This is a genomic window from Nocardioides zeae (assembly GCF_010686755.1).
GTDB lineage: Bacteria > Actinomycetota > Actinomycetes > Propionibacteriales > Nocardioidaceae > Nocardioides > Nocardioides zeae.
Genome location: NZ_JAAGXA010000022.1, coordinates 1 through 47436, shown reverse-complemented (window position 1 = coordinate 47436; position 47436 = coordinate 1). Strand labels below are relative to the sequence as shown.

General features: G+C 74.3%; 48 protein-coding genes and 1 pseudogene. 25 read left to right on the top strand and 24 right to left on the bottom strand.

The window, feature by feature from the left end; genetic code table 11:
- Nucleotides 1–209: 209 nt before the first annotated feature.
- From G3T38_RS20040 to G3T38_RS20015, 6 genes are read right to left on the bottom strand one after another with little or no spacing between them, the layout of a single operon-like run.
- The gene (locus G3T38_RS20040) at nucleotides 210–659 is read right to left on the bottom strand and encodes a thioesterase family protein (protein ID WP_206675941.1); all 450 of its coding nucleotides are present in this window, start codon (nucleotides 657–659) and stop codon (nucleotides 210–212) included.
- Between the two features lie 7 nt (nucleotides 660–666).
- Entirely contained in the window at nucleotides 667–3063 is a 2397-nt protein-coding gene (locus tag G3T38_RS20035) for a bifunctional salicylyl-CoA 5-hydroxylase/oxidoreductase (protein ID WP_163774525.1), read from the bottom strand.
- An 11-nt stretch (nucleotides 3064–3074) separates the two neighbouring features.
- Complete coding sequence (locus G3T38_RS20030) at nucleotides 3075–4769, bottom strand: AMP-binding protein (RefSeq protein WP_163774523.1); 1695 nt, start codon at nucleotides 4767–4769, stop codon at nucleotides 3075–3077.
- Between the two features lies 1 nt (nucleotide 4770).
- Complete coding sequence (locus tag G3T38_RS20025; protein ID WP_163774521.1) at nucleotides 4771–5700, bottom strand: acyl-CoA thioesterase domain-containing protein; 930 nt, start codon at nucleotides 5698–5700, stop codon at nucleotides 4771–4773.
- Nucleotides 5697–6185 carry a cupin domain-containing protein gene (locus G3T38_RS20020; protein WP_174268235.1) on the bottom strand — a complete coding sequence of 163 codons (489 nt, stop codon included), beginning with the start codon at nucleotides 6183–6185 and terminating at the stop codon, nucleotides 5697–5699. Before G3T38_RS20020 ends, G3T38_RS20025 begins: the two co-directional genes overlap by 4 nt.
- Before the next feature lie 47 nt (nucleotides 6186–6232).
- Nucleotides 6233–7066, bottom strand: coding sequence for a fumarylacetoacetate hydrolase family protein (locus G3T38_RS20015; protein ID WP_163774520.1), 834 nt, complete (start codon nucleotides 7064–7066; stop codon nucleotides 6233–6235).
- Nucleotides 7067–7204: 138 nt separating this feature from the next.
- Here G3T38_RS20015 and G3T38_RS20010 point away from each other — a divergent pair, with 138 nt between their 5' ends.
- Complete coding sequence (locus tag G3T38_RS20010; RefSeq protein ID WP_163774518.1) at nucleotides 7205–7630, top strand: RidA family protein; 426 nt, start codon at nucleotides 7205–7207, stop codon at nucleotides 7628–7630.
- Nucleotides 7631–7660: 30 nt separating this feature from the next.
- On the opposite strand, the gene G3T38_RS20005 is transcribed toward G3T38_RS20010, so the two are convergent.
- A complete protein-coding gene (locus G3T38_RS20005; RefSeq protein WP_206675940.1) occupies nucleotides 7661–8569 on the bottom strand; it encodes a PaaX family transcriptional regulator C-terminal domain-containing protein in 909 nt (302 codons plus the stop codon).
- Nucleotides 8570–8736: 167 nt separating this feature from the next.
- On the opposite strand from G3T38_RS20005, the gene G3T38_RS22850 reads away from it, so the two are divergent.
- A complete protein-coding gene (locus tag G3T38_RS22850) occupies nucleotides 8737–10047 on the top strand; it encodes a C39 family peptidase (RefSeq protein WP_163774516.1) in 1311 nt (436 codons plus the stop codon).
- 3 nt (nucleotides 10048–10050) lie between these two features.
- Here G3T38_RS22850 and G3T38_RS22845 read toward each other — a convergent pair whose 3' ends face one another.
- Nucleotides 10051–11682, bottom strand: a complete 1632-nt coding sequence (locus G3T38_RS22845; RefSeq protein WP_163774514.1) for a molybdopterin-dependent oxidoreductase — start codon at nucleotides 11680–11682, stop codon at nucleotides 10051–10053.
- 90 nt (nucleotides 11683–11772) lie between these two features.
- Here G3T38_RS22845 and ispF point away from each other — a divergent pair, with 90 nt between their 5' ends.
- On the top strand, nucleotides 11773–12237 hold the full coding sequence (ispF, locus tag G3T38_RS19990; protein ID WP_338037782.1) for a 2-C-methyl-D-erythritol 2,4-cyclodiphosphate synthase: 465 nt from the start codon (nucleotides 11773–11775) through the stop codon (nucleotides 12235–12237).
- Nucleotides 12238–12244: 7 nt separating this feature from the next.
- Here ispF and G3T38_RS19985 read toward each other — a convergent pair whose 3' ends face one another.
- Nucleotides 12245–13027: a MerR family transcriptional regulator gene (locus tag G3T38_RS19985; RefSeq protein WP_163774510.1), complete on the bottom strand. Its 783-nt coding sequence runs from the start codon at nucleotides 13025–13027 to the stop codon at nucleotides 12245–12247.
- A gap of 55 nt (nucleotides 13028–13082) precedes the next feature.
- Entirely contained in the window at nucleotides 13083–13466 is a 384-nt protein-coding gene (gene nirD / locus G3T38_RS19980; protein WP_163774508.1) for a nitrite reductase small subunit NirD, read from the bottom strand.
- Nucleotides 13467–13625: 159 nt separating this feature from the next.
- Between nirD and G3T38_RS19975 the strand changes: the two genes are divergently transcribed.
- Entirely contained in the window at nucleotides 13626–14324 is a 699-nt protein-coding gene (locus G3T38_RS19975; protein WP_163774506.1) for an IspD/TarI family cytidylyltransferase, read from the top strand.
- A gap of 53 nt (nucleotides 14325–14377) precedes the next feature.
- On the top strand, nucleotides 14378–14818 hold the full coding sequence (locus tag G3T38_RS19970) for a hypothetical protein (RefSeq protein WP_163774504.1): 441 nt from the start codon (nucleotides 14378–14380) through the stop codon (nucleotides 14816–14818).
- Between the two features lie 18 nt (nucleotides 14819–14836).
- Here G3T38_RS19970 and G3T38_RS19965 read toward each other — a convergent pair whose 3' ends face one another.
- Entirely contained in the window at nucleotides 14837–15433 is a 597-nt protein-coding gene (locus G3T38_RS19965) for a 2-C-methyl-D-erythritol 4-phosphate cytidylyltransferase (RefSeq protein ID WP_338037781.1), read from the bottom strand.
- Nucleotides 15434–15509: 76 nt separating this feature from the next.
- Complete coding sequence (locus tag G3T38_RS19960; RefSeq protein WP_163774502.1) at nucleotides 15510–15995, bottom strand: CarD family transcriptional regulator; 486 nt, start codon at nucleotides 15993–15995, stop codon at nucleotides 15510–15512.
- Between the two features lie 184 nt (nucleotides 15996–16179).
- Between G3T38_RS19960 and G3T38_RS19955 the strand changes: the two genes are divergently transcribed.
- The 4 genes from G3T38_RS19955 to G3T38_RS19940 all read left to right on the top strand — a co-directional run bounded on the left by G3T38_RS19955 (nucleotide 16180) and on the right by G3T38_RS19940 (nucleotide 19655).
- The gene (locus G3T38_RS19955; RefSeq protein ID WP_163774500.1) at nucleotides 16180–17010 is read left to right on the top strand and encodes a UbiA family prenyltransferase; all 831 of its coding nucleotides are present in this window, start codon (nucleotides 16180–16182) and stop codon (nucleotides 17008–17010) included.
- Nucleotides 17011–17134: 124 nt separating this feature from the next.
- A complete protein-coding gene (locus tag G3T38_RS19950; protein ID WP_163774499.1) occupies nucleotides 17135–17827 on the top strand; it encodes a hypothetical protein in 693 nt (230 codons plus the stop codon).
- 4 nt (nucleotides 17828–17831) lie between these two features.
- The gene (locus G3T38_RS19945) at nucleotides 17832–18575 is read left to right on the top strand and encodes a phosphoglyceromutase (RefSeq protein WP_163774497.1); all 744 of its coding nucleotides are present in this window, start codon (nucleotides 17832–17834) and stop codon (nucleotides 18573–18575) included.
- 135 nt (nucleotides 18576–18710) lie between these two features.
- Nucleotides 18711–19655, top strand: a complete 945-nt coding sequence (locus tag G3T38_RS19940) for an XRE family transcriptional regulator (RefSeq protein WP_163774495.1) — start codon at nucleotides 18711–18713, stop codon at nucleotides 19653–19655.
- Here the strand turns inward: G3T38_RS19940 and phoU are convergent.
- A complete protein-coding gene (phoU, locus tag G3T38_RS19935; RefSeq protein ID WP_163774490.1) occupies nucleotides 19642–20295 on the bottom strand; it encodes a phosphate signaling complex protein PhoU in 654 nt (217 codons plus the stop codon). The two genes, G3T38_RS19940 and phoU, sit on opposite strands and share 14 nt — an antisense overlap.
- A gap of 122 nt (nucleotides 20296–20417) precedes the next feature.
- On the opposite strand from phoU, the gene G3T38_RS19930 reads away from it, so the two are divergent.
- The 3 genes from G3T38_RS19930 to G3T38_RS19920 all read left to right on the top strand — a co-directional run bounded on the left by G3T38_RS19930 (nucleotide 20418) and on the right by G3T38_RS19920 (nucleotide 23472).
- Nucleotides 20418–21680, top strand: coding sequence for an ATP-binding protein (locus tag G3T38_RS19930; RefSeq protein ID WP_163774488.1), 1263 nt, complete (start codon nucleotides 20418–20420; stop codon nucleotides 21678–21680).
- Nucleotides 21677–22354 (top strand): response regulator transcription factor, encoded by a 678-nt coding sequence (locus tag G3T38_RS19925; RefSeq protein WP_163774485.1) that lies wholly within the window; start codon nucleotides 21677–21679, stop codon nucleotides 22352–22354. The genes G3T38_RS19930 and G3T38_RS19925 overlap by 4 nt, the downstream gene beginning before the upstream one ends.
- A 131-nt stretch (nucleotides 22355–22485) precedes the next feature.
- Complete coding sequence (locus G3T38_RS19920) at nucleotides 22486–23472, top strand: DMT family transporter (protein WP_338037780.1); 987 nt, start codon at nucleotides 22486–22488, stop codon at nucleotides 23470–23472.
- Between the two features lie 323 nt (nucleotides 23473–23795).
- Here G3T38_RS19920 and G3T38_RS19915 read toward each other — a convergent pair whose 3' ends face one another.
- Both G3T38_RS19915 and mshA read right to left on the bottom strand, forming a co-directional pair.
- Nucleotides 23796–24350 (bottom strand): type III secretion system chaperone family protein, encoded by a 555-nt coding sequence (locus G3T38_RS19915; RefSeq protein WP_420846841.1) that lies wholly within the window; start codon nucleotides 24348–24350, stop codon nucleotides 23796–23798.
- Complete coding sequence (gene mshA, locus G3T38_RS19910) at nucleotides 24347–25609, bottom strand: D-inositol-3-phosphate glycosyltransferase (RefSeq protein WP_163774483.1); 1263 nt, start codon at nucleotides 25607–25609, stop codon at nucleotides 24347–24349. Before mshA ends, G3T38_RS19915 begins: the two co-directional genes overlap by 4 nt.
- Before the next feature lie 129 nt (nucleotides 25610–25738).
- Here mshA and G3T38_RS19905 point away from each other — a divergent pair, with 129 nt between their 5' ends.
- The 4 genes from G3T38_RS19905 (at nucleotide 25739) to G3T38_RS19890 (ending at nucleotide 29930) form a co-directional block, all read left to right on the top strand.
- Nucleotides 25739–26509 carry an SDR family NAD(P)-dependent oxidoreductase gene (locus tag G3T38_RS19905; protein ID WP_163774480.1) on the top strand — a complete coding sequence of 257 codons (771 nt, stop codon included), beginning with the start codon at nucleotides 25739–25741 and terminating at the stop codon, nucleotides 26507–26509.
- A 115-nt stretch (nucleotides 26510–26624) separates the two neighbouring features.
- Nucleotides 26625–27821 carry an iron-containing alcohol dehydrogenase gene (locus G3T38_RS19900; protein ID WP_163774478.1) on the top strand — a complete coding sequence of 399 codons (1197 nt, stop codon included), beginning with the start codon at nucleotides 26625–26627 and terminating at the stop codon, nucleotides 27819–27821.
- 13 nt (nucleotides 27822–27834) lie between these two features.
- Nucleotides 27835–29253 carry a MadS family sensor histidine kinase gene (locus tag G3T38_RS19895; RefSeq protein ID WP_163774476.1) on the top strand — a complete coding sequence of 473 codons (1419 nt, stop codon included), beginning with the start codon at nucleotides 27835–27837 and terminating at the stop codon, nucleotides 29251–29253.
- The gene (locus tag G3T38_RS19890) at nucleotides 29250–29930 is read left to right on the top strand and encodes a MadR family response regulator transcription factor (protein WP_163774474.1); all 681 of its coding nucleotides are present in this window, start codon (nucleotides 29250–29252) and stop codon (nucleotides 29928–29930) included. The genes G3T38_RS19895 and G3T38_RS19890 overlap by 4 nt, the downstream gene beginning before the upstream one ends.
- A gap of 71 nt (nucleotides 29931–30001) precedes the next feature.
- Here the strand turns inward: G3T38_RS19890 and mftM are convergent, their stop codons facing one another.
- The 5 genes from mftM to G3T38_RS19865 all read right to left on the bottom strand — a co-directional run bounded on the left by mftM (nucleotide 30002) and on the right by G3T38_RS19865 (nucleotide 36150).
- The gene (gene mftM / locus G3T38_RS19885) at nucleotides 30002–30937 is read right to left on the bottom strand and encodes a mycofactocin oligosaccharide methyltransferase MftM (RefSeq protein ID WP_163774472.1); all 936 of its coding nucleotides are present in this window, start codon (nucleotides 30935–30937) and stop codon (nucleotides 30002–30004) included.
- Entirely contained in the window at nucleotides 30934–32475 is a 1542-nt protein-coding gene (locus tag G3T38_RS19880) for a VWA domain-containing protein (RefSeq protein WP_163774470.1), read from the bottom strand. Before G3T38_RS19880 ends, mftM begins: the two co-directional genes overlap by 4 nt.
- 71 nt (nucleotides 32476–32546) lie before the next feature.
- A complete protein-coding gene (locus G3T38_RS19875) occupies nucleotides 32547–33782 on the bottom strand; it encodes an AAA family ATPase (protein ID WP_163774468.1) in 1236 nt (411 codons plus the stop codon).
- A 121-nt stretch (nucleotides 33783–33903) separates the two neighbouring features.
- A complete protein-coding gene (gene mdo, locus G3T38_RS19870; RefSeq protein ID WP_163774466.1) occupies nucleotides 33904–35196 on the bottom strand; it encodes an NDMA-dependent methanol dehydrogenase in 1293 nt (430 codons plus the stop codon).
- A 168-nt stretch (nucleotides 35197–35364) separates the two neighbouring features.
- Entirely contained in the window at nucleotides 35365–36150 is a 786-nt protein-coding gene (locus G3T38_RS19865; protein ID WP_338037779.1) for an IclR family transcriptional regulator, read from the bottom strand.
- A gap of 148 nt (nucleotides 36151–36298) precedes the next feature.
- Here G3T38_RS19865 and G3T38_RS19860 point away from each other — a divergent pair, with 148 nt between their 5' ends.
- The 6 genes from G3T38_RS19860 (at nucleotide 36299) to G3T38_RS19835 (ending at nucleotide 41446) form a co-directional block, all read left to right on the top strand.
- Entirely contained in the window at nucleotides 36299–37102 is an 804-nt protein-coding gene (locus G3T38_RS19860) for a 3-oxoacid CoA-transferase subunit A (protein ID WP_163774458.1), read from the top strand.
- Between the two features lies 1 nt (nucleotide 37103).
- Complete coding sequence (locus G3T38_RS19855; protein WP_163774456.1) at nucleotides 37104–37733, top strand: 3-oxoacid CoA-transferase subunit B; 630 nt, start codon at nucleotides 37104–37106, stop codon at nucleotides 37731–37733.
- A 70-nt stretch (nucleotides 37734–37803) separates the two neighbouring features.
- The gene (locus G3T38_RS19850) at nucleotides 37804–37980 is read left to right on the top strand and encodes a hypothetical protein (protein WP_163774454.1); all 177 of its coding nucleotides are present in this window, start codon (nucleotides 37804–37806) and stop codon (nucleotides 37978–37980) included.
- Nucleotides 37977–38303 carry a biopolymer transporter Tol gene (locus tag G3T38_RS19845; protein WP_163774452.1) on the top strand — a complete coding sequence of 109 codons (327 nt, stop codon included), beginning with the start codon at nucleotides 37977–37979 and terminating at the stop codon, nucleotides 38301–38303. The genes G3T38_RS19850 and G3T38_RS19845 overlap by 4 nt, the downstream gene beginning before the upstream one ends.
- 88 nt (nucleotides 38304–38391) lie before the next feature.
- Nucleotides 38392–40983, top strand: coding sequence for a SpoIIE family protein phosphatase (locus tag G3T38_RS19840; protein WP_163774450.1), 2592 nt, complete (start codon nucleotides 38392–38394; stop codon nucleotides 40981–40983).
- 58 nt (nucleotides 40984–41041) lie between these two features.
- Nucleotides 41042–41446, top strand: coding sequence for a YjbQ family protein (locus G3T38_RS19835; protein ID WP_163774448.1), 405 nt, complete (start codon nucleotides 41042–41044; stop codon nucleotides 41444–41446).
- Between the two features lie 4 nt (nucleotides 41447–41450).
- Here the strand turns inward: G3T38_RS19835 and G3T38_RS19830 are convergent, their stop codons facing one another.
- From G3T38_RS19830 to idi, 4 genes and pseudogenes are all read right to left on the bottom strand, one after another.
- Nucleotides 41451–41897: an ATP-binding protein gene (locus tag G3T38_RS19830; RefSeq protein ID WP_163774446.1), complete on the bottom strand. Its 447-nt coding sequence runs from the start codon at nucleotides 41895–41897 to the stop codon at nucleotides 41451–41453.
- 40 nt (nucleotides 41898–41937) lie between these two features.
- Nucleotides 41938–42534 (bottom strand): annotated as a pseudogene (locus G3T38_RS19825) (dienelactone hydrolase family protein); the annotation flags it as partial.
- A gap of 30 nt (nucleotides 42535–42564) precedes the next feature.
- The gene (locus G3T38_RS19820) at nucleotides 42565–43083 is read right to left on the bottom strand and encodes an ANTAR domain-containing protein (RefSeq protein WP_163774442.1); all 519 of its coding nucleotides are present in this window, start codon (nucleotides 43081–43083) and stop codon (nucleotides 42565–42567) included.
- Nucleotides 43084–43127: 44 nt separating this feature from the next.
- A complete protein-coding gene (gene idi, locus G3T38_RS19815; protein WP_163774439.1) occupies nucleotides 43128–43664 on the bottom strand; it encodes an isopentenyl-diphosphate Delta-isomerase in 537 nt (178 codons plus the stop codon).
- Between the two features lie 284 nt (nucleotides 43665–43948).
- Between idi and G3T38_RS19810 the strand changes: the two genes are divergently transcribed.
- The 3 genes from G3T38_RS19810 to G3T38_RS19800 are packed head-to-tail and all read left to right on the top strand — an operon-like array spanning nucleotide 43949 to nucleotide 47294.
- Nucleotides 43949–44893, top strand: coding sequence for a phytoene/squalene synthase family protein (locus G3T38_RS19810; RefSeq protein WP_163774437.1), 945 nt, complete (start codon nucleotides 43949–43951; stop codon nucleotides 44891–44893).
- Complete coding sequence (gene crtI / locus G3T38_RS19805) at nucleotides 44890–46539, top strand: phytoene desaturase family protein (protein WP_163774434.1); 1650 nt, start codon at nucleotides 44890–44892, stop codon at nucleotides 46537–46539. The genes G3T38_RS19810 and crtI overlap by 4 nt, the downstream gene beginning before the upstream one ends.
- Nucleotides 46536–47294, top strand: coding sequence for a CDP-alcohol phosphatidyltransferase family protein (locus G3T38_RS19800; RefSeq protein WP_163774432.1), 759 nt, complete (start codon nucleotides 46536–46538; stop codon nucleotides 47292–47294). Before crtI ends, G3T38_RS19800 begins: the two co-directional genes overlap by 4 nt.
- Nucleotides 47295–47436: the final 142 nt, after the last annotated feature.

The window sequence follows — 47436 nt, the reverse complement described above, 5'->3', positions numbered from 1 at the left end:
GAGTCGCTGATTGCACGCCGTTCCTTGCTCTTCGGTCCTGTTCCTTCGCAAGTCCAGAACCTAGGCAGGAACGGCGTGTCCTCACTCCCAGACGCGCTCAACCACCCACGGATCAGTCACAAGAGCCACATTTCGCAGCCCCGCCCGACCTGCCGCCCGACCTGCCGCCCGACCTGCCGCCCGACCTGCCGCCCGACCTACCGCCCGACCTACCGACCGTCGACGCCCAGCCGCACCAACCAGTCGTCGGGCCACGGCGCTGCGGCCGCACCGGTCCCGTGGTCGGCGCTGCTCCGGTCGAGGTGCACGGTGACGTAGGCGCCGCGGGCCGCGACGTACGCCGGTCGGCCGTCGTGCTCCTCGCCGCGCACCTCGAAGGTGAACCGCATGGAGGAGCGCCCCACCCGGGCGACCGCCAGGGTGGTCACGACCTCCTGGCCGAAGAACAGCGGCGCGAGGAAGTCGACCTCGTAGCGCACGCGGGGGGCCGCCGGGAAGTAGCCCGACAGCCCCCGTGCACGCATCAGCGACGCCTCCGCCGCCTCGACCCAGCGCACGACGGTGCTGTTGTGGTAGATCCCCGCCGCGTCGGTGTCGATCCACTCCACGCGGGAGCGGGTCGACCCGACGGCGACGGGGACCTCGCGACCAGGTTCCACGAACGGCTCAGACCGCCACCGCGGCGACCGGCTTCTGCGGCGTCCACCGCACGTGCACCCCGTCGTCGGCGCCCGCCCGCAGCAGCGAGAGCCGCGGCGGCACCCGGTCGGTGCGGGACGTCGGCGGCCGACGGCGACCGGCCGCCCACTGCACGGGCCACGGTGCCCCGTCGCCCCGGTAGTCCTGCTCCGCCGCGGCGTGCAGGGTCCAGCTGGGGTCGTAGAGGTGCGTACGGCCCAGGGCGCAGATGTCCGCGCGCCCCGCGAGCAAGATCGAGTTCACGTCGTCGGCCGACGAGATGGCGCCCACGGCGATGACAGGCACGCCGGCGGCCGCGGCCACCTCGTGACGGATCCGGTCGGCGAAGGGGGTCTGGTACGACCGCCCGAACGCCGGCTGCTCCTCCTTGCCGACCTGGCCCGAGGAGACGTCGATGGCCGCGGCGCCGTGGGCGACGAAGGCCCGGGCGATCTCGACCGCGTCGTCGGCGGTGTTCCCGTCGGGGATCCAGTCGGTGGCCGAGATGCGCACCGTCACCGGGATCGAGGCCGGCACCGCGGCGCGCACCGCGTCGAACACCTCGAGCGGGAAGCGGAGCCGGTTCTCGAGCGGTCCGCCGAGCTCGTCGGTGCGCCGGTTCGAGATGGGCGAGAGGAACGACGACAGCAGGTAGCCGTGGGCCGCGTGCACCTCGATCAGGTCGAAGCCCGCCTCGACCGCGCGGCGGGCCGCCGCGACGAAGTCGGCGACCACCTGGTCCAGGTCGGCCCGCGTCGCCTCGCGCGGCACGTGGCAGCCCTCGCCGTACGGCAGCGCGGAGGGCGCGACGACCTCCCAGTTGCCGGTCTCCAGCGGCTGGTCGATCCCGTCCCACATGAGGCGCGTCGAGCCCTTGCGGCCGGAGTGGCCGAGCTGCACGCCGATCTTCGCGCGGCTCTGCTCGTGCACGAACGACGTCACCCGCGCCCACGCGTCGCGCTGCTCGTCGGTCCACAGCCCGGGGCAGCCGGGCGTGATCCGACCCTCGGGCGACACGCAGGTCATCTCCGCCATGACGATGCCGGCGCCGCCGAGCGCCTTCGAGCCGAGGTGCACGAGGTGGAACTCCTGCGGCACCCCGTCGACGGCGGAGTACATGTCCATCGGCGACAGCATCACCCGGTTCGCGAGCTCCAGCTCGCCGATCCGCACCGGCTGGAACATGGCCGGCGTCGCGCCGTCGCGGGCCGGTCCGGCCGCCGCGACCTGCTCCGCGAAGGCCGCCTGGATCTGCGCCGCGAACTGCTCGTCGCGCTCGCGCAGGTTGTCGAACGTGATGCGGCGCGAGCGGGTCAGCAGGTTGAAGACGAACTGCGCGGGGTCCTGGTCGGCGTACATCCCGATCTGCTCGAACCACTCCAGCGACGCCTGCGCGGCGCGCTGCGTGGACTCGACCACGGGCCGACGCTCGGTCTCGTACGCCGCGAGCGCGGTCTCGAGGTCGGCGTGCTCGTGCAGGCACGCGGCCAGGGCGAGCGCGTCCTCCATCGCCAGTTTGGTGCCGGAGCCGATCGAGAAGTGCGCCGTGTGGGCGGCGTCGCCGAGCAGCACGAGGTTGCCGTCGTGCCAGCGCTCGTTGCGCACCGTCGTGAAGCTGATCCACTTCGAGTTGTTGGTGAGGATCTCGTGGCCGTCGAGCACGTCGGCGAAGAGCTCGCGGATGCGCTCGACCGCGTAGGTGTCGGAGACCCCGGGCGGGAGCTCCTCGTGCTCGGTGGCGTCGAGCCCGGCGCGGCGCCACACGTCCTCGTGCATCTCGACGATGAAGGTCGAGCCGGCGTCGGAGTAGGGGTAGCCGTGGATCTGCATCGTGCCGTGCTCGGTGTTGCGCACGATGAACTGGAACGCCTCGAACACCTTGTCGGTCCCGAACCAGATGTACTTGTTGTGCCGCCGGTCCAGGTCGGGGCGGAACACGTCGGCGTACCGGTCGCGGATGCGGGAGTTGAGACCGTCGGAGGCCACGACGAGGTCGTGGGTCTCCCGCAGCTCGGCCACGTCCGGCGCCTCGGTGCGGTAGTGCACGTCGATGCCCAGCGCGGCCACGCGCTCCTGCAGGATCGCCAGCAGGTCCTTGCGGCTCATCGCCGCGAAGCCCTGCCCGCCCACGGTGAACTCGTGGCGGTCGACGTCGACGTCGATGTCGGTCCAGCGGGCGAACCCGCTCTCCATGGCGGCGTAGACCGCCGTGTCGGCCGACTCGATGCCGCCGAGGGTCTCGTCGGAGAACACGACGCCGAAGCCGAACGTGTCCTCGGGGGCGTTGCGCTCCCAGACGGTGATCTCGTGGTCGGGGCCGAGCTGCTTGACGAGGGCGGCGAGGTAGAGCCCGCCGGGCCCACCGCCGATGATCGCGATCTTCATGTCAGGTCCTCTCAGGAGCCGGCCGGGACGGGGGCGGCGGCCGCGGTGCGAGCGGCGGCCTCCTCCTCGAGCCGGGCACGGAGCGCGAAGTGCTGGAGCTTGCCGCTGGCGTTGCGCGGCAGCGCGTCGATGAAACGCACCTCGCGCGGGTACTTGTACGGCGCGAGCGTCTGCTTCACGTGGTCCTGCAGGCGCAGGACCGTGTCGTGGTCGGCGGCGACGCCGTCGCGGAGCACGACGTAGGCGCAGACGATGGAGCCCCGGTCGTCGTCGGGCTTGGCGAGCACCATCGACTCGAGCACGTCCGGGTGGTCGTCGAGCGCGGCCTCGACCTCGGGCCCGCCGATGTTGTAGCCCGCCGACACGATCATGTTGTCGGTGCGGGCCGCGAACCAGAAGTAGCCGTCCTCGTCGCGGGTGAACGTGTCACCGGTGAGGTTCCACCCGTCGAGCACGTACGCCTGCTGCCGCTCGTCGGCCAGGTAGCGGCACCCGACCGGTCCCCGGACGGCCAGGCGGCCCTCGACGCCCGGGGGCAGCTCCTCGCCGTCGGGGCCGAGGATCGTGGCCCGGTAGCCCGGGAGCGGACGCCCCGTCGCCCCGGGGCGGATGTCGTCGCCGACCGCGGAGAGGTAGATGTGCAGCATCTCGGTGCCGCCGATGCCGTCGATCACCTTCAGCCCGAGCGCGTCGTGCAACCGCTGCCACGTGCTCGCCGGGATGTGCTCCCCGGCGCTCACCGCGGCGCGCAGGCCCGCGAGCCGCTCGACCTTCCCGGCGCCGATGATCTGCTTGTACGCCGTCGGCGCGGTCGCCAGCACCGTGACGCCGTGCTCGGCGACGAGGTCCGCCATGACCGGCGGCGGCGCCCCCTCGGTGAGGAGGGCCGAGGCGCCGGCCCGGAGGGGGAAGACGACGAGCATCCCGAGCCCGAAGGTGAAGGCGAAGGGCGCGGTGCACGCGACGACGTCGTCCGGCCGGAGCTGCAGCACGTGGCGGCCGAAGGTGTGGTCGATCGACAGGATGTCGCGGTGGAAGTGCGTGCAGATCTTCGGCACGCCCGTGCTGCCCGACGTGGGGCAGAAGAGCGCGACGTCGTCGGCGGAGGTCACGACGGTGGCGAACTCCCCGGACTTGGCGGCGCAGCGCCGTACGAGGTCGTCGGCGGCGTCGCCCCCGAAGGTGACGATGCGGAGGTCGGGCGCCACGTCGGCGCGCAGCTCCTCGAGGTCGTCGGCGCACCGGTGGTCGGCCAGCGCGAGCGTCGGCCGCGTCTTCTCGACGATCGGCCGCAGCTCGCGCGCCCGGAGCGCGGCGAAGGTGGTGGCCGCGATGCCCCCGGCCTTGAGCACGCCGAGCCACGCGGCGACGGTCCAGGGGTTGTTGGGCGAGCGGAGCAGCACGCGGTTGCCGGTGACGAGGCCCAGGTCCTCCGTGAGCACCTGGGCGACCTGGTTGGCGCGCCTGAGGAGCTCGGCGTAGGTCCACGTCTCGCCCTCGGGCGTGCGCAGCGCGACCCGGTCCGGCCAGCGCGCGGCGGGCACGTCGATGAGCTCGGTGGCGGCGTTGAGGCGGTCGGGGTACTGCAGCTCGTCCGTCGTGAACTCGAGGACGGGCCAGAGGTCCGCAGGCGGGAGCTGCTCGCGGGCGAAGGTGTCGCGGTAGAGGCTGGGCTGCAGGGTGGGGTGGAGCGTCGGAGCGGTCATGTCACGTCCCTTGTCCTGATCGGATCATGCCCTCCTGGACGACCGTGGCCAGGTGGTCGGTGGCGGTGAAGAAGCGCCCCAGTCCGGTGCCGCGACCATCGTCGGCCGCGACCGCCTCCTGGGCATAGAGCAACCAGCCGTCGAAAGCGCCGGTCGGTGGGCGGTGGAACCACATCGCGTGGTCGAGGCTCGCCGTGACGAGCCCCGGCTGCGCCCAGGGGAGCCCGAGCGTGCGCAGCACGGGCTCGAGGATCGTGTAGTCGCAGGCGTAGGCCAGCGCCGCCAGGTCGCGCTGGGCGTCGGTCAGGCCCTCGACCGGACGCAGCGCGTCGAACGGCCTGATCCAGATCGCCTGGTGGGGCACCTGCTCGCCCTCGACCCGCAGGTAGACCGGCCCGGGCACGTGCCGCATGTCGAAGCTGCGGCCGCCCGACCAGTAGGCCCGCGACTCGGCGGTCATCGTGGAGCCGTTCCCCGGCTCCTCCCCCGCCAGGTACGCCGCGGACGACGGCAGCTCGTCCGGCGACGGCACGTCGGTGGGCGGGCGCACCGCGTGGGTGCCGCCCGGCTCGCCGGCCGCGAAGCCGGCGAGGCACACGTAGGCGACCTTGCCGTTCTGGATGCCCCGCACCTGGCGCGTCGAGTAGCCGCGACCGTCGCGCAGGAGCTCCACCTCGTAGCGAATCTCCGCGCCGATGTCGACGGGCCGCATGAAGTAGGAGTGCATCGAGTGCATCGTCTTGCCGTCCGTGACCGAGCGGGCGGCGGCCGCAGCGGCCTGCGCGACCATGTCCCCGCCGTACGCCTTGGGCCACGGGCACGGCTGCGTCACCGCGGTGAAGGCGAGGTCGAAGAGCTGCGGCTCGGTGGGCGTGAGCGCCAGGGCGTCGGTGACGGTGCGGGAGGTGGGCTGCTCGCCGGGCCCGGTCACGGGCGGTCCATCCAGTCGCGCAGGGCCGCGTCGGCGACCTGCTCGAGGTTGACGACGATGTTGTCGGGGGTGCGGCAGGTCATCCACGTCAACGGCTTGTTGCGGTCGAGGTTGCACTCGACGTGGGGCATGTACGGCGGCACGAAGACCCAGTCGCCCTCCTCCATGTCGACGTAGTCGTCGTAGCGCTCGCCGAAGTAGATCCGCGCGCGGCCGCGCAGCACGAAGCCGCCCGTCTCCGCCTCGCCGTGGTGGTGGGGCACCGAGCGGAAGCCGGCCTCGTTGCTGACCTGGCCGTACCAGATCTTCGTGGCCGGGGTGTGCTGCGGGCTGACGCCGGAGATGCGGTGGGCGCCCTCGGACTGGCCGGTGCGGCCGGTCTCCAGGCCGCCGCGGGTGACGACGGGCACGACGAGGCCGGAGGGGCCTGCGTACATCGAGTTGTCGCCCTCGAGCACGTGGTCGGCGTGGGGGTCGATGTGCATCGTTCTCCTCGGTTCTCGCGCGGTGTTCGTCCGGTGGGGTGGGTGGATCAGGAGTCGGTGAGGCGGACCGTGTTGCGGAGGGTCCCGATGCCCTCGACCTCGGTCTCGACGACGTCGCCGTCGGCGAGGTACCAGGCCGGGTCGCGGGTCATCCCGATGCCGCCCGGGGTGCCGGTGAGCACCACGTCGCCGGGGCGCAGCACGGTGAAGGTGGAGATGTAGGCCAGCAGGTCGACGGCGTCGAAGACGAGCGTCGCCGTGCTGTCGCGCTGCACCTCGACGCCGTTCACGCGGCAGCTGATGGCGAGCCCGGCGGCGGGGTCGACCTCGTCGGGCGTGACCACGACGGGGCCGAGCGGGGTGGTCGCGTCCCAGGCCTTGCCCTGGAACCACTCGAGCGTGCGGCGCTGCCAGTCGCGCACCGAGACGTCGTTCGCGACGGTGTAGCCGAGCACCGCGGCGGCGGCCTCGTCCCGGCTCGCCCGGCGCAGCGGGGCGCCGACGACCACGGCGAGCTCGGCCTCCCAGTCGGCCTCGACGCCGGCGGGCAGCACCACGTCGTCGGTGGGGCCGACGAGGGTGTCGGCGTACTTCGGGAAGAGCGTCGGGAACCGCGGGCGCTCGCGGCCGGTCTCGGCGATGTGGTCGCCGTAGTTGAGGCCGCAGCAGATCACCTTCGTCGGCGACGGCAGCGGGTTGACCGGTACGGCGCCGGCGATCGGGCCACCGACGGGCGGGGTGGGGCCACCCGCGACGAGACCGCCCGAGGTGACGAGCGCGGAGAGGTCGCCCGCCCCGAGCGCGTGCCAGGTCTCGCCCTGCAGCACGGCGGCACGGGGCCGGTCGGGCTGGGCCGGGTCGATCACGGTGGCGAAGCGCATGTCGCTCTCCTGGCGGACGTCGTGGACTCGATATAGCGAGATTTGCACGACCGTCGCCAAACGTCAATAGATCGTCTAGGGTCGATCTCGACGGAACGACGACGCCGCGGCCGCCGCGGCCCACCACGAGGAGGACCCATGTCCAGCAGCCCCGTCGCGATCAACCCCACGTCGCTCCCCGCGCCGAGCGGCTACTCCCACGGCACGCTCGCGGGCAACACGCTCTACCTGGGCGGGCAGACGGCGCTGGACCAGGACATGAAGATCGTCCCGGGCGGCATCGTCGAGCAGTTCCGCCAGGCGTTCTCCAACGTGCTGACGACGCTGGCGGAGGCCGGCGGCGAGCCGGGCGACCTGGTGAGCATCACGATCTACCTGACCGACATCCCCGACTACCAGGCGCACGGCCGCGAGATCGGCGCTGCGTGGCGCGAGCTGGCCGGGCCGGTCTACCCCGCGATGGCGGGCATCGGCACCACGGGGCTCTGGCAGCCCGAGGCGCTCATCGAGATCCTCGGCGTGGCCGTCATCCCCGACGAGCGCCTGCGGGTGCCGCAGGCCTGAGGCGGGTCAGGCGCGCACGGCGCCGGGCCGTCAGCCCGCGGTCCGGTCCACCGCGGTCCGGTCCACCGCGGTCCGGTCCACCGCGGTCCGGTCCACGGCGAAGTCGTGGGCCGGGCCGGCGAGGAGGCGGCGGAGCTCGAAGAACGTGTCGGCGGCCCGGGTGCCGCTCCAGCCCTCCGGGAGCAGGCCGGCGGGCAGCCCCGGGTCGAGGTAGGGGAACCGGCGCCACGCGGTGAGCGCGCGGACGTAGTCGGCGAAGGCGGCACCGTCGGCCCCCGACGGCTCCCCCGCCGCCTGCCACCGCTCGAGGACGGGCGCCTGCACGGCGAGGAAGTCGCGGTAGAGTCCGTCGAGCGCGTCGAGGTCCCACCAGCGCGCGACCTTGTCGACCGTCGCGCCGAAGCCGAGGTGGTCGGCCCGGAACAGGTCGACGTAGGTGTCGAGCCCCTCGGCCGCGAGCACCTCGCGGGTGTCGTCCACGAGGTGGCCGGGGGCGATCCACACCCCGGCCGTCACGGTGCCGAACCCGAGCCACGTGAGCCGCGCCCGCAGCGCGTGCCGCTTCTGCCGCTCCGACTCGGGCACCGAGAACACCGCCACCACCCAGTCGACGTCGTCGTTCGCCGGACGGGCGAAGATGCGGCGGTCGCCCGCGCCGAGCACGTCCCGGGCGTACGACGACAGGGCGTAGCCCGCCGCGCTCCCCCGCCGCTCGCTCACGAGGATGCCGCGCCGCTTCAAGCGCGAGACCGAGGAGCGCACGGCCTGCGCGTCGACGCCGAGCTCGGCCATGAGCAGGATCAGGTCGCTGACGCTCATCCAGCCGCCGAGCTCGCGGGCGTAGAGGCCGTAGATCGTCACGATGAGCGACCGCGGCGGCGCGTCCGACCCCGGGGACGCGGTGTCCCCCTGCTCCTCGTCGATCACGCGGTCGATCACGCGCCCGAACCTACCGCCCCCGCTCCCCCTCCTCCTCCGCCTCCCGGGTCGTGGTGCCAGCCCACCACTTTCCGCAGGGCTCCCACCACGACCCGGGAAGGAGGGGCGTCCCACGCGTCTCTCCCGCAACTCCTGACACGGGCGTCACCGCGACGTACGCTCGAGCGGTGAGCGAGCAGACCGTCCCCGCCGAGCCCTCCGACCAGCCCGCCGCGACGCGGCGCACCCTGCTGCGGCTGCCGGCCGTGGCCGTCGGCGGCGCGGCCGTCGCGTCCGCGACGGGCCTCCTGCCCGGCCTCGCTGCACCCGCGTCCGCGGACTCCACGCGCCAGATCATGTGGCGCGCCTGGGAAGGATCCCGCCTGCTCCGCAACGGCACCTTCGACCGCACCGCGCTCGACTCCTCGGGCCGCCTCGTCATCGCCAACCCGCGCCTCACGGCCACCCTCAACGGCAAGACCTACGAGGGCGGTGCCTGGCACTCGCCGTGGGTCTCCGAGGGCTTCGGCTTCACCCAGCTCATCGCGTCGTGGAAGGCGACCACCCCGGGCGACACGTTCATCGACGTCCACGTCCGCGGTCGCGACGCCTCGGGCCGCACGACGAGCTGGGACACGCTCGCGCGCTGGGCCGCGTGGGACAACCGGGTCAAGCGCACCAGCTCGGGCCGCCAGACCGACGATCTCGCGTTCGTCGACGTGGACACCTGGAAGACGCACAGCGCCACCGGGCTGCGGCAGTACCAGCTCCAGGTCGTGCTCTACCGCGTCCGCGGCATCGCCGGCACCCCGACGGTCAGCTCCATCGGCGCCATGACCTCCCGCGTGCCCACGACCTTCACCCGCGCCTCCGCTCCGCGCGGCATCACGAAGACCCTCGACGTGCCGCAGTACTCGCAGATGGTCCACTCGGGCCACTACCCGCAGTACGGCGCGGGCGGCGAGGCCTGGTGCTCCCCGACGTCGGTCGCGATGGTGCTGGGCTACTACAACGCGCTCCCCCCGGCCAACGAGCGCGCCTGGGTGCCGGCCGGGCACCCCGACCCGTGGGTCGACCACGTGGCGCGGAACGTCTACGACAACGCCTACAAGGGCTGCGGGAACTGGCCGTTCAACACGGCCTACGCCAACCAGCGCGTGCACACCGCCTTCGTGACCCGCCTGCGCAACCTGCGGGAGGCCGAGGAGTTCATCGCCTACGGCATCCCGCTCATCGCCTCGGTGAGCTTCGCCCGCGGCGAGCTCGACGGCGCCCCGATCAGCGCGACCAACGGTCACCTGCTCGTCATCGTCGGCTTCACGCCGGAGGGCGACGTGATCGTCAACGACCCCGCCGCGTCGAAGAACTCCGGCGTGCGCCGCGTCTACCAGCGGGCGCAGTTCGAGCGGGCGTGGCTGCCGCGCTCGGGCGGGTTGGTCTACGTGATCCGCGACGCCGCCCACCCGGTGCCGCCGCGGGGCACGCGCCGCAACTGGTGAGGGTCAGCCCTCGTCGTCGGCGTCCGCGTCGACGGTGAGGGTGACCTCGTGGAGCCCGGTCGCGCCGGCGCCGTCGTCGAGCGGCTCGGGCTCCTGCTGCGTGCCGACCCGGTCGCGGGCGCGCACGCGCACCCGGTGCTCCCCCGGCTCCAGGTCGAGCGTCGCGCTCCACTGCGCCCAGGCGTCGTGCTCCCGCGCGACCCCGAGGTCCGCCAGCTGCCAGCCGTCGTCGTCGACCGCGACCTCGACGGCCCCGACCCCGATGGGCGGCGCCCAGGCGACACCCCCGACGGTCACGGAGCCGGGCGGCAGCGTGGTGCCGTCCTCCGGCACGTCGATGCGGGCACCGATCCGCACGGGCGCCTGGAGGGGCCGGTCGGAGAAGTCGTCCGCGACGGCCTCGAGCCGGGTCACCTCCCACTCGACGACCCACTTGCAGGCCGACACCCCGCCGTACAGCCCCGGCACGACCGTGCGCGCCGGGAAGCCGTGCTCGAGCGGCAGCGCCTCGCCGTTCATCGCGAAGGCCAGGAGCGCGCGGCGACCGGGATCTCCGAGGACCTGCGTGCTCGTCACGCAGCGCCAGCCGTCGGCGCCCGTCTGCACGACCGCATCGGCTCCCGTGAGCACGCCGGCGCGGGCCAGGAGCGCGCTCGTCGGCACCCCCGACCACCACGCGTTGCCGACCTGGTCGCCGCCCACCTCGTAGCGCAGCCCCACGAGCGTCGCCCACTGCTCGCGGACGGTCATCTCGATGAGCTCCTCGTAGGTGACGACCACCTCGCGCTCGACCTCGCCGTGGATGCGGAGCGTCCAGTCCTCGGCCGCGATCGTCGGCACGACAACGGCCTGGTCGACCCGGTAGAACTCCTCCGCCGGCGTGGTCCAGGGCGCGACGCCCTCGACGCCGACGCCGACGCCCGCGGGCTCGGTGGGCGGCGTCACCATCGTCAGGCGCAGCAGCTGACGGCCCTGCTCGACCGCGCGCCGGCCCCGTCCGACGACCTCGCCCGCGACGGCCGCGACCACGCCCGCCAGCGCGACACCGGTGGCGGCGCCGATGAACGCGCGCCGCGTCGCCGCGGGGACCGGGGGCGTCCCCGCCGCTCGCCCCCCGTCGGCCCGGCCCGCGTCGACCCGGCCCGCGTCGACCGCCACGCCGAGCCGGCGCAGCAGGCCGGCGAGCGGGACGAGCCCCAGCGCGAACCCCAGCGTGCCGGCCACCACCGGCGCCAGCTCGAGGAGCGACGGCTCGGGACGCAGCAGCACCGCGATCCCGCCGAGCGCCAGCACGACGACGCCGACGACCAGGGGGCGGCGCCACCCTCGCGCGGCCCCCACCCCGGCGACCGCCGCGAGCACGACGAGCAGCAGCCCGATCAGGACCACGAGGGGCGCGCCGGTCACGACGGGGACGATGTCGATGCCGTCGCGGATCACGAACTGCGCGGGCAGGGCCGCGGCCGCGGCCTCCCGGGCGCCCACGACCGGCCCCTGGTGGAGGGTGAGGGCGCCGGCGGCCAGCTCGCCGAGACCGGCGCCGAGGACCGCGGACGCGACGCCGGCGGACGCCCAGAGGACGCGCCCGGGCAGCAGACGCGGCGGGGCGTCGTCGCTCACCCGCGCCTCGCTCACCGCTGCCCCTCCCGCTCCGTCCGGCATGATCCTCCCGTGACCGTACCGGGCCCCGCCCCCACTCCTCCGCCCCCCTCCACCGTCCCGCGCGTGGGGGTCGGCACGGACGTCCACCGCTTCGCGGAGGGTCGCCCGATGCACCTCGCCGGGCTCCACTTCCCCGACGAGCCGCAGGGCCTCGAGGGACACTCCGACGCCGACGTGGCGGCCCACGCCGCCTGCGACGCGCTGCTCTCGGCCTGCGGCCTCGGCGACCTCGGCAGCAACTTCGGCACCTCGGCCCCCGAGTGGGCGGGCGCACCCGGGGTCGCGCTGCTCGCCGAGACCGTACGGCGCGTGCACGCCGCCGGCTTCGTCGTCGGCAACGTCGCGGTGCAGGTCATCGGGAACCGCCCCCGCCTGGGCCCGCGCCGGGCGGAGGCCGAGGGCGTGCTGTCCGCGGTGGCCGGTGCGCCCGTCACCCTCTCCGCCACGACCACCGACGGGCTCGGCCTGACCGGACGCGGCGAGGGCGTCGCGGCGATCGCCACCGCCCTCGTCGTACCGACGTCCTGAGCGCGGGTCAGTCGGGGGTGCTGCTCTCGCCGAACAGCTGCTGGGCCTGCTCGCCCGTGAGCTGGCCGAGCTCGGCGGCGAGCACCTTCTCGATGGACTGCGCCAGCTCGTAGCGGAACGACGCCAGCACCGCCTGGCTGACGACCGGGAGCAGCGCCTCGATGCTGGAGACGAGCACCGGCCACTGGTCCTCCGGCATGCCCTCGTCGAGGAAGCGCTGCCACACGTCGTCGCGGAAGGCGCCCACGTAGGCCTCCGCCATGTGACCGAGCTGGGTGGCGGCCTGGTCGAAGAGGTCGAGCACCCGCTCCTTGCCGAGGCCCATCCGCATCGCCTGCGCGCCCGCGCGCACGAGGGCGGGGCGCAGCATCCGCACCGTGTCGGGGTCGACCCGCACGAGGAGGCCGCGCTCGGCGAGCTCGCCCACGAACTCCTCGTCGTGCTCGATGCCGGCGAGCTCGGCCAGCGCCTGCACGGAGCTCTCCTCGGGCTCGACCGCGCCGCCGATCGGCCGCGTCAGCAGCGTGAGCAGGTCGAGCGCGTGGCTCTCGGGCACCTGAGGGTTCTCGGCGAGCGCCTTCTCGACGGCGTTGAGCGTGTAGCCCCGGTCGAGGAGGTCCCGCACGAGGGAGAGCCGGGCAGCGTGGTCCTCGTTGTAGTAGCCCTTGCGCCCGATGAGGCGCGGCGCCGCGATGAGGCCGCGGGTCGCGTACGCGCGAACGTTCCGCACGGTCATCCCCACCCGTGCGGCCAGCTCGTCGATCGTCATCTCGCCACGGCGTCCAGTCATCGCCCGCCCATCATCGCAGGCGGGTCCCACCAGCAGCGTCATCGGCGCTCGCGGCTCACCCGGTGCGGCGGGCCGGGCGCTCGGAGGCCTCGGACCGCGCGTCCTGCTTGCGACCGCCGACGAGCACGACGCCCTCGACGACCTGCACCTCGTAGGCCGGTACGCCGACGGTCTCGTCCTCGAGGCAGCGACCGCTGCGCAGGTCGAAGGAGTGGCGGTGGGCCGGCGACGCGACGAACGGGACGCCGTCACGCGACCCGACGATGCCCCGGGCCATGACGGAGGCGTGCGCGAAGGGGTCGTGGTTGCCGAGCGCGTGGACCGTGTCGTCCGCCAGGCGGAACAGCGCCACGGCCTGGCCGTGCACGAGGGCCGTCGCCCCCCGCTCGACCTCCAGCTCGACCACGCGGCAGACCGGTCGCCACTCCTGCCCGCCCATGGGTCGTCCCTTCGCCGGCCGGACCTCGCAGGCGGCCACGGCACCGCTGCCTGAGCGAGGCCCGAGAACTCGCTGGTGGGAGTGGAAACTAGGCTGCGCGTGTTGACGTGGCGTGACGCCGTGTAACGCCCGTGAAAATCGTCCGTCCGGGGAGGGCCGTTGAGCTCCGCGATCGTCCTGCTCGCCGCCGGTTCGGGAACGCGCGTCGGCGCGGGCGTGAACAAGGTGCTGCTGCCGCTCGCCGGCGTGCCCGTGCTCGTGCGCTCCCTGCGCACCGCGCTCGCCGTGCCGGACGTCGCCGCGCTCGTCGTGGTCGTGCGTCCCGGCGACGAGGCCGAGGTCGCGGCGCTGCTCGAGCCGGAGCTGGGCGACCGCGAGGTGCGCCTCGTCGTGGGTGGCGCGACCCGCCACGCCTCGGAGACGGCCGCGCTCGGCGCGCTGGCCGACCTCGCCGACGACCTCGACGTCGTCGCCCTCCACGACGCCGCGCGACCGCTCGCGACCGTCGACCTCTACGAGCGCACCGTCACCGCCGCGCGCCAGCACGGCGGCGGGGTCCCGGCGGCCCCCGTGCCCCCGCTCGTACGGCGCGGCGGCGGCCCCGTCCCGGGCGTGGGCCGCGAGACGCGGGCGGTCGGGGTGCAGACGCCCCAGGCGTTCCGCGCGCCGGAGCTCCTGGCGGCCTACCGCTGGGCCGCCACGCACGACTTCGACGGCACCGACACCGCCGCCTGCGTCGACGCCTGGGCCGGCGCGACCGGCACCGACCTGCGGATCGTCGCCGTGGAGTCGACCGCGCCCAACCTCAAGGTGACCTACGCCGAGGACCTCCGGGTCGCCGCGGCGCTCCTCGGCTGATCCTCCGCGCGGAAAACGCAGCAGAAGCTCCCGCCCTGGGCCATGATCCGGAGGTGTTCTCCGCTTCCCCGGCGCGCCTCTCCCGCCCCGCCGTCGCCCTCGTCCTGGTCCCCGGCCTGCTGGCCGCCGTCGGGCTCGTGGCCCTGCTGCTCTGGTCGGCGCCCCGCGCGGACATCGCGGTCCCGGGTCCCGACGCCACGGCCGAGGAGGCCGTCGAGGCCTACCTGGACGCGGTCGTGGCCCGCGACTTCGCCACGGCGAACGCGATCGACGGACGTCCCGGCGACGACCTGGGCCGGTTCAGCCACCCGACGGAGATGCACCTCGTCGCAGTGGACGGCACGGTCTCCGACACCTGCGGCTCGAAGGTCCTTTTCACCGCAGACGTCGAGAACGGCGACGTGAGCATGCCGGACGGCCGCACCTTCTGGGGCATCTGCGTCTCCCGCGACCACGACGGGATCTGGCGGATCACCGACGAGGGCGTCGCCTGAGGGCGACACCGACCGGGGTCAGCGGCGGGTGAGCGCCTCGAGCACCCGCACGTCGTCGGTCGACGTGACGCGGCGGGCGGCGGCGGGCACCTCCACCAGCTCGACGGGGTAGCGCGCCTGCAGCACCGTCACGAGCGCCGCGAAGTCGAGGCTCGGCAGCCGCTCGAGGTCGGCGACCACGGTGGCGGGCAGCACGACGGGGGACGCGACGGTGGCGAGTGCGTCCCGGTCGAGCGTCTCGCCGAGCGTGCCGTCGCGCACGAGCTTCACGGTGTCGGTCACCGGCCGCACGCCCACGACGACCGCGTCGGTGTCCATCGCCCGGCGGACCAACGCCGCGATGGTGCCGGGGTCGAGCAGCGGGCAGAGCGCGTCGTGCAGCACGAACGGCTGCTCGGACTCCTGCACGTCCGCCCAGGGCGTCCCGAGCGCGACCGCCTCCACGCCGGCGGCCCCGAGCGCCCAGGCGGCCGAGGCGACGAGCGACTCGCCGTGCACGAGCGCGAAGGGCAGCGATCCGCGCCCCTCCTCGACGACGGCGCCCAGCACCGGTTCGTCGAGCATGTCGACCTCGTCGTACGGGTCCGGGAGCTCGGGCGGCAGCACAGCACTCACGGCGCGAACCTAGTCCAGACGCAGGAGACCCCGGGAACCGTGGGGTTCCCGGGGTCTCCTGCGCTGGAACGTCGTGTCAGGAGGCGAGCACGTCGTCCAGGATGGTCTCGGCCTTGTCCTCGTTGGTGCTCTCCGCGAGCGCGAGCTCCGAGACGAGGATCTGGCGGGCCTTCGCCAGCATCCGCTTCTCGCCGGCCGACAGGCCGCGGTCACGCTCACGACGCCACAGGTCGCGCACGACCTCCGCGACCTTCATGACGTCACCGGAGTGCAGCTTCTCGAGGTTCGCCTTGTAGCGACGCGACCAGTTGGTCGGCTCCTCGACCTGGTCGGCACGGAGGACGTCGAACACGCGGTCGAGGCCCTCCTTGTCCACCACGTCCCGGACACCCACGAGGTCGAGGTTGCACGCCGGCACCCTCACCACGAGGTCCTGCTGGGCAACGATCCGCAGCACCAGGTACTGCCGGTCCTCTCCCTTGATCTTCCGCATCTCGATGTCCTCGATGACTGCGGCCCCGTGATTGGGATAGACGACCGTTTCGCCGACGGTGAAAGTCATATGTCAGGTTCCCCTTCCTCGACTGCCTAGTCTAACACGGCTCTCATCCCCCTCTCAGGCCTGTTTGCGCAGGTCAGGACGCTCCCCGAGGGTTGACAAGAGCACAGAACCTGTGCCGCGCCCACCGCAAGACGTCCGGTCGCGGCCCTCGCGGACCGGACGCCCGTGACCGATACTGCGAGGCATGGCCGCTACGACGGAGGCCGAGACGCACGCGCACTCGGACGACACCCCCGACACCCCGGACACCGACCCGACCCCTGCCACCGCCCCCGTCCCGGCGGGCTCCGGGAGGCGGCTGCGCCTCCCCGGCGGGGTACGGCGCGCGCTCGCCCTGGTCGTCGCAGCGCACCCCCGGCAGCTCGTCGTCACGGCGGCGGCCGTCGCCCTCGCCGCCTTCGTCGGCGGCCGCCCGATGAGCGAGGTCGGCCTGGTGGCCCTCACCGTCGCACTCGGCCAGGCGATCCTCGGCTGGCACAACGACATCGTCGACCGCGCGACCGACGCCGCCGCCGGCCGCACCGACAAGCCGCTGGCCACGGGGGTGCTCGAGACCGGCACGGTCTGGTTCGCCGTCGCCTGCGCGACCCTGGCGCTCGTCCCGGTCGCGGTGGCCAACGGGCTGGTCGCGGCCGCGGCGTACGTCGTCGGGCTGGTCGTCGCGCTCGTCGGCAACCTCGTGCTCCGCGGCGGCGTGCTGTCGTGGCTGCCGTGGGCGCTGTCGTTCGCGACGTACCCCGTCTTCCTGTCCTACGGCGGCCTCGGCGGCCAGCACCGCGGCGAGCCGCCGGTCGTCGAGATGGTCGTGCTGGCCGCGCTGCTCGGCATCTGCGTGCACGTCCTCCGCGCGCTCCCGGGACTGGTCCAGGACAACCGCGACGGTCGCCGCCACCTGGCCCTGCGGGTGGCCGTCAAGACCGGCGCGACGCGCCTCCTCCTGCTGACGAGCGTGGCCACCGCGGCCGTCCTCGTGGGCATCGCCATCACCGCCGGCACCGTCGGCCTCACGCGTTGACGGCCCGCGTCGAGCGCGTGAGCGACCCGACCCGCGCGTCGGCGCCCGCGAACGCTAGGCTCAGCCCCGCTCGTGGTCTGCCGCGAGCGCCCTCGCCCATCGCCGATCGACGAAGGTAACCACGATGCAGCGCAGCACCTTCTCCCCCGCCTCCGCGCGCGGCCGCCGCCGTGCGGGACTCCTGCTCGCCGGTGCGGTCCTGGCCGTGCCCGCGCTCACGGGGTGTTCCAAGCTGACCGGCTTCGACGTCGAGACGGACCGGCCCTACGTCCCGGCCCACGGCGCGAACTACCGCGTCGCCTCGCTGGACGCCCCGGTCGCCGTCACCGGCGTCGTCATCGTCTCGGGCCAGGACGGCAGCGGCACCCTCATCGCGACGTTCGTCAACAAGACGGTCGAGCCGGCGGAGACGCCGACCATCACGACCGAGGCGGTCACCCTCGAGGGCTACGAGCCGACCGAGCTCCGCGGCAACGAGATGATCAACCTGGCCTCCGACGAGGCCGTGGCGCAGTACGCGCCGATCATCGTCGAGGGCGACCTGGTCGCCCAGGGCGCCTCGATCCCGTTCACCTTCGGCGAGGGCGAGACGGCGCGCGAGCTGTGGGTGCCGGTCGTCCCCAACGAGCCCCGCGAGCTCAAGCCCGCCGTCGGCGAGCACCACGAGGGCGAGGAGGGCGGCGAGGGCGACCACGGCGACGCCGTCACCATCCCGACGTGGTGGGAGGGCCTCGACCGCAGCACCGAGCCGCAGCCGGCCCGTCCCACAGTCACCCCCGACGCCAGCAACGGCGCCGACGAGAGCACCGAGGGCTGACCCGATGACGTACACGCTGGTCCTGCTCCGCCACGGCGAGAGCGAGTGGAACGCCAAGAACCTGTTCACCGGCTGGGTGGACGTGGCCCTCACCGAGAAGGGCCGCGGCGAGGCGGTCCGCGGCGGCGAGCTCCTCCGCGAGGCGGGCGTGCTGCCCGACGTCGTGCACACCTCCCTCCAGCGGCGCGCGATCAACACCGCGGCGCTCGCGCTCGACGCGGCCGACCGGCACTGGATCCCCGTCCGTCGCTCGTGGCGGCTCAACGAGCGTCACTACGGCGCGCTCCAGGGCAAGGACAAGAAGCAGACCCTCGAGCAGTACGGCGAGGAGCAGTTCATGCTCTGGCGCCGCAGCTTCGACGTGCCCCCGCCGCCGATCGACCCCGACGACGAGTTCTCGCAGAGCGGCGACCCGCGCTACGCCGACCTCGGCGACGAGGCGCCCCGCACGGAGTGCCTGAAGGACGTCATCGCGCGTCTCCTCCCCTACTGGGAGTCCGACGTCGTCGCCGACCTGCGGTCGGGCAAGACGGTGCTCGTCGCCGCGCACGGCAACAGCCTCCGGGCGATCGTGAAGCACCTCGACGGCATCTCCGACGACGACATCGCGGGGCTCAACATCCCGACCGGCATGCCGCTCGTCTACCGCCTCGACGACGACCTGCGCCCCACCGTCCCCGGTGGCGAGTACCTGGACCCCGAGGCCGCCGCCGCCGCTGCCGCCGCGGTCGCCAACCAGGGGCGCTGACCCGCACCACTCCACGACCGAAGGGCCCGGAACCATCCGGGCCCTTCGTCGTTCCCTGCCACCGGCAGCCGCACTACGCTGGGACGTTCGAGGTCGTCGTACCCCTCCGGCGGCCGCCGACGTCGAGGAGAGGACGTGTCGCTGGCCGCCGTCGAGCCCGATCGCCCCGAGGAGTTCGCGCCCGCCCTGCGCGCCGCGGTCGACGCGAGCGGGCTCGGTCTCGAGAGCATCCAGCGCCGGCTGGCGCAGCGGGGGGTGCGCATCAGCGTCGCGACGCTGAGCTACTGGCAGACGGGCGCCCGCACGCCGGGCCGGCGCGCGTCGCTCGAGGTCGTGGCGCAGCTGGAGTGCCTGCTCGACGTCCCGCGCGGCTCCCTCGTGGCGCTCGTGCCGCCGCCGCGGCCGCGGGGGCCGGTCCAGCGGCGTACCGACGAGGTCACCGTCCCGCGGTTCACCGAGCGGGAGGCCGTACGGCGCGTGACCGAGGCCGTCGAGAACCCCGACAGCCTGCTGCTCGGCCGCCTCTCGCACCACGACGACGTCGTCATCGGACCCGACCGCCGGCTGGCCGCGGCCCGCACCCGGATCGTCGGCCGGGCCGAGGCCGACGGGCTCACCGGCATGGGCATCACCCAGTTCCTCGACGACCGCACCGCCGGGACGCCGCGGCTCGCGGTGCGCTCCGGCGGACAGGTCGCGCACGAGGTGCTCGACGCCGACCACCGGGTGGTCGGCGTGGCGCTGCGCTACGACGAGCCGCTGCAGCGGGGCGAGAGCGTGCTCATCGACTACGAGCTGACGACCGACGGGCCCGGGCCCAGGGATGCCTCGTACGACGCCAGCTGCAGCCTCGCGGTGCGCGAGTACGTGCTGAGCGTGCGGTTCGACCCCGACGACCTGCCGAGCCGGTGCGAGGCCTACCAGCTGCAGCGGGACGGCACCCCGGTCCGACCGCGCCGCCGCATCCGTCTCGACCGGCGGGGACAGGCGCTGCTCGTCGCCCTGGACTGCCCGCCCGGCACCGTCGGCATGGCCTGGGAGTGGGACGCCCCGCTGGACGGGCGGGTCAGCGGGCGCTGACCGGCTGCTCCCCCGTCACCACGAAGACGACGCGGTTGGCGACCGAGACGGCGTGGTCGGCGATCCGCTCGTAGTAGCGGCCCAGCAGCGCGAGGTCGACCGCCGCCTCGATGCCGTGCGGCCAGTCCTCCTGGAGCATCGCGGAGAACGTGTCGCGGCGCAGCTGGTCCATCTCGTCGTCGATGAGCACGAGGTCGGCCGCGGCGCTGGCGTCGCGGTGGGCGATGACGTCCTGCACGCGGGCCGTCATGGTCGTCGCCACGGTGGCCATGCGCTTCAGGGTCGGGCGCACCGACTCGGGCACGGCGATCTCCGGCACCCGCAGGCGCGCGATCTTGGCGACGTGGACCGCCAGGTCGCCCATCCGCTCGATCTCCGCCACCATGCGCAGGGCCGCGACGACGACGCGGAGGTCGCCCGCGACGGGGGCCTGGAGGGACAGCAGGGAGAACGCCTTCTCCTCCACGACCTCGCGGAGCAGGTCGATCTCGCGGTCGCCCGAGATCACGTCCTCGGCGACAGCGACGTCGCCCTCGAGGAGAGCGGTGGTCGCCTGCCCCACCGAGTGGCGGGCGAGGCCGGCCATCGTGGCCAGGTCGTCGAACAGCCCGTCGAGCTGCTCGTGGAAGAGTTCGCGCATGGGCCGGACGCTACGCGTCGGCGCCACCCCGCGGCGCCCGTGGCGTGAACGACCGGTGAACAGTCCCCTGCCGGGCGTCTTCGTGGTCAGGGGCACCGGAGGCCGCCGCGTACGATCGCCGCGTGGATCCGACGACCCAGGCCTTCGTGGCGGCGCTGCTCGGCGCCCTCGTCGCGGGCTCGGCCGTCTTCGCGTGGCACGTGAGCGACCGGCTGCAGCGCTCCGCGCCGCCCCCGCAGGAGGTGCGGCTGCCACCGGGTGTCGCGAACGTCCTGTCGGTGCTCCGCAGCAGCGCCGTGGTCGTGGACGAGGACGGCACGGTCCTCAAGGCCTCCGCCCCGACGTACGCGCTCGGGCTGGTGCGCGGCCGCGAGCTCGTCGACCCGGTGCTGTGCTCGATGATCGACGACGTGCGGCGCGACGGGCAGATCCGCGAGCAGGAGATCTCGATGACGCGGCCGGGCTACCCGACGCGCACCGTGGTCGCGCGCGTCGCCCCCCTGCGGTCCCGGCTCGTGCTGGCGCTCATCGAGGACCGCACGCGGGAGCACCGCGTCGAGGCGGTACGGCGCGACTTCGTCGCCAACGTCAGCCACGAGCTCAAGACGCCCGTGGGCGCCATCCGGCTGCTGTCGGACGCCGTCGTCGAGGCCTCCGACGACCCCGAGGCCGTCGAGCGGTTCGCCATGCGGATGAAGAAGGAGAGCGAGCGGCTCTCCGTGCTGGTGCAGCAGATCATCGAGCTGTCGCGGCTCCAGGGCGACGACCCCCTCGAGCAGGCCGACCCCGTGTCGGTGCACGACGTCATCGACGCCGCCATCGACACGAGCTCGATCGACGCGAGCGCACGGTCCGTGACGCTCTCGGTGCAGTGCGAGAGCGACCTCGTCGTGCTCGGCAACGAGGGGCAGATCGCGATGGCGGTGGGCAACCTCGTCAAGAACGCCGTCACCTACAGCCCCACCGGCGCGACCGTCGCCGTGACCGCCCGCAGCCTGGACTCCTTCGTGGAGATCGCCGTCACCGACCAGGGCATCGGCATCCCCGCCGCCGACATCGAGCGGATCTTCGAGCGCTTCTACCGGGTCGACCCGGCACGGCACCGCTCGACCGGCGGGACCGGCCTGGGCCTCTCCATCGTCAAGCACATCGCCGCCGTCCACGGTGGCGAGGTGCGGGTGTGGTCGGTCGAGGGCCAGGGCTCCACGTTCCGCCTGCGCCTGCCGCGCAGCCACGACCTGCCCGACGAGGACGAGGCGCTGGTCGTGCCGCCCCCGTCCCGCACCCCCGAAGAGCCCCGCGCGCTCGTGACGACGACCCCGTCGCCCGAGGCGCGCGCCACCCCCCCGGCCCTCGCGGCCCAGCACCAGGAGGAACGCCCGTGACGCGGGTACTCGTCGTCGAGGACGAAGAGAGCTACAGCGATGCGCTCGCCTACATGCTCCGCAAGGAAGGTTTCGAGGTGGCCATCGCCGCCGACGGCAACACCGCGCTGACGGAGTTCGACCGCAACGGCGCCGACATCGTGCTGCTCGACCTCATGCTCCCCGGCATCCCCGGCACCGAGGTGTGCCGTCAGATCCGGCAGACGTCGAGCGTGCCGGTCATCATGGTGAGCGCGAAGGACGACGAGGTCGACAAGGTCGTCGGCCTCGAGCTCGGCGCCGACGACTACGTGACGAAGCCCTACTCGCCGCGCGAGCTCGTGGCGCGCATCCGTGCCGTCCTGCGGCGGGGTGCGGAGCCGGACCTGTCCCCCAGCACGCTGGAGGCCGGCCCGGTGCGCATGGACGTCGAGCGGCACGTCGTCACCGTCGACGGCAACGAGCAGCGGCTGCCCCTCAAGGAGTTCGAGCTCCTCGAGATGTTCCTCCGCAACCCGGGTCGCGTGCTCACCCGCGGGCAGCTCATCGACCGGGTCTGGGGCTCCGACTACGTCGGCGACACCAAGACCCTCGACGTGCACGTGAAGCGGCTGCGGGCGAAGCTCGAGCCCGACCCGAGCGAGCCGAAGTACCTGGTGACGGTGCGCGGGCTGGGCTACAAGCTCGACCTCTGAGGCTCCCGGGGCTTCCCGGGGCTTCCCGGGGCTTCCCGGCGGGGTCGCCGGCGGGGTCGCGGCAGGGGTTCGACGGAGCCTGGCGCGAAACGCGGTGCCGTCCTGTCGGTGCCGTGCCCTACGGTTCCCGCGTGACCACCTCGGCCCGCCCCTCCGTGCCCTCCGGCACCGCCTCCGCAGACGCGCCCCGGAAGCCCGCGGCGTCGTGGCTGCCGGTCGCGGCGGGCGCGGTCACGCTGCTGCTGTGGGCCTCGGCGTTCGTGGGCATCCGTCACCTCGGCAGCGACGTGCCGCCCGGCGCGTTGTCGCTCGGGCGCCTGCTCATCGCGGCCGCGGCGCTCGGCGCGCTGCTGCTCACGCGTCCGGCCGGCAGCCGACGGTGGCCGGCGCGGCGCCACGTGCCGCTCCTGCTGCTGTGCGGCGCATCCTGGTTCGGGATCTACAACCTGGCGCTCAACGCGTCCGAGCAGCGCATCGACGCCGGCACCGCAGCGCTCGTCGTGCAGGTCGGCCCCATCCTCGTGGCCCTGCTCGCCACCGTCTTCCTCGGCGAGCGGCTGCACCGCTGGCTCGTCGTGGGCATGGGGGTCGGCTTCGCCGGGGTCGTCGTCATCGCCCAGGGCTCGGCCGGCCACGAGAGCGGTGACCTGACCGGCGTGCTGCTCGCCGTGGTCGCCGCCGCGACGTACGCGGTGGGGGTGCTGAGCCAGAAGCCGGTCCTGGCCTCCGCGGGCCCCCTCGAGACCACCTTCCTCGCCTGCGTCATCGGCGCCGTCGTCTGCCTGCCGTGGGCCGGCGAGCTCGTCGACGTGGCCGGCACGGCGTCGGTCGGCACCGTGCTGGGCGTCGTCTACCTCGGTCTGCTGCCCACCGCGGTGGCGTTCACGACGTGGGCGTACGCGCTGTCCCACACCAACGCGTCGACGCTCGCGCTGACGACGTTCCTCGTGCCGTTCCTCGCCGCGGCGCTCGCGTGGCCCCTCCTCGACGAGGTGCCCCCGCTGCTCGCGTTCGTCGGTGGCACGCTCTGCATCGCGGGCGTGCTGCTCACCCGCCGGAAGCCCCGCGCCGAGGTCGCGGGACCCGTGCCCGACGCCGCCGGCGACGTGCGGGCGTAGCGCTCCCCCACCAGCCCCACCCACCCCCGGGTCGTGGTGCGAGGCCACCGCTTCCCGCAGGCCTGGCACCACGACCGCGGGGGGCAGGCGGGGGCGGGGGGCGCCCGTCGCGCAGGCCCCGGAAATGGGACATCGGTACGCCGCGGGGCCGGCCCGCGCCGTACCAAGCGCACACTTCCGCGGCCGGCGGCCAGGCGAGCCCGACGCACCCGCACCCACCCACCCACCACCCGGTTCGTGGTGCGAGGCCACCACTTTCCGCAGGCCTGGCACCACGACCGCGGGGGGCAGGCGGGCGCGGGGGGCGGGGCGCGGGGGCGGGGCTAGTTCAGGCTGCTCGACCCGCCGGCCTCGGCGTCGCCGGCCTCGAGCCACCCGCGGAACGCCTCCAGGTTGCGGGTCGACTCGCCGCGCTCGCGGCGCCACTCCCACTCCTTGCGGATGGAGGAGGCGAAGCCCAGCTCGAGGATCGTGTTGAACGACTCGTCGGCGTAGGTCAGCACCGAGCCCAGGAGCCGGTCGAGCCCGGCGGGCGTGACGGCGTCGAGCGGCAGGCGGGCGTCGAGGTAGATGTCGCCGGTGCGATCGATGGCGAAGGCGACGGCGTACAGGCGCAGGTTGCGCTGCAGCAGCCAGCGGTAGACGCCCTCGTGGTTCTCGTCGGGGTTGCGGCACACGAACGCGTGGACGCCGAGCGCGTGCCGTCCGACGTCGAGCCGCACGGGGATGGTGAGCTTCCGCTCCCCTGGCAGCGACAGGGAGAACACGCCGGGGCTGAGCTCCTCGTGCTCCACCTCCTCGGCGACCAGGTGCGCACGCACCAGCGCGACGACGGGGTGCTCGACCTCGGGCTCGGGCGGCTCGGGGCGGTCGGTCACGCGCGGCCTCCCGACGTCGTGGTGCGGAGGGCGCGGCGGGCGTCGTCGTACGCCGCGAGGGTCGCCTCGGCGCTCCGCTCCCAGGCGAACCCGCGCGCGTGCTCGAGCGCTCCGGCCGACAGGGCGAGGCGGCGCCGCTCGTCGCGGAGGAGGCCACGGAGGGCGTGGGCCCAGTCGCCGGGCTCGTGGGTGTCCACCAGCAGGCCGCTGTGCTCGTGGCGGACCGCTGTCACGAGGCCGCCGACACCGGCGGCGACCACGGGCGTGCCCGCCGCCTGCGCCTCGAGGGCGACGAGGCCGAAGGACTCGTTGTGGGACGGTACGGCGACGAGGTCGGCCGCGGCGTACCACCAGGCCAGCTCGGCCTGCGCGACCGGCGGCACGAAGCGCACGACGTCCTCCAGGCCGAGCGTGCGGACCAGCTCGGCCAGCGCCTCGGGACGCTCCCGGCCGGACCCGGACGGCCCGCCCACGATCGGCACCACCAGGCGGTCGCGCAGCGCGGGGTCGCGCTCGAGGAGCACGGCGACGGCCCGCACGAGCACGTCGGGCGCCTTGAGCGGCTGGATCCGTCCGGCGAAGAGCACGACGAGCGCGTCGACCGGCAGGCCGAGCGCGGCGCGCACCGTGGGGCGGTGCTGGGGCCGGAACCGCGCCAGGTCGACGCCCGGGTGGACGACCCGGACGCGCTCGGGCGCCGCGCCGTACAGGCTCACCAGCTCGTCGGCCTCGCGGTCGGTGTTGGCGACGAGGAGGTCGGCGGCGTCGACCACCTGCTCCTCGCCGATCACACGCATCGCCGGCTCGGGCTCGTCGCCCGCCGCGAGCGCACTGTTCTTGACCTTCGCCATCGTGTGCATCGAGTGCACGAGCGGCACCGCCCAGCGGTCCCGCGCCAGGGCGCCGACCTGCCCGGAGAGCCAGTAGTGGGAGTGCACGACGTCGAAGTGGCCGAGGGGCGCGGCGGCCTCCTTGCGGAGGACCTCGCGCGCGAAGGAGCACAGCTGGGCCGGGAGGTCGGCCTTGTCGATGCCCTCGTAGGGCCCCGCCACGAGGTGGCAGACGCGGACGTTGTCGGCGACCTCCACGACGGGCGCCAGCCGCGACGAGGTGGCCCGGGTCATCACGTCGACCGCGACGCCGAGGGCGCCGATCCGCCGGGCGAGCTCGAGCACGTAGACGTTCATGCCGCCGGCGTCGCCCGTGCCCGGCTGGTCGAGCGGCGAGGTGTGGAGACTGATCATCGCGACGCGATCCATGCCGCCCCTCCGTCCTGTCGTCCCCCGCCGTCGTCCCCGCGCGGGGCCGACCGCCATTGTCCACCTCCGGCCCAACCGTCCGGCACACGGCTGCTCCGGCGCCGGGCCGGAGGCTGCCAGACTGCGGGCATGAGCGTCGAGACCGACCCCCGCCCCCGTCGTACCGCCGTCGTCACCGGCGCCAGCAGCGGCATCGGAGCCGCGACCGCCCGCACCCTCGCGGCGTCCGGCTTCCGGGTCGTGTGCGCGGCCCGGCGCGCCGACCGCGTCGCCGCGCTCGCCGAGGAGATCGACGGCGTGGCCGTGGCGTGCGACGTCACCGACGCCGACCAGGTCGCCGGCCTCGCCGCAGCGGCCGGCGAGGTGGTCCACGTGCTCGTCAACAACGCCGGCGGCGCGTTCGGCAGCGACGCGGTCGAGCACGCGGACGCGGAGCAGTGGAAGGCGATGTACGACGTCAACGTCATCGGGCTCCTCCGCGTCACCCAGGCGCTGCTCCCCGCCCTGCGGGCCAGCGGGGACGCCGTCATCGTCAACGTGGGGTCCACCGCCGGACGGGTGGCCTACGAGGGCGGTGGCGGCTACACGGCCGCGAAGCACGGGACGAAGGTGGTCACCGAGACGCTGCGGCTCGAGCTCGTCGCCGAGCCGATCCGGATCTCGGAGATCGCGCCCGGGATGGTGCACACGCCCGAGTTCTCCCTCGTGCGCTTCGGCGGCGACCAGGAGAAGGCGGACCAGGTGTACGCCGGCGTGCGCGACCCGCTCGTCGCCGAGGACGTGGCGGACGCGATCGTCTGGGTCGCGACGCGGCCGAGCCACGTCAACATCGACCAGGTCGTCATGCGACCCCGTGCCCAGGCAGCCCAGCACAAGGTGCACCGGGAGCCGCAGGGCTGAACCACCCGGCGGCGCGACCCCGGCCGGTCGGGCGGGCAACGTGGTTGCAACCTGCCCCGACGGAGGGTGACGTCGGTGGAGTGACGCCGGTCACTCTGCCGGCGAGGAGGAGCCCGTGGCACCAGTCGGAGTGATCGAGCCCCCGGTGGTCGGCTGTCGGGGCACGTCGCTGGTCAAGTTCCACGCCCCCGAGATCGTGCTCGGTGTCGGCTCGCTCGCCGAGGCGGGCTTCGCCGCCGCCCGTCTCGGCGCGCGGCGTCCGTTCGTGGTCACCGACCCCGGGATCCTCGCCGCCGGCTGGGTCGACGAGCTCCTCGCGCACCTGCGGGACGTCCGCCTGCGGCCGGTGGTCTTCCACAGCGTCACGCCGAACCCGAAGGACCACGAGGTGCGCGCCGCGCACGAGCTGTACGTCGCGAGCGGGGCCGACGTCATCATCGGCATCGGCGGCGGCTCGGTCATCGACGCCGCGAAGGGCGTCGCCATCCTCTCGGGCAACGGCGGGGACATCCTGGACTACGCCGGGGTGGACCGGGCCACGCGGCCGATCCCGCCGATGCTGATGATCCCGAGCACCTCGGGCAGCGGCGCCGACGTGAGCCAGTTCTGCATCGTCACCGACACGGACCGGTCGGTGAAGCTGACCATCATGGGGCGCGCCCTGGTGCCCGACATCTCGGTCACGGACCCGCGCCTGCTCGTGACCATGCCCGACGACCTCAACGCCGCGACCGGGCTGGACGCCCTCACCCACGGCATCGAGTCGTTCGTCTCGCTCGCCCACAACCCGCTCGCGGACGTGCACGCGCTCAACGCCGTCGGGCTCGTGTGCCGCTTCCTCCGCCGCACGCTCACCGACCCCACCGACACCGAGGCGAGGAGCCGGATGGCCCAGGCGAGCCTCGAGGCCGGGCTGGCGTTCACCAACGCGATCCTCGGCGCCACCCACGCCATGAGCCACCAGGTCGGCGGCCTGCTCGACGCGCCCCACGGCGTCGTCAACGGCGTGCTGCTGCCCCACGTCATCCGCTACAACGCGCGGGCGGTGCCGCAGCGGTTCGTCGACCTCGCCGGCGCCGCCGGTCTCGACGTCGACGGCGCCGACGGGGAGAAGGCCGCGGAGCTCCTCGCCGAGCACGTGCGGCGTCTCGCCGACGACGTGGGCGTGCCCTCCGGCCTGGCCGCCCTCGGCGTGGCCGAGGCCGACGTCCCCCTGCTCGCCCGCACCACGCTCGACGACGCCTGCCTGACCACGAACCCGCGCCCCGCGACCGAGGACGACGTCCTCGACCTGTTCCGCGCGGCGCTCTAGGGCAGGCGGTGACGTGAGCCTCGACGTACCGGCCCCGGGGGCGCGCCCCGACCTCGCCACCCTGACGGGGGTGCGGTCCGGCAAGGGGTCGTACTACCGGGCCTACGTGCGCTCCGACGAGCGCACGCAGCGGGCCGTGCGGGCCATGGACTCGATCTCGCGCGCCCTCGTGCGCACGGTCGAGGGGCCGCGCGGGCTGCTCGAGGAGGTCGTGCGCGCGGCCGCCGCGCACCTCGAGGCCGAGTGGACCCTGCTCGCCGTCTCCGACGGCCACCTGCCCGGCGCCCGGCCGCGGTTCCTCGCGTGCTCCGGCACGCCGGACGGCTCCGGGCTGCAGGTCGTCGACGACGAGACGCAGCTGCCGGCCTTCGTGCGCCGCGAGCTGGGCGCCGTCCGCGCCGGCCACGCCACGCGCACCGCCGACGACGGCCGCTGGGTGCGGGTGCCCATGTCGCTCGAGGGACGCCACATCGGGGCGCTCGTGGGGCTCCACGGGCTCCCGGTCGAGCCCGAGCCGGGCGACCTGTCGGTGCTGCGGATCCTCGCCAACCAGGCGGCGGTGTCGCTGCACACGTCGGAGCAGTACCACGCGGGGCTGGCGCTGCACCGGCGGGCGCAGCTGCTCGTCGACGAGGCGCAGGCCCAGCGCCGCGACCTGGAGGCCCGCACGGCCGAGCTCCGGCACGCCGAGCAGCGGCTCCTCGTCGCCCACCAGCGCGAGCTCGTCGACACCGAGCGGCACCGGATCGCGCGCGAGCTGCACGACTCGGTGACGCAGTTCGTGCTGTCGGCCGGAATGGCGGTCGAGGTCGCCCGCGGCGAGGCCGCGGCGCTGGGCGTCGAGCAGGTGGCCGCACCGCTGTCCACGGCGAAGGACCTCACCCGGGAGGCGGTCGACCAGCTGCGGCGGGCGATCTACGCGCTGCACCGCCCGCACAGCGACACCGTCGCCACCCTCCCCGAGCTGCTCCACGAGCTGACGGCCCACCACCGGCCGCACCTCGCCGTGCAGATCCGCGTCGAGGGCCAGGTGTCCGAGCTGCCCGCCGACGCCGACCACGAGCTGGCCCGCGCCGTCGGCGAGGCCCTCTTCAACATCGTGAACCACGCGGGCGCCACCCGGGCCGTGGTGCGCATCCGCTACCGGCCCGACCAGCTGCGCGTCACGGTCGCCGACGACGGCTGCGGCGACCCCGCCGAGCTCGCCCGGATGCTGCGGCTCGAGCGGGGCACGACCGCCGACGGCCGCCACCGCGGGCTCGCCAACATCGAGGCCCGGGTGGCCGACCTCGGCGGGACCCTCGCGTTCCGCCGGGCGCGGTTGGGCGGCGTACGCGTCGAGCTCACCGTGCCCCTCCCCATCGTCGGCCGCGGGTCGTCGCTCATCTCCGACCTGGTCGGCGCCGCACCCCCACGAGAGGAACCGTCATGACGCTCAGCCCTGCCCACACCGCACCCGTCGCTCCCCCCGGGACCGTCGGGATCGTGCTCGTCGACGACCACGCGATCGTGCGGCAGGGGCTGCGCTCCATCCTGGAGCGGGAGCCCGACCTGACGGTGCTGGGCGAGGCCTCCACCGCCGCCGAGGCGCTCGCCGTCGTGGCGCGCGTGCAGCCCGACATCGTGCTGCTCGACCTCAAGCTGTCGACGTCGTCGGACACGGAGGGCCTCGAGCTGTGCGCGCGGCTGGTGGCGGAGCACCCCGGGCTGGGCGTGCTGGTGCTGACGACGTTCCTCGACGACCAGCTGGTGCTGAGGGCGATCCGGGTCGGGGCGCGGGGCTACGTCGTGAAGGACGTGGACACGTCGGGGCTGATCCGCTCGATCCGCGACGTGAGCCGCGGCGGGAGCGCCTTCGACGCACGGAGCGCGGCCGCGATGGTGCGGGGGCTGAACGCGCCCGAGCCGGCCGGCAACCAGCACCTGACGGAGCGCGAGCAGGAAGTCCTGCGGCTGCTCGCGCGGGGCCACTCCAACCGGGCGATCGGCGAGCGGCTCTACATCTCCGAGACGACGGCGAAGTTCCACGTCGGCAACATCCTGCGCAAGCTCGGCGTGTCCCGCCGCGCCGAGGCCGTGTACGAGGCGGGGAAGCTGGGGCTGCTCTGACCTCTTGCGCGCGCGCCGAGTTGTCACGTACGCCGCGTGTCGAAACGCGGCGTACGTGACAACTCGGCGCATCACCCCACGTCGACCACCAGCCACCCGCCGTGGAGCTCGTGGACGTCGTGGGGGCGGCCGGTGGCGGCGCCCCAGGCGCGGAGGTCGTCCAGCGAGACCGTGCGCACGTGGCCCCACGTCTCCTCCGCGACCTCCTCCAGCGGCACCGCCACGACCACGCGCCGGCGGGCGAGCCGCAGCGCCTCGGCGAGGATCCGCTGGCCGTGGTCGGCGTCGACGTGCTCGAGCAGGTGCAGCACCAGCACCGTGTCGACGGACCCGTCCGCACCGGGGTGGTGGGCGGCGTCGGCGACCACCGTCTCCAGCCGTACGCCGCGGCGCCGCGCCACCTCGCCGAGGAGCCGCACCGTGCCGGGCGCGACGTCCGAGGCCGTCACGGTGCGCCCGGACGCGGCGAGCCGCAGCGGCAGGAACCCGAAGCAGCACCCGACCTCCAGCACCGACCCCGGGGCGAGGAGGCCCTCGGCGTGGGCGTACACCGGCGCGTACTCCGCGATCGTGCCGTGCCCCGAGCCCCCCGGCCCCGGCGGCACGTCCCGCAGGCGGTCGAGCTGCGCGAGGGTGTTGCCGTAGAAGAGGTCCCACGACGCCAGCGGATCGGGGTGCATCGACCGCACCACGCCGGTGAAGACGCGCTCGAAGAGCGCGACCCCGCGCAGCCAGCCCGGCCCGAAGAGCTCCGCCGCGACGAGACCCGCGACGTCGTCGTCGATCTCGTGGGGGCCGAGGACGTGGTCGACGCGCACCTGTCGACCGCCGCTCGCCGGGGTGAGGTCGAAGTGCGGCGTGCGGACGGTCGTCAGCCCCCGCCGCGACCGGCGCTCGCCCACGGCGCGCACCTCGACGACGTCGTCGCGGTAGAGCCCCGCGACCGACCAGCCGAAGGGGTCGAGCGGCGCCGGCGCGACGGCGGCGGTCGCCACCTGGGCGGTCATCGCGGACGCCCCGTCGGCAGCAGCTCGGTGACCTTCTCGAGGCCCGCGAGGTTGCGCACGACCTGCACCCGCGAGCAGTGCTCGGCGTAGGCCGGGAGGTCGCACCGCCCCAGCGCCCACGAGTACCGCGGCTCCGGCGTCAACCACACCGTCTCCCGCGCACGTCGGGCGAGCTCGGCGAAGGAACCCAGCCCGGGGTCGCGTCCGTTGCTGCGGCCGTCGCCGAGCACCACCAGCGTCGTACGGCGCGTGATCGCCCCACCGTGCGTCTCGAGGAACGAGTCGAACACGTTGCCGTAGTCGGAGTCGGCGTCGACGTCGAGCACGCCCCCGGCGGGCAGGCCGGAGAGCACCAGCGACAGCGCCTCCTCCGTGCGGTGCTCGGCGAACAGGTCGGTGGTCTCGACGATGTCGGCGACGAAGGCGAACGTGCGCACGGAGGCCGCCACCGCCTGCAGGCCGTGCACGAGGTGGAGCGTGAACCGGGCCGTGGACCGCACCGACAGGGAGACGTCGCACAGCACCATCAGCCGGGGGCGGTCCTCGACCTTGGCGACCGTCACGGGCCGGAACGGCACCCCGTCGTACTTCATGTTCGAGCGCATCGTGCGGCGTCCGTCGACGGTGCCGCGCGCGGAGGCGCGGCGGCGGGGGCGTGGCGCTCCGTGGAGCGAGCGCAGCAGGCGTCGCAGCGCCTCCTCGAGGGCCGCACGCTCGGCCTCGTCGACCGTCTCGGCCTGCCGGGCCTCGATCTCCTTGCCCTCGAGCTCGACGTCCATCGCCATGAGGGCCTCGAGGTGGTGCTTGAGCTTCTCGGGCAGGGCGGCCAGGAAGGGGGCCAGCGCCTCGCGGAGCGCCGCCAGCGTGGCGGCGTGCTCGGGGTCGTCGGGCTGCTCCCCCGCCTCGGCCTCCTCCAGCCAGGAGAGCAGGGTGAGCTCCTCGGCCACGCTGAGCTCGGTCTCCAGGTGGAGGCCCGGGCTGCTGGCCAGCTCCCCCGGGTTCCCGGGGTTGTGCAGCCGTTGGGTCGAGATCTGCACGCGGGCGGCCTCGCCGATGGTGCCCTGCTTCTCGTTGGACAGGATGATCTCGTCGGTCATCGAGGCCATGTCGATCTTGTTGGCCTCCTGGTGCAGGTTGTACTGCTGCGCCAGGTCCTCCGGCTTGAAGAACTCCTTGATGTCCTTCGGCTTGTCGTGCGAGTGCCCGTCCTGCGGCAGGTCCCCGGGGGCCTCGGACAGGGTGAACTGCTCGAGCGTCCCCGTGTCCTCGAGGTCGTCGTGGGCGTGGGAGTGCCCGTGCCCGTCCACCTCCTCGACGAGCGCGCGCAGGCCGAAGAAGCGGTCGAAGACCCGCTCGAAGGCGGGCAGGTCGCGCCGGTCCTTGACGAGGCACACGGCGAGGGCCGAGCGCAGCACCTCGCGGTCGTCGAGCACGCCGGGCGTGCTCACCGCGTGCATCGCGTCGATCGCCTCGGCGGTGCTGACCCGCACCCCGGACAGGCGCAGGAACCGGATGAAGCGGTGCAGGGCGCCTTCCATCGCGCTCCCCTCCCTCTCGAGCCTCCGACCGGCCTCCCGGCCGGCCCCTCACCAGCGCCGTACGCCGCGGGTCAGACCGGTCGCTTGCGGGAGCCCGCGGCGAACGAGCGCGCGCCCTGGCCGCTGGGGACCGACCGGCCGTTGACGGACGTCGTGCCCTGGGCGCCGTAGTAGCCCTCGTCGTGCCGGCCCGGCTGGTCCTTCGCCGCCCGCACGTCCTTGCCGCTCGGTCCGCCGGCGTCGGCGGCGTCACGGGCCGCCGTGGCCGCGGCCGGCTCGTCGTCGTGCCCGTGGCCGTGGCCGTGCCCGTGCCCGTGGCCGTGCCCGTGCAGGCTCTCGGGCACCGTCGTGTTGGGGTCGACGAGCCGCGGCACCTCCCGCAGCGCCCGCGCCAGGTCGCGCTCGTACTTGACGACCACGTTGAGCGTCGAGGACAGCACCTCGGCGGACAGCTCGGAGACCCCCAGCACGGCGAGCGTGCGGGCCCAGTCGATGGTCTCCGAGATGCTCGGGGCCTTGCGCAGGTCGAGCTCGCGGAGCTGGCGGACGACCTCGACGAGGCGGGTCGCCAGGGACGCCGACAGGCCGGTGTCCTTGCTGGCGATGATCTCGAGCTCGCGCTGCGCGTCGGGGTAGTCGAGGAACAGGTGCAGGCAGCGGCGCTTGAGGGCGGCCGACAGGTCCCGGGTGTTGTTGGAGGTCAGCACGACGTAGGGCTTGTGGGTCGCCACGACGGTGCCGATCTCGGGGATGGAGACCTGGTACTCGGCGAGCAGCTCGAGCAGTACCGCCTCCAGCGCCTCGTCGGCCCGGTCGACCTCGTCGATGAGCAGCACGACGGGCTGCGGCGACGTGATGGCCTCGAGCAGCGGACGGGGCGCGAGGAAGCGGTCGGAGAAGAACACCGAGTCCTGCGCCGCGATCCGCTCGACCGCCTCGGTCAGCGTCGACGTGTCCGCGACGACCTGGCCGATCTTCTCCCGCAGGATCTGCGTGTAGAGCAGCTGCTTGCCGTAGTCCCACTCGTAGAGGGCCTTCGTCTCGTCCTGGCCCTCGTAGCACTGCAGCCGCAGCAGCCGCCGGCCCGTGACCTCGGCGAGCGTCTGCGCCAGCTGGGTCTTGCCCACGCCCGCCGGTCCCTCGAGGAGCACCGGCTTGTCGAGGCGCGTCTGCAGGAAGACGGTCGTCGCGAGCCGGTCGTCGGCCAGGTAGCCGGCGTCGGCGAACCGCTCCTTGACGGCGGCGACGGAGTCGAGCTCGGGCTCCTCGACGGTCGGGGTCTCACGGTCGGTCGGCGTGGCGGTCATCGACGGCTCCTCGCTGAGCAGGGCTGGACGGGGGTTCGGGCTCGGGACGTCATGCGGACCGGTGGCCGGGGGCGACGGTCCGCATGACGTCCCGAGGGGGGTACGGCGCGGGGACCGCCGGTCAGGACAGGAGGTCGTCCAGGTCGCCCGTCATGCAGTGCTCGACGACGGGGCGCACGGTCTCGAACGTGCACTCCTTGGCGTTGCCCGGCGTGCAGGCGTCACCGAGCACGTGGTTCGTGATCCGGTCGACGTCGTCGGCGTCGCCCTTGATGACGGGCGCGTTCTCGTAGAACTTCGTCGGGCCGGTGCCGAGGCGGTTCTTCGAGTACGAGTCGGCCGTGACGTCGACGAACCGCTCGGGGATGCCCACGTCGCGGAGCAGGCGGATCGCGGCGGCGAGCGCGGCGTCCGCGGCCTGCGGCTTGGTCATGCCGTGGGTGTCGATGCCCATGGCCTCCGCGATGTCCGCGAAGCGCCCGTAGACCGCGGGCATGTTGAAGGCCCACACGCGCGGGAGCGCGATCGCGTTGTTGAGGCCGTGGTGGGTGTCGTAGAACGCCGACACCGCGTGGCTGATCGAGTGGATGATGCCGAGGCCGCCGGAGTTGAACGCCTGGGCGGCGATGTACTGGGCGTACATCATGCCCTCGCGACCCTTGAGGTCCTGGCCGTTCCAGGTGGCCTCGCGGAGGTTCTCGGCGGTCAGCTTGATGGCGCGGATCGCGTTGCCGAGGCTGGGCTCGAAGTTGAGGCGGGAGACGTACGGCTCGGAGGCGTGCGCGAGCACGTCGAACCCGCACTGGGCCGTGTAGTCCACCGGGCAGTCGAAGTAGAGCACCGGGTCGTCGATGGCCAGGGTCGCCACGGAGGCGTCGTCGAACGCGACGTACTTGTGCGGGTTGTCGGGGTCCGTCGTCGTGTCGGTGATGACGTAGGCCCACGACGTCTCCGAGCCGGTGCCGGCCGTGGTGGAGACCGCGATGTGCGGCGGGTTCTTCGGGTTCTCGGACATGTTGAAGCCCTCGAACTCGTTCACGTTGCGGCCGTCGTGGGCGACCGAGACGCGGGCGCCCTTGCAGGCGTCGTGGGAGGAGCCGCCACCGATGGAGACGAACGAGTCGCACTCGTTCTCCTGGTAGAGCGCCACGGAGTCCATGACGTTGTAGTCCTTGGGGTTGGACTCGACCTTGTCGTACACGACGACCTCGAGGCCGTGGTACTTCATCGACTCCACGATCTTGTGCACGATGTCCGTGCCCCGCAGGCCCGACGTCATGACGAGGGTCTTGCGGAAGCCCAGCTTGAGGGCCTCCGGGCCGATCATCTCGTGGGCTCCCGGGCCCATGAGGGCACGCGGGAACGGGTGGAACTCCTTGATCGGGAACGGCTTGAGCAGCTCGTCGACCTGCATGGCAGACCTCCTGTGGGACGGGGATGTGGCGCTCGTCACGAGACGCTAGGTCCGTCGGTGAGGGGTCGAACAGACGAGGATCCGGATCCCGCCAGCCAGGTCAGGAGCCCGTCCCGGCCGTTCGGAGAGGTGCCCTGGCGGGTCGGCGTGGGAGGCCGTGGCGGTCGGTCAGCGCGGCGGTGCCGCGGCGCTCGGCCCGGCGGAGAGCCGCCCCGTGAGGGCGTGCGCCTCGCGCAGCAGCAGCGCACCCAGCTCGGCGCGCCGGGGCTGGGCGAAGCGGGACTCGATCCCCGTCAGGGTCAGCGCCCAGGAGGGCCGGCCGGCGCGGTCGAAGACGGCGGCGGCCAGCCCCCAGCTGCCCTCGACGTTGAGGCCCGGGTTGGTCGCGTAGCCGTCGGTGCGCGTCGTCGCGATGCGCTGCCGCAGCGGCTCCGTGGCGTGCGGGCGGCCGTAGGACGGCACGAGGTCCACCCGCGCCAGGTAGTCCTCCACCTCGCGGTCGGGCAGGTGGGCGAGCAGCGCCAGGCCGGCGGAGACGACGCCCAGGGGGAAGCGGGACCCCTCGGTGAGCACGTGCGAGCGGATGGGGAAGTCGCCGTCCTCGCGCAGCAGGCACACCGTGTCCTCGCCCCGGCGCACGGAGAAGAAGGCGCTCTCCCCCGTCAGCTCGGCCAGCCGACGGACCGTCGGGTGCGCGACCTGCGCGACGTCGTACCGGCGCGCCGCCGCCGCTCCGAGCACGAACAGCTCGGGGCCGAGGTGCCACCGGCCGGTCTCCTGCACGCGGTCGACGAGGCCCTCGTCGAGCAGGGCGGTGAGCACGCGGTGGACGGTCGGGCGGGGCAGGTCCACCGCCCGGGCGACGTCCGCCGTGCGCGCACCCTCCGTGTCCAGCTCGGCCAGCGCGCGCAGCACCCCGGCCGCGCGCCCGACCATCCCGACCGTCTCGCTCACGGGGGCCAGCCTAGCCCGGCGTTCGGTGAGTGAACGGCGCGTCCGACCTCTGGTCGCGCTGCGAGCAGTCCGCGACGGGGCGTTGACCGTGCCTCACCGAACCGGTTGTCTCGACGGCGGACAGACCACCAGCAGAGGGAGATCGAGCGTGGACAAGGTCGTGGCGTCGGCCGCGGAGGCCGTCGCGGACATCGGGTCGGGATCGCGGATCGCGGTGGGGGGATTCGGCCTCTCGGGCATCCCGTCCGTGCTCCTGGCGGCGCTGCTCGACCAGGGAGCGGACGAGCTCGAGGCGTTCTCCAACAACGCGGGCGTCGACGGCGCCGGCCTCGGCATGCTGCTCGGTGCCGGCCGCCTGCGCCGGATGGTCGCGTCCTACGTCGGGGAGAACAAGGAGTTCGCGCGGCAGTACCTCTCGGGCGAGCTCGAGGTCGAGCTCACCCCGCAGGGCACGCTCGCCGAGCGCATGCGCGCCGGCGGCTCCGGCATCCCCGCCTTCTTCACCGCGACCGGCGTCGGCACCCAGGTCGCCGACGGCGGCCTGCCCTGGCGGTACGACGCGGAGGGCAACGTCGTGAAGGCCTCCCCCGCGAAGCAGACCCAGGTGTTCGAGACGGCCGAGGGCCCGAAGGAGTTCGTGCTCGAGGAGGCGATCGTCGCGGACTTCGCCCTCGTGCGCGCCCACCGCGCCGACCGGCACGGCAACCTCGTCTTCCGGCGGGCGGCCCGCAACTTCAACCCCCTCGCCGCCATGTGCGGCCGCACCACCATCGTCGAGGTCGAGGAGCTCGTCGAGCCCGGCGAGATCGACCCGGACCACGTCCACCTGCCGGGTGTCTTCGTGCACCGCGTCGTACCCCTCACCCCCGAGCAGGCCGCCGACAAGCGCATCGAGAAGCGCACCGTGCGTCCCGCGTCCCCGACCGCCACGACCAGCGAGCAGGAGGCCTGAGATGCCCTGGAGCCACGACGAGATGGCCGCGCGCGCCGCGGCGGAGCTGGGCGACGGGTCCTACGTCAACCTCGGGATCGGGCTGCCGACGCGGGTGCCGAACTTCGTGCCCGACGACGTCGAGCTGGTGCTGCAGTCGGAGAACGGGATCCTCGGCGTGGGCGCCTACCCCGTGGAGGGCGAGGAGGACCCCGACCTCATCAACGCGGGCAAGGAGACGGTGACCGTGCGCCGCGGTGCGTCCTACTTCGACTCGGCGACCAGCTTCGGGATGATCCGCGGAGGGAAGGTCGACGCCGCGATCCTGGGCGCCATGCAGGTCTCGGCGACGGGCGACATCGCCAACTGGATGATCCCCGGGAAGATGGTCAAGGGCATGGGCGGGGCGATGGACCTCGTCCACGGCGCCGACAAGGTCGTGGTGCTCATGGAGCACGTGGCGCGCGACGGCTCCTACAAGATCGTCGACGAGTGCTCGCTGCCCTACACGGGCCGGGGCGTCGTGCAGCGGATCATCACGGACCTGGGCGTCATCGACGTGACGCCCGACGGGCTCCGGCTCGTCGAGCTGGCTCCCGGCGTGACCGAGGACGAGATCCGTGCGGCGACCGAGCCGCCGCTGCTGACCTGAGCCGCCGGCCCGCGGGTACCTCTAGGGACGCCGACGTAGCGTCGTCGGCACACCTACCGAGGAGGTCCAGATGGGTCCACGGCGATGGATCGTCGCGGCAGTGATCGTGCTCGTGGTGGTGGTCGGCGGCACGCTGCTGATCATCGGCCTGACCACGGCGGACGAGGCCGAGGGCTCGGCGCCGGCCACGCCGACGGAGCTGCACGGGGCAGGTCGGGTCGCCCTCCCGGGGGCGAGCGCCGCGTGAGCGCCGTCGACGACGAGCGCTGGCTCGTCGTCGACGGGCGCCGCTGGCGGCGCACGGACCCCTCCCTCCCCGAGGACCTGCGCGCTGCGCTGACCTCCCACCTCGGCCGCGCCCGCTCGGCGGTGGGCGCCGCGGGCCGTCGGCACGACGACGACGCCGTCGCGGCCGCCCGCCGGCGGGTCGGGCTCGCCAAGCACGGGCTCGGCGAGCGCGGTCCGCGGTGGTGGGACCGCCCCGAGGCCGAGCGCCTGGCCGACGCCCGGCGGGCCCTCGACGAGCTCGACGCGCTGGCCCCGCCCGACGCCCCCGCGTCCCCCCGCTGACCGATCGGACCCGACCTTGGCCGCCGTGGGAGGATCTGCTGACGGCGCCGCGACACCTGGTCGCGACCCTCGGCAGATCGGAGCCCGGTTGAACCGAGTCCCGGTCGACCCCGAACGCCCTGCGCCGGCGTCCCGCAGCCCGTTCCGCGGACCCGAGGTCGCATCACCCCGGGTCGAGCGCGCGCGCAGCCTGTCGGCCCGCACCAACGGGCTCCCGTCCCTCAACCGCCTGGCCGAGCTCGCCGCGCAGCTCCTCGGCACCGGGTCCGGCCAGGTCTCCGTCATCGCCGATCGGCAGCGGGTGATGGGCGGCTCCGGGCTCGCCGCGTCAACGGTCGGCGCCGAGTCGGACGCCTCCGAGTCGCTGTGCCTGCTCCCCGTGGAGACCGGGGAGCCCGTCGCGATCCCCGACACCCGGGACGACGCCCGCTCCGCCGGCCTGCCCCCGGTCGTCGCGGGCGCGGCGGCGTCGTACCTGGGGGTGCCCCTGCGCTCCGGCGGCCACGTCGTGGGGTCCCTGTGCGTGTTCGACACCGCCGCGCGCAGCTGGACGGCCGACGACGTGCGCCTGCTCGAGCAGCTGGCGGAGCCGGCGCTCGCCGAGCTCGAGCTCGCGGCGCTCGAGTCGACCTACGAGGAGGACCGGGTCGTCTGGCAGCTCGCCGTCGACGCCGCCGGGGTGGGGGCCTTCGACTGGGACCTCGCCACGGGTCAGCTGCGCTGGGACGAGCGGCTGCTCGAGGTCTTCGGCACCGACCGCGCCTCCTTCGGCGGCACCATCGACGCGTTCAACGCGCTGGTCCACCCCGGCGACCGCGACCGCGTCGGGGCCGCCCTCGACCGGGCGATCGCGACCTGCGGCGGGTACGCCGCGGAGTACCGCGTGACGCGGCCCGACGGCACGCTGCGGTGGGTGGCCGCCCGCGGGCACGCCATCGCGGGTGCGGACGGCACCGCCGTGCGGGTGGTCGGCGCCGCCTACGACACGACGGCCGTGCGCGAGGGCGAGGCCCGGGTGGCCCGCACCCTCGAGGCGATGCCGACGGCGTTCTACCACCTCGACCGCGACTGGCGGTTCACCTACGCGAACCCCGAGGCCCGGCGCCTGCTGGGCGGCATCAGCAGCGACCCGGTCGGCCACGTCGTGTGGGAGCTCTTCCCTGCGACGGTCGGGTCCGACTTCGAGCGCTACTACCGCGGCGCCGTGGAGAGCGGTCGGCCGCGGTCGTTCGAGGCCTACTACCCGCCGCCGCTCGACGGCTGGTTCGAGGTGCGCTGCTGGCCGACGCCCGACGGGCTGTCCGTCTACTTCATCGAGGTCACCGAGCGTCGCGTGGCGCAGGACGTGCTCGCCCGCGCGGCCGGTCGGGCGGAGCTGCTCGCCGACGTCACCCGCACGCTGACCGACACGCTCGAGGCCGACGAGGCGGTCGAGCGGCTCGCCCAGATCCTCGTGCCCCGGCTCGGTGACTGGTGCGTCGTCACCCAGGTCGACGGGCGCCTCACCGACGAGCCCCTCGTCGACCGCACCTGGCGGCGCCGGCTCCGGGACGTCGGCTGGTGGCACGTCGACCCCGCGAAGCGCTCCCTCGTCGAGCAGTACGCCCAGGTGCGCATCCCGGCCCTCACCAACGGCTCGATGGTCGCGCGCGCCCTCGCGGGCCGCGAGTCGGTCGTCGTGCAGGAGGGCGCCACGGAGCACATCCTCGGCGTCCTCGAGCCCGGTCCGGCCACGGAGGCCTGCCGCGAGCTCGGGCCTGCCGCCGCGGTCGTGGTCCCGCTCCCCGGCCGCGGGCGCACCGCGGGGCTCCTCACCGTCTTCCGCGGTCCCGACCGTCCGAGCTTCGCCCCCGAGGACCTCGTGATGCTGAGCGAGGTCGCCGACCGCGCCGGGCTCGCCCTCGACAACGCCACGCTCTACGCGGGCCAGCGCGACATCGCGGAGGGCCTGCAGCGCAGCCTCCTCACCGCACCGCCCCGCATCGAGCACCTCGACGTCGTGGTGCGCTACGAACCGGCCGCGGAGGCGGCCCAGGTGGGCGGCGACTGGTACGACGCGTTCCAGCAGCCGGCCGCCGACTCCCTGACGCTGGTGATCGGCGACGTCATCGGCCACGACGCCCGGGCCGCGGCGGCCATGGGCCAGGTCCGCACGCTGCTCCGCGGGATCGCCGTCACGACCGAGGGCGGACCCGCGGAGGTGCTGCACCGGGTGGACGCCGCCCTCGCCACCCTGCGGGTCGACACGATGGCGACCGCGGTCATGGCGCGGCTCGAGCAGGCTCCCGAGCAGCGTGCGGCCGGCAGCGCGACCCTGCGCTGGAGCAGCGCCGGCCACCCGCCGCCGGTGGTGGTGGTCGACGGCGTCGCCCGGGCCCTGTGGTGCGGTGACCCGAACCCGATGCTGGGGCTCCTCACGGAGGCCTCCGTCGCGTCCTCGCGCAGCGAGTCCTCCGTGGAGCTGCCGCCGGGCTCCCTCCTGCTGCTCTACACCGACGGGCTCGTCGAGCGACGCGGCGAGGTGCTCGACACCGGTCTCGACCGCCTCTGCACGGCACTGGCGGAGCTGCTGGCCGAGGACCCGACCACCGAGGAGCTCTGCGACCGCCTGATGGCGCGGATGCTGCCCGGCTGGACCGAGGACGACATCGCCCTCGTCGCCGTGCGCCTGCGCGGCTGACGGCTGGCCCGCCGCCCGCCCGCCACCCGCGCCGCCACCTGCCTGCCACGATGGGCGCATGGACAGCGAGACGCGCCGCTACCGCACCGGCGACCGCGAGGTCGTCCTCGACCTGACCGACGACTGCCGCTCCTGGGTCACGAGCCGGGGCGACGGGCTCCTCCACGTCTTCGTGCCCCACGCGACGGCAGGCATCGCGATCCTCGAGACGGGCGCCGGCAGCGACGACGACCTCCTCGCGGCGCTCGGGGACCTGCTGCCGGCCGACGACCGCTGGCGCCACCGGCACGGGAGCCGCGGCCACGGGCGCTCGCACGTGATGCCGGCCCTCGTGCCGCCGTACGCCACGGTGCCGGTCCTCGGCGGGCGCCTCGCGCTCGGGACGTGGCAGAGCATCTGCCTCGTCGACCTCAACGTCGACAACGCCGAGCGCGACGTGCAGCTGAGCTTCCTGCGGGGCTGAGGGCTCAGGCGGGGCGCGGGGGGCCGGCGGGACCGATCGGCACCACCGCGCGCACGGTCGTGCCGGCGCCGGTCGTCTCGACGGTCCAGGCCCGGCTCAGCCCGTCGACGATGTGGAGGCCCCGCCCCCGGTCGGCCATCGGGTCGGCCGGACGCAGTCGGCGCTCCCGCCACGCCTCGGCGGCGCTCCCCGGGGGACCACCGGCGGGGAGCCCGCCGTCGGTGACGGCCAGGTGCACGAGGTCGCCGTGGACCTCCCAGCAGACGCCCAGGGACCCGTCGGGTCGGGGCGCGCCGTGCTCGACGCCGTTCTGCAGGAGCTCGTAGAGCACCAGGGCGGCGTCCTCCGCGACATCGAGGGAGGTGCCGCGGGCCAGCAGCGCGGCGAGGAACCGGTGGCGGGTGTCGGTGGCCGACGGCTGGTCGAAACCGATCGCCCCGTCGAAGTCCACCGCACGATCGTGGCACGGGGCCGGTGAGGTCCCCACGACCTCAGTCGTCGAGCGCGTCGAGCCCGCCGAGGAACCCCAGCACGCGCTCGAGCAGCAGGGCGGCGGCCGCCGCGTCGTACGACGGGAGCGTGGGGTCGGCGAAGAGGTGGGCGTCGCCCGGGTAGAGGAACAGCTCGCCCCCCGGTTCCTGCTCCGTGAGGGCCCGGGCGACGTCGAGGTCGCCCTCGCCCGCGAAGAACGGGTCGTCGCTCATGCCGTGCACCTGGACGGGCAGCCCCTCGGGCCAGCCGGGGCCGAACTCGCTGGGCGGCACGCACGCCTCCATCAGCACGGCCCCGCGAGCGCCGGCGCGGCCCTGCGCGAGCATCTGGGCCGGCAGCACACCGAGCGAGAACCCCGCGTAGACGACCTCCTCCGGCAACGCCTCGACCGCGGCGGCGCCCCGCTGCAGCAGCGCCGGGAAGCCGATCTCCCCGACGTGGCCGACGCCGGTGACCAGGTCGTCGAACGTGCGGCCGTCGAAGAGGTCGGGGGTGTGCACCTCGTGCCCGCCGTCGCGCAGGAGTCCGGCGAAGGCGCGCACCCCCTCGGTCAGGCCCTGCGCGTGGTGGAAGAGCACGACGGTGGCCATGCGGGTCTCCTTCGGGGTCGGGTCGCTCCGACCACCCTAGGGCCGGGCCTCCTGCGGTGGCACGAGCAACGCCTCGGCGACGTCCCGCAGCTTGCGGTTGCCGTGCTGGGACGTGCGCACGAGGTAGTCGAACGCCCGCTCCCCGTCGAGCCCGAACCGCTCCATCACCACGCCGACCGCCATCCCGATCCGCTCCCGGGACTCGAGGGCGGTGTGCAGGTGCGCGCGCTCGCGCACGCCGCCGAGAGCGGTGGCGGCCGCCGCCGCGAGCAGCTCGGCCAGCTCGAGGCTCTCGCCGTCGATCTCGTCCGTCTCCAGGGCGTAGAGGTTGAGGGCGCCGAGCGTGCGGTCGTGGTCGCGCACGAGGTCGTCGGTGGCCGCCACCGTCTCGAGGCTCCCGTCGCGTCCCGCCAGCGAGACGCTGACGTGGTCGACGTCGTCGAGGGAGAGCCGCGCGACCTCGACGAGGGTCGCGAGCGTGGCGGCGAGGTCCGTGGGACGGTGCAGGGCACGGATCGCCCGGGCGGCGGCGAGGGAGGAGCGGGACGCGTCCATGGCGGTCCGGTACCCCGCCCTCCGGCGGCGCACCCGACCGGGCGTCAGAGCCCGAGGGCTCCCCGCATCCCGGCGCTCTGCTCGACGGCCCACGGACTGAGCGCCCACGGCGTGCGCTCGGCCAGGTCGAGCAGGGCGCGAGGGTCGGTCCACGCGTGCTCGGCGACCTCGTCCGGGTGGGGGGACGGCTCGTCGTCGGTGCGGGCGAGCCAGACGGGGCAGATCTCGTTCTCGACGACGCCGCTGGCGTCCACGGCCCGGTAGCGGAAGTCCGGGAGGGCGAGCCGCAGGTCGGTGACCCGCAGGCCGAGCTCGTGCGCGGCGTACCGCTCGACGGCCGCCACCGAGTCCTCCCCCGGCCGCGGGTGTCCGCAGAACGTGTTCGTCCAGACACCGGGCCACGTGCGCTTCGCCAGGGCGCGGCGCGTGACGAGCAACCGGCCGTCCGGTCCGAGCACCCAGCAGGAGAACGCGAGGTGGAGCGGCGTGTCCGTGGTGTGCACCCCGCCGCGCGGAGCCGTGCCGCACGGCTCGCCGCGCTCGTCGAGCAGCACGACGAGGTCCTCGGTCACGACGGTCATCGGGGGCTCCTCGGTCGGGGCGGCCAGCGGACGGCGGCGGACGCTCCGCCGTCTCCCATCGTGCCGGGCGGGCGTTCGGGCACACCGACCGGGGCGGTCGTGCCGGGCTGGCACCGGGCTGGCACCGGGCTGGCACGTGCTGGCACGTGCTGGCACGGCCCGGGACGGGTACCGGCCCGGCGTCCTCCGTTGCACCTCCCCCGTACGTTCTCCCCAGACGGAGGGCGAGCGCCCGACGGCCACCACCCACGCGCTGCCCGCGGCGTCCCCCCGAGGAGTCGACCATGAACCTCTGGTTGCACGGCCCGTCCCGGCCGCCGGCCGCTGCGCGCCCCCGGCCGCACCAGCAGTACGACGACGTCGCCGAGGCCAGCGCCTCGCTCGTCATCCGGGCGTACTCCTCGTCGTTCGGTCTCGCCTCCCGGCTCCTCGGCGGGCAGGTGCGGGCCGACGTGCGCAACGTGTACGCGCTCGTGCGCGTGGCCGACGAGATCGTCGATGCGCCTCGTCCCGAGGACGACGACGCCGAGCGCCGCGCCACCCTCGACGCGCTGGAGCAGGCGACGGGCACCGCCCTGCGCACGGGCTCCAGCAGCAACCTCGTGGTGCACGCGTTCGCCCGCACGGCCCGCCGCTGCGGCATCGACGAGTCCCTCGTCGCCCCCTTCTTCGCCTCGATGCGCACCGACCTCGACCGCACCGAGCACGACGAGGCCAGCCTCGCGACGTACGTCTACGGGTCGGCCGAGGTCGTCGGGCTCATGTGCCTGCGGGCGTTCCTCGCCGACGAGCCGCAGCGCGACGGCCAGTACGACGCCCTCGGCCCCGGCGCGCAACGCCTGGGCGCGGCCTTCCAGAAGGTCAACTTCCTCCGCGACCTCGGGGAGGACGGCGACGACCTCGGGCGGCGCTACCTCGTGGGGCTGGACCCGGCCGATCCCGACGAGGCGGCCTGGCGGCGCTGGCTCGACGACGTCGACGCCGACCTCGCGGCCGCTGCCACCGTCGTGCCGGCTCTGCCGCGCAGCAGCCGGGTGGCGGTCTGCACCGCCCACGACCTGTTCTCCGAGCTGGCGCTCCGCCTGCGCCGTACGTCGCCGGTCGAGGCCCGCGACCGGCGCGTCCGCGTGCCGGGCGCCGTGAAGGCCCGGTTGGCGGCCGGTGCGCTCCTGCGCGACGGCCTCCCCCGCACCGCCGCGCCCGTCCGTCGTGCGGGAGCCGCCGCGTGAGCGCCCCGCTGCGCCGCGTCGTCGTCGTGGGCGGCGGGGTCGCCGGCCTCGCGACCGCGGCGCTGCTCGCCGCCGATGGCCACGACGTCGAGCTGTTCGAGAAGAACGACGCCCTGGGCGGGCGCGCCGGGTCGTGGGAGCAGGACGGCTTCCGGTTCGACACGGGCCCGTCGTGGTGGCTCATGCCCGAGGTGTTCGACCACTTCTTCCGCCTGCTCGGCACGACCACCGAGGAGCAGGTGGAGCTCGTGCGCCTCGACCCGGGCTACCGCGTGTTCTTCGAGGGCGTGCCCGGCAGCATCGACGTCGCCGCCGACGAGCAGGGCAACCGTGCGCTCTTCGAGAGCATCGAGCCGGGCGCCGGCGACCGGCTGGGAGACTACCTGCGCTCCGCCCGGCAGGCCTACGACCTCGCGGTCGACCGGTTCCTCTACACCAGCTTCGAGACGCCGGCCGCCTTCCTGGGCCGTCGCGTGCTCGCCCACGGCCCTCGGCTCGCGGGCCTGCTGGCCCGCAGCCTGGAGTCGTACGTCGCGGCGCGGTTCTCCGACCGGCGCCTGCGGCAGGTGCTGGGCTACCCCGCCGTGTTCCTGGGCTCCTCGCCGGACCGCACGCCGGCGATGTACCACCTCATGAGCTGGCTCGACCTCGCCGACGGCGTGCGCTACCCGGCGGGCGGGTTCACCCGCCTCGTCGAGGCGCTCGCCGACCTCGCCCGGCAGCGCGGCGCCCGGCTCCACACGGGCAGCGCGGTCACCGAGGTGCTGACGTGCCGCCGCACCAGCGGACGGGGCGACCGGCGCCGGGCGCGCGTGACCGGCGTCCGGGTCGTCGACCCCGACGGCACGACGCGCGACGTGCCCGCCGACGTCGTGGTCGGCGCGGCCGACCTCCACCACGTCGAGACCCGGCTGCTGCCGGAGGACCTGCAGACCTACCCGCAGCGGTGGTGGGACAAGGCCGTGTCCGGACCCGGCGCCGTGCTGGTGCAGCTCGGGGTCACGGGCCACCTGCCGCAGCTCGAGCACCACTCGCTCTTCTTCACCGAGGACTGGCACGCCAACTTCGACGCCATCTTCGGCACGCCCACGCGGGTGCCCGACCCGGCGTCGATCTACGTGTGCAAGCCGTCGGCCACCGACGACACCGTGGCGCCGGCCGACCACGAGAACCTCTTCGTGCTCGTGCCCGTGCCGCCCGACCCGGACATCGGGCGGGGCGGGGTCGACGGGGCCGGCGACCCGCTCGTCGAGGCGATCGCCGACCGCGCGATCGACCTCGTCGCGCGCTGGGCGGACGTGCCCGACCTCGCCGACCGCGTCGTCGTGCGCCGCACCGTCGGTCCCGCCGACTTCGTGGCCGACGTCAACGCGTGGTGCGGCGGCGCGCTCGGGCCGGCCCACGTGCTCAAGCAGAGCGCGTTCTTCCGGGCGGGCAACGTGTCGACGAAGGTGCGCGACCTCTACTACGCGGGCGCCAGCACCGTCCCCGGCATCGGTCTGCCGATGTGCCTCATCAGCGCCGAGCTCGTGCGCAAGCGCCTCGCGGGCGACACGTCGGTCGGGCCCTCCACCGAGCCTCCTGCGGGGCACGTCCCCGGCGCCGTGCCCGACGGGACGGTGGACGCGGCCGCAGGCGTGGCGTGAGCCGCGGGCGCCGGTCCTCCCAGGACGAGGAGTCGTTCGACCACTGGTCGCGGCTCCACGGCGGCCTCGACCCGCGGGACTCGGCCTGGGTGCGGGGCTGGGTGCGGTTGACGCACGCCGGCGCCCGCCCGCTGGCGCGGTGGGGCGTGCACCCCGACGCCGTGACCCTGGCGGCCGCGCTGATCACCGCGACGGTCCCGCTGCTCGCCGCGCTGGGCGGCGCATGGCCCCTGGTCGCGGTCGTGCCGATGGTCGTCGCCGCCGTGCTCGACGGCGTCGACGGTGCCCTCGCCGCACGCACCGGCACCGACTCGGCGTGGGGGCGCGTGCTCGACGGCGCCGCGGACCGCTGCGCCGACCTGCTCCTGCTGCTGACGCTCGTCGTGCTCGGCGCGCCGTGGTGGGCCGTCGCCCCCGTCGCCGCCGCCACGCTGCTGCTCGAGCAGGTCCGGGCGCTCGGCCAGGCCGCCGGGATGACCGGTCCCGGGGCGGTGACCGTCTGGGAACGTCCCTCCCGGGTCATCGTCGTGGCGTTCACCGCGGCCTCGTGCGCCGCCGCAGGGGCGGTGCGGTCGGCGGGCGTCAGCCTGCTCCCGTCGGTCGACGGCCCCGCGCTGGCGACGACCGGCACCGCGATCGGCGGCGCGCTGGCGCTCGTGGGCCTCGCGCACGTCACCCGCGCCGTACGGCGTGCCCTGCCCCGGGCGGTCGGCGGCGGCACTTTCCCCGGTCGACCGGGGAACACGCCGCTTTGACCATCAATGTTGATGGGCGGTGTCCATCGGTCTAAGCAACGGTCATGCTGCTGCCGGGTTGGCGAGCAGCTCGGCCAGCGCTTGGGCTGGTGTCCGTAGGTCGAGGGTAGGTCGTGGGCGTTGGTTGAGGGTTGCGGCGATC

Excerpts from the sequence above, each read along its gene's own strand:
- G3T38_RS19955 (WP_163774500.1), top strand. The coding sequence starts at position 16,180 with ATGGCCGCTACGACGGAGGCCGAGACGCACGCGCACTCGGACGACACC.
- mftM (WP_163774472.1), bottom strand. The coding sequence starts at position 30,937 with ATGACCGCCCAGGTGGCGACCGCCGCCGTCGCGCCGGCGCCGCTCGAC.
- G3T38_RS20015 (WP_163774520.1), bottom strand. The coding sequence starts at position 7,066 with ATGCGCTTCGCCACCGTGATCGACCCGGCCCAGCCCGACCGGCCCCGT.
- G3T38_RS19855 (WP_163774456.1), top strand. The coding sequence starts at position 37,104 with ATGCCCTGGAGCCACGACGAGATGGCCGCGCGCGCCGCGGCGGAGCTG.
- G3T38_RS19950 (WP_163774499.1), top strand. The coding sequence starts at position 17,135 with ATGCAGCGCAGCACCTTCTCCCCCGCCTCCGCGCGCGGCCGCCGCCGT.
- G3T38_RS20010 (WP_163774518.1), top strand. The coding sequence starts at position 7,205 with ATGTCCAGCAGCCCCGTCGCGATCAACCCCACGTCGCTCCCCGCGCCG.
- G3T38_RS19835 (WP_163774448.1), top strand. The coding sequence starts at position 41,042 with ATGGACAGCGAGACGCGCCGCTACCGCACCGGCGACCGCGAGGTCGTC.
- G3T38_RS19985 (WP_163774510.1), bottom strand. The coding sequence starts at position 13,027 with ATGACTGGACGCCGTGGCGAGATGACGATCGACGAGCTGGCCGCACGG.
- G3T38_RS19810 (WP_163774437.1), top strand. The coding sequence starts at position 43,949 with ATGAACCTCTGGTTGCACGGCCCGTCCCGGCCGCCGGCCGCTGCGCGC.
- G3T38_RS20020 (WP_174268235.1), bottom strand. The coding sequence starts at position 6,185 with ATGCACATCGACCCCCACGCCGACCACGTGCTCGAGGGCGACAACTCG.
- G3T38_RS19850 (WP_163774454.1), top strand. The coding sequence starts at position 37,804 with ATGGGTCCACGGCGATGGATCGTCGCGGCAGTGATCGTGCTCGTGGTG.
- nirD (WP_163774508.1), bottom strand. The coding sequence starts at position 13,466 with ATGGGCGGGCAGGAGTGGCGACCGGTCTGCCGCGTGGTCGAGCTGGAG.
- G3T38_RS20030 (WP_163774523.1), bottom strand. The coding sequence starts at position 4,769 with ATGACCGCTCCGACGCTCCACCCCACCCTGCAGCCCAGCCTCTACCGC.
- idi (WP_163774439.1), bottom strand. The coding sequence starts at position 43,664 with ATGACCGTCGTGACCGAGGACCTCGTCGTGCTGCTCGACGAGCGCGGC.
- G3T38_RS19905 (WP_163774480.1), top strand. The coding sequence starts at position 25,739 with ATGAGCGTCGAGACCGACCCCCGCCCCCGTCGTACCGCCGTCGTCACC.
- G3T38_RS19960 (WP_163774502.1), bottom strand. The coding sequence starts at position 15,995 with ATGACTTTCACCGTCGGCGAAACGGTCGTCTATCCCAATCACGGGGCC.
- G3T38_RS19880 (WP_163774470.1), bottom strand. The coding sequence starts at position 32,475 with ATGGAAGGCGCCCTGCACCGCTTCATCCGGTTCCTGCGCCTGTCCGGG.
- G3T38_RS19890 (WP_163774474.1), top strand. The coding sequence starts at position 29,250 with ATGACGCTCAGCCCTGCCCACACCGCACCCGTCGCTCCCCCCGGGACC.
- phoU (WP_163774490.1), bottom strand. The coding sequence starts at position 20,295 with ATGCGCGAACTCTTCCACGAGCAGCTCGACGGGCTGTTCGACGACCTG.
- mshA (WP_163774483.1), bottom strand. The coding sequence starts at position 25,609 with ATGGATCGCGTCGCGATGATCAGTCTCCACACCTCGCCGCTCGACCAG.
- G3T38_RS19820 (WP_163774442.1), bottom strand. The coding sequence starts at position 43,083 with ATGGACGCGTCCCGCTCCTCCCTCGCCGCCGCCCGGGCGATCCGTGCC.
- G3T38_RS19945 (WP_163774497.1), top strand. The coding sequence starts at position 17,832 with ATGACGTACACGCTGGTCCTGCTCCGCCACGGCGAGAGCGAGTGGAAC.
- mdo (WP_163774466.1), bottom strand. The coding sequence starts at position 35,196 with ATGCAGGTCGACGAGCTGCTCAAGCCGTTCCCGATCAAGGAGTTCCAC.
- G3T38_RS19875 (WP_163774468.1), bottom strand. The coding sequence starts at position 33,782 with ATGACCGCCACGCCGACCGACCGTGAGACCCCGACCGTCGAGGAGCCC.
- G3T38_RS20035 (WP_163774525.1), bottom strand. The coding sequence starts at position 3,063 with ATGAAGATCGCGATCATCGGCGGTGGGCCCGGCGGGCTCTACCTCGCC.